The sequence below is a fragment of the Pseudomonas sp. Ost2 genome, assembly GCF_018326065.1.
Classification (GTDB): Bacteria; Pseudomonadota; Gammaproteobacteria; order Pseudomonadales; family Pseudomonadaceae; genus Aquipseudomonas; species Aquipseudomonas gingeri.
On sequence record NZ_AP021904.1, the window covers coordinates 6,821,969 to 6,878,922 of the forward strand.

Consider the following 56,954-nt stretch of genomic DNA (forward strand, 5'->3'; position numbering starts at 1 on the left):
GACGATGCGATCCGCTTCGGCGCCGGCCTGCGCTGGTCGTTCATGGGCACCTTCCTGACCTACACCCTGGCCGGTGGCGATGCTGGCATGCGCCACTTCATGGCGCAGTTCGGCCCGGCGCTGCAACTGCCGTGGACCTACCTGCCGGCGCCGGAGCTGACCGACAAACTGATCGACGACGTGGTCGACGGCACCAGCGACCAGTTGGGCAAGCACAGCATTTCGGCCCTGGAACGCTATCGCGACGACTGCCTGCTGGCGGTGCTGGAAGCGGTGAAGACCACCAAGGCCAAGCATGGCATGAGTTTCAGCGAGTAAAGGGGCGGCCCTTTCAAGGGCAAGCCATGTCCATCAATCCGGCCTGAAGTACAAACCTTGTAGGAGCCGGCTTGCTGGCGATGGGGCCGGCGAGCCTTGCATCGCCAGATCGGCCGCTATCGCCAGCAAGCCGGCTCCTGCAGGAAACGCCCCATTGCCACTGGAACACCGCCATGCCCACCCTCACCACCTACACCACCGAAGTCATCCCCGACTGGGTCGACTACAACGGCCACCTGCGCGACGCCTTCTATCTGCTGATCTTCAGCTATGCCACCGACGCCCTGATGGAGCGCCTGGGCATGGACAGCAACAATCGCGAAGCCACCGGCAGCTCGCTGTTCACCCTCGAACTGCACCTCAACTACCTGCACGAAGTGAAGCTCGGCGCCCAGGTCGAAGTACACACCCGGATCATCGGCTACGACGCCAAGCGCCTGCACCTCTACCACAGCCTGCACCTGGTGGGCGGTGACAAGGAACTGGCCGGCAACGAACAGATGCTGCTGCACGTCGACCTCGCCGGCCCGCGTTCGGCCCCATTCAGCGCAGCCGTGCTGGAAAAGCTGCAAGCCATTGCCGAGGATCAGGCCGACCTGCCGGCCCCCGAGTACATCGGCCGCGTGATTGGACTGCCCGCGAAAAAATAACAATCCCTCGAAAAGGAGCTCACCGTGAACACCGCCGCCGCGTTTGCCGATTTCCGCAGTTATCCGCTGATCAGTGCCCTGACCGCCGTGCATCCGCTGGCGGATCGCCTCGAGGTGTATTGGGCGGACGGGCGCATCAGTCCGTACCACCACGTGTGGCTGCGGGACAACTGTCCGTGCCCGCAGTGCGTGTACACGGTGACCCGTGAACAGGTCCTGGAAATCGTCGATGTGCCCGAGGACCTGGCACCCGCCGCCATCCGCATCGACGACAGCGGCTGCCTGTGCATCGACTGGCAGGACGGCCACGCCAGCCGCTTCGACCCGGGCTGGCTGCGGGCCCATGCCTATGACGATGAGTCGCGCATCGAGCGCCAGGCCGGCAAACCGAAAAGCCGGCTGTGGGACAGCAGCCTGGCGTTGCCGGTGTTCGAGTTCGCCGCGCTGAAGGAAGATCCGCAGATTCTGCTGCAATGGCTGGTGGCATTGCGCGACACCGGCCTGACCCAGGTGCGTGGCGTGCCCACCGAGCCCGGCTCGTTGTCCGAGGTGGCGAAGCTGATCGCGTTTATCCGCCAGACCAACTTCGGCGTGCTGTTCAACGTGCAATCCAAGGCCGACGCCGACAGCAATGCCTACACCGCCTTCAACCTGCCGCTGCACAGCGACCTGCCGACCCGCGAGCTGCAACCGGGCCTGCAATTCCTGCATTGCCTGGTGAACGATGCCGAGGGCGGCGAGAGTATTTTCGTCGACGGATTTGCCATTGCCGACGCGTTGCGCCGGGAGGAGCCGGCGGCGTTTCGCGCGCTCTGCGAGATTCCCGTGGAGTTCCGCAACAAGGACCGTCACAGCGACTACCGCTGCCTGGCACCGATCATTGCCCTGGACAGTCTCGGCCAGGTCAGCGAGATCCGCATGGCCAACTTCCTGCGCGGGCCGTTCGATGCCTCCAAGCAACAGATGCCGGTGTTGTACGGTGCCTACCGGCGCTTTATCGCCATGACCCGCGAAGCACGCTTCCGCATCATGCAGCGACTCAACCCGGGCGAACTCTGGTGCTTCGACAACCGCCGCACCCTGCACGCGCGCAACGCCTTCGACCCGGCCACCGGCGCGCGACATTTCCAGGGCTGCTATATCGACCGGGATGAATTGCTGTCGCGGATCCTGGTGTTGCAGCGTTGAGTCCGCGATAGTCCGACACGGGGCCCATCTCGAGTTGGACTATTTTGTGGGGCGCAGGGTGTCAGTTACCCCGCGTTATCGTTAACGGCCATCGCGAGCAAGCTTGCTCCTACAGTTTCGCGGCGTGCGCGGTATTGGCCAACGACCGATATCCTGTAGGAGCAAGCTTGCTCGCGATGAACGATAACGCGGTCCGCCTATTGAACCCGATCCAGCTGTTTCATCACCCGCTGCTCCACCACTTCCAGTACCTCGCAACCATCATCCAGCAACGCGTACACCACCTCCAGCACATGCCGGAAATCCTGCTCATCCAGATTGTTGATCGTGGCACAGGCCAGGGTTTGCGAAAGATCGCGCAACACAACCATAGCCCAAGCCACCTCGTGGCAGTTGCAGCGTCATGAGAGTATCGACCGCCCACTCCTGGCGTACCTGCTTCAGGTCAATGGCACGCTCGGCAACGTCATATCCAGTTCCTCTGAGCGATACCTATTGCCTCAACAGCAAACATGACCCATACAAACACCCCGTCCGGAGACATCGCCCTGGCCGCGGCCTTTCAGCAACTGATGCAAGTAGTGCTGAACATCCGGGGGACGGGTGTCTCGCTCAAGCAGGTTCAGCATGCACCTGTCTTCAGCTATCTGATGACGCCAAAACAATTCGACAGGATCAGAAAGATCTGCAGGCAACAAGGCTGGCCTGTACCGAATCGACGTGGGATCCTGATCGATCTGTTCGCCATCGCCCACCCCTTGGAATCACGGGAAACCAAGGACCACTGCAGCCCCGAACAGGCGTTGGAGATTTTGACGAACGCCTACTCTCCCTACAGCCAGATCGGGCTCAACAAGCCCAAAAGCGCGCAGGGGATTATCTTCAATACGGGTCGGAAGGTAAGGGTAGGCACCGCGAGCTACTATGCCCTGGCGGTCGTGAAGGTCTGTCAGGAAGGCACCGAAAAATACTTGGCCCCGGTCACCGCTTATCATGCGACCGAGGCCAAGATTCGAAACATCAGTTGACTACGAGGAAGGACGGCCTTTCAGACAAGTCTCCCGCACTTAAGCAGAACAACCCAAACGCCTGCAATTTCCCTTCATGTGACCCTGGTTCATCTGGGCCTTCGCAGCTCCGCCGACAAATTTTCTGCTGTCTGCGTAGTCATGATCAATGCTAAGCAACTACCGCTCGAATCGCAACCACCTTCGGCTGAGCGGGTGCCCCCCTGTTCCCCAGGCAAAAAAAACCCCGATCAAGCCGTGACAGGATCGAGGTGAGAGAGTGTCTTCAGCAGTTGACTGTCGAGAGGGTGACCAAACCATCGACGAAGCCTGCTGGGATCCAGTGTGCCCACTCCCCCCGCCTGCGAGTTAGTCGAAAACGACCTGTTCATAGGTATGCGAGCCACTGCGACAATCTGCCCTTGCCGACACTCCCGGTGCCTACCAGAATCGAGACACGATCACGCCCTGAATAGGACAAGCGCCATGATGTACGCGGATTTGATTGACCAGGAAGACCTGCTGGGCCAACTGAAGTCCCTCGGCCTGCAAGTGCCCAACGGTGCCTCTGCCGAGCAGGCCTGCGAATGTGCGGTACGCGGCCTGGATGACGCGCGAGCCTATGAGCTGCGCAAGATGGTCAAGGAGATGTACACCAGCAGCGCGACGATCCTGCCGGCGGTGCGCCAGGCCATCGACAAGCAACTGCTGCCGGCGCTGGCGGAATATCAGCAGAGCCGACCGACCTGATTCAGGAGCGGCGGCTGGGCAATTGAAAACACAACGAAACCTGCAGGAGCCGAATTGCTGGCGATAGCGGTGGTGAATGTCACATCGCAATCCCCCGCAAGCCGGCTCCCACAGGTACGGTGTCTAAGCGCAAGATAGCGTCAAGCCCAGGCCCCTGCGAGGCTCAGCTTCCAGGCGAGTCGGTCAGAGCCTCACACTGGCAAACGTCGACTCGTTGCGCGCCTGGCTCAAGGCCGACATCGGCCCGGACAACGGTGCCAGGACCAGCGCCTGCGGAATCGGCATCATCGCCACCTGCTGGGTGGTGTTGGAGCCGACGCGCTCGTCACGCGGCGGAATACCGAAGTACTCGCGGTAGCACTTGGAGAAGTGCGGCGTGGAGACGAAGCCGCAGACCGACGCCACTTCGATGATCGACATCGGCGTCTGCTTGAGCAACTGCCGCGCCCGGATCAGTCGCAGCTTGAGGTAGTAGCGCGACGGAGAGCAGTGCAGGTACTTCTGGAACAGCCGCTCCAGCTGCCGACGGGACACGGCGACATACACCGCCAGTTCGTCGAGATCGATCGGCTCTTCCAGGTTGGCTTCCATCAGCGCGACGATTTCCTGCAGCTTCGGCTGGTTGGTGCCGAGCATGTGCTTGAGCGGCACGCGCTGGTGATCCTGTTCGTTGCGGATACGTTCGTAGACGAACATCTCGGAGATCGCCGCCGACAGTTCACGGCCGTGATCGCGGCTGATCAGGTGCAGCATCATGTCCAGCGGCGCGGTGCCGCCGGAGCTGGTGAAACGGTTGCGGTCGAGGGTGAACAGGCGGGTGCTCATGGCAACGCGCGGGAAAGCTTCCTGCATCGACGCCAGGCATTCCCAGTGCACGCTGCAATCGAAACCGTCGAGCAGGCCGGCACAGGCCAACGCCCAGCTGCCGGTGCACACCGCGCCAAGGCGGCGCGACTGGCGGGCCTGGCTCTGCAACCAGGACACGTGTTCACGGGTCACGGTGCGCTGGATACCGATGCCGCCGCAGACAATCACGGTGTCCATCGCCGGCGCTTTGTGCATGGAGGCATCGGGTGTGATCTGCAAGCCGTCGCTGGCCCAGACCTGTCCGCCGTCAACACTCAGGGTTGTCCAGCGATACAGCTCGCGACCGGACAGTTGGTTGGCCATGCGCAGCGGTTCGACCGCGGAAGCCAGGGAAATGAGCGTGAAATTGTCCAACAGCAGGAAGCCGATGGATTGAGGCGCACGGTTCTGGGGCTGGGCCCCGGACTGGAACGACGTCATCGCGATATCTCCTCACACAAAGCGGGTGATGGCCTCAGGCGGAGGCTCTTGTTATTGCCCTAGTCCCTATAGGAAAAGGTGCTTTGTAATGACAGAGCAATTGCCATGCCTAAAGTTGAATGCGTATTCAATAACTCCTGAAAACGACATGCCGGCGTGTCTATATAGCCCCTGCCAGGAGTGCGGGTTATAAGCGTGGGAAAGTTCTGTAAGCGCCCTGCTTCGGCGGTTTGAGCAAATCGGTAGCACTTGTGTTTCGGGCACGGGAAAGCGCCGGGCGGGAGTGTCACCGCAAGCACGGTCGACCGGCGGTAACGGGGCACGATCCTGGTTGTGCCCGCGGTGTTTCAGTTATCTGTTTGCGACGCGCCAAAAGGTGGCGCAGCGCTGTGTCGATGGGCAATTAGTGCCCATGCAGGCCATGTCCCGCCCGACGCCTTCGGGGGCAAGCCCCCTCCCACAATGTGCCCGGGGTAAAGCCCCGATCCCGGGTAAGACGCATAACCTGTGGGAGCCGACATGCCAGCACCCTCGGCTGCATGCGGTCCACTGTGGGAGCTGGCTTGCCAGCGAAAGCGCCAGAACAACCACTACATCGTCCGGATCAACACTCCACCGCGCTGACCGCCAACCCACCCCGTGAAGTCTCTTTGTATTTGTCGTGCATGTCGGCCCCGGTATCGCGCATGGTGCGGATCACCCGGTCCAGGGAAATGAAGTGCTGGCCGTCGCCGCGCAAGGCCATCTGGGCGGCATTGATCGCCTTCACCGCGGCAATCGCGTTGCGCTCGATGCACGGCACCTGCACCAGCCCGCCGACCGGGTCGCAGGTCAGGCCGAGGTTGTGTTCCAGGCCGATTTCCGCGGCGTTGCAGAGTTGCTCCGGCGTCGCCCCGAGAATCTCGGCCAGCCCCGCCGCGGCCATGGCGCAGGCCGAGCCGACTTCACCCTGGCAGCCCACTTCGGCCCCGGAGATGGACGCATTCTTCTTGCACAGGATCCCGACCGCCGCCGCTCCCAGGAAGTAGTCGACGACATTGGCGTCGGTCACCGCTTCGCTGAACTTCATGAAGTAGTGCAACACCGCCGGAATAATCCCCGCCGCCCCGTTGGTCGGTGCCGTCACCATGCGCCCGCCGGCGGCATTCTCTTCGTTGACGGCGAGGGCGAACAGGTTGACCCACTCCATCGCGCTGAGGGTCGAGCCGATCACGTTCGGCTTGTTCAGCTCCTGCAGGCTGCGGTGCAACTTGGCCGCGCGCCGACGCACATTCAAACCACCGGGCAGGATGCCCTCGTGCCTGAGGCCCTGTTCGACACAATCCTGCATGGCGCGCCAGAGCTTCATCAGGCCGCTGCGGATCTCGTCCTCCGAACGCCAGACCCGCTCGTTGGCCATCATCAGTTCCGCCACCCGCAGGTTGTGCTTCTGGCACAACTCGAGCAGCTCGACCGCACTGGAGAAGTCATACGGCAGCACGGTCTGGTCCATATCCGCGACACCGCTGGCCGCTTGCGCCGCATCGACGACAAAACCGCCGCCGACCGAATAGTAGGTGTCGCGATGCAGCTCGCCGGCAGCATCAAAAGCGACCAGGGTCATGGCGTTGGGATGGAACGGCAGGTTCTCGTCGATCAACTGCATGTCGCGCGCCCAGACAAAGGGAATCGGCAGGCGATTGTCGAGCAGCAGCGTGTCGGTTTCGCGCAGGGTGGCGATGCGCAGGCCGATCTGCGACGGGTCGATGGCGTCCGGCCACTCGCCCATCAGGCCCATGATCACCGCGTTGTCGCTGCCGTGGCCGATGCCGGTGGCCGACAGCGAGCCATAGAGCTGCACCTCGACCCGCCGGACCTGCTCCAGGGCGCCGCGCTCACGCAGTCCCTGAACGAACAGCGCCGCCGCCCGCATGGGCCCCACGGTATGGGAGCTGGACGGGCCGATGCCGATCTTGAACAGGTCGAATACGCTGATTGCCATGACTGTGACGCCCTCTGGATGCAGGTTCCAGGCGTTGAAACGCCTGGTGGCGGAGCTGCTACGCTGTAGGCGCGATCCGCCGGGATGAAGGCATCATCAGCCTTTTGAATCGGGGTTCGACGTCTGGCACCGACGCACTCATGTCCATCTACGCCAGGCGCCGCCGACAGGCTTTTTTCGGCGTTCTTTTGCGGCTCAGGGAGGGAAAAAGCACCGAAAAAATCTGTAAACGACCTCACCGACACTGGATGCGACCCTCCCTGTACTGGATACGACGCACCCTGTAGGCGACATATTCAGGCTGGTACATGATCAGTCTCGACTCGATTGCAAGGCACCGGGGTAGAGCTGTCCTCGAAGCCTCCAACCGCAACAGAACAATTAAGCGCGATCGTCCAGTCGGACACTGCCAAGAAAAAACACATAGGAGTCTACCCCCATGAAAGGTTCCCCCTCGTTGTTGTTGGCCGCCATGCTGAGTCTCCCGCTGCTGGCCCAGGCCGCAGAACCGGCGCAGTGCAGTACCGTGAACTTCTCCGATGTCGGCTGGACGGACATTACCGCCACCACCGCCACCACCAGCGTCGTGCTCGACGCTCTCGGCTACAAGACCAAGACCACGATGATTTCCGTGCCGGTGACCTACAAGTCCCTGGCCGACGGCAAGAACATGGACGTGTTCCTCGGCAACTGGATGCCGACCATGGAGAACGACATCAAGGCCTACCGCGACGCCGGCACCGTCGACGTCGTGCGCACCAACCTCAAGGGCGCCAAGTACACCCTGGCCGTGCCCCAGGCGCTGTATGACAAGGGCCTGCATGACTTCGCCGATATCGCCAAGTTCAAGAAGGAACTGGACGGCAAGATCTACGGCATCGAGCCGGGCAACGACGGCAACCGCCTGATCCAGACCATGATCGACAAGAATGCCTTCGGCCTGAAGGACGCCGGCTTCAAGGTCGTCGAATCCAGCGAAGCGGGCATGCTGTCCCAGGTCGACCGCGCGCAGAAACGCGACACCGCGGTGGTCTTCCTCGGCTGGGCGCCACACCCGATGAACAAGCGCTTCAAGATCCAGTACCTGACCGGCGGCGACGACTTCTTCGGTCCCGACTTCGGTGCGGCCACCGTGGCGACCAACACCCGCAAGGGCTACGTGCAGGAATGCAGCAACGTCGGCCAGTTGCTGAAGAACCTCGAATTCACCGTCGACATGGAAAGCTCGCTGATGGGCAACATCCTCGACGACAAGATGAAACCTGAAGCCGCGGCCAAGGCCTGGTTGAAGAAGAACCCACAGGTACTCGATACCTGGCTGGCTGGCGTGACCACCATTGACGGTAAACCTGGCCTGGACGCCGTGAAAGCCAAGCTCGCGCAATAACCGCCGACGCCGGGCGGGTCCGCCCGCCCGGGTCTGCATTTATTCCCCCGCATGTGGACGTTCAATACCATGCTGACTGAACATAAAATCCCTCTAGGCCAGTACATCGCCGCCTTCGTCGAATGGTTGACCAAACACGGTGCCAACTATTTCGATGCGATCGCTTCGACACTGGAAACGATGATCCACGGCGTGACGTTTGCGCTGGCCTGGTTCAATCCGCTGGCATTGATCGCGCTGATTGCCGTGATCGCCCACCTCATCCAGCGCAAATGGGGCCTGACAGCCTTCGTGGTCGCGTCCTTCCTGCTGATCCTCAACCTGGGATACTGGCAGGAAACCATGGAAACCCTCGCCCAGGTGATGTTCGCCACCCTGGTCTGCGTGGTCATCGGCGTGCCGCTGGGCATCGTCGCCGCACACAAGCCGATGTTCTACACCCTGATGCGTCCGGTCCTCGACCTGATGCAGACCGTACCGACTTTCGTGTACCTCATTCCGACCCTGACCCTCTTCGGTCTCGGTGTTGTACCCGGCCTGATTTCCACGGTGGTGTTCGCGATTGCCGCGCCCATCCGTCTGACGTATCTGGGCATCCAGGATGTACCGCAGGAATTGATGGACGCCGGCAAGGCCTTTGGCTGCTCGCGCCGTCAGTTGCTCGCACGAATCGAACTGCCCCACGCCATGCCGAGCATCGCTGCCGGTATCACCCAGTGCATCATGCTGTCGCTGTCGATGGTGGTGATCGCCGCACTCGTGGGTGCCGATGGCTTGGGCAAACCCGTGGTCAACGCACTGAACACCGCTGATATCGCCTTGGGCTTCGAAGCCGGCCTGGCGATCGTATTGCTGGCAATCATGCTCGACCGTATCTGCAAACAACCCGACGCACAGGTAAGGGGTGACGCATGAGCATCATTCGCTTCGACAAGGTAGACGTTATCTTCTCCAAGAACCCGCGTGAGGCCCTCGCGCTGCTGGACAAAGGCCTCAAGCGGGAAGAAATCCTCAAGAAGACCGGACAGATCGTCGGCGTCGAGAATGCCAGCCTGGAAATCGAGAAAGGCGAGATCTGCGTGCTGATGGGCCTCTCCGGTTCCGGCAAGTCCAGCCTGCTGCGTTGCATCAACGGCCTGAACACCGTCAGCCGTGGTCACTTGTTCGTCGAGCATGAAGGCCGACAGATCGATATCGCCAACTGCACCGACGCCGAACTGAAGATGATGCGCACCAAGCGCATCGCCATGGTGTTCCAGAAGTTTGCCCTGATGCCCTGGCTGACGGTGCGCGAGAACATCAGCTTCGGCCTGGAGATGCAGGGTCGTCCGGAGAAGGAACGACGCAAGCTGGTGGACGAGAAGCTGCAACTGGTCGGCCTCGAGCAATGGCGCAACAAAAAGCCCGACGAGCTGTCCGGCGGCATGCAGCAACGGGTCGGACTGGCCCGCGCCCTGGCGATGGACGCCGATATCCTGCTGATGGACGAACCGTTCTCGGCCCTCGACCCGCTGATCCGCCAGGGCCTGCAGGACGAGTTGCTGACCCTGCAGAGCAAGCTGGCGAAAACCATCGTGTTCGTCAGCCACGATCTCGACGAGGCGCTGAAACTGGGCAGCCGCATCGCGATCATGAAGGACGGCCGGATCATCCAGTACAGCAAGCCTGAAGAAATCGTGCTCAATCCGGCGGACGAGTACGTGCGTACCTTCGTCGCCCACACCAATCCGCTGAACGTGCTCTGCGGACGCAGCCTGATGCGCACCCTGGACAACTGCAAGCGCGTCAACGGCTCGGTCTGCATCGATCCGGGCGGCGACTCGTGGATCGACCTGGCGGAAGGCAACACCATCAAGGGCGCCCGCCAGAACGGTGCCAGCCTGAACCTGCAAAGCTGGGTACAAGGCCAGTCGGTGGAGGCCCTGGGCCGCACCCCGACCCTGGTGGATTCGAATATCGGCATGCGCGACGCGCTACAGATCCGCTACCAGACCGGCAACAAGCTGGTACTGCACGACAACAACAAGGTGGTCGGGATCCTCGGCGACAGCGAGTTGTATCACGCGTTGCTGGGCAAGAACCTGGGTTGAGACAGATGCAAGAACGCCGCGAATGGATCGCGGCGTTCTTGTTTTCGGGGGCTAGCACTGAACCGGTAGGAGTCGGGCTTGCCCGCGATGAGGTCATGGAGCCTTGCACGGCCCTCAGGGTCGCCATCGCCGGCAAGCCGGCTCCCACAAGGGACCGGGCTTGCCCGCGATGAGGCCATCGAGTCTTGCACGGCCCTCAGGGTCGCCATCGCCGGCAAGCCGGCTCCCACAAGGGACCGGGCAAGACGAAGGTTCGTGGCGCGCAACCGATCTGTGGGAGCCGGGCTTGCCAGCGATGAGGCCATCGAGTCTTGCACGGCCCTCAGAGTCGCCATCGCCGGCAAGCCGGCTCCCACAAGGGACCGGGCAAGACGAAGGTTCGTGGTGCGCAACCGACCTGTGGGAGCCGGCTTGCTGGCGATGAAAACAACGCGGTGCAACGGATGCACCGCGTGCCTTCAACCTCAGCTGTAAACCCGGCCAAGGAGCTGCCGATGGCTTTCGAACTGATCGAGCACATCACGGGTGATCTGCTCTTGAGTGAACCCCATCAGGTCGTACTCCTGGCTGCCATTGTGCAGGTAGACTTCGGCACGGTAGTAACGGGCCCGCACTTCGGATTCCGCACCTTCGACCTGGGCCGACTCACTCGGCGCCGCCAGGTAGCCGTCCAGGCTCACTTCGTAGACGAAGGGATTGCCTTCCTCCATCTCCACCCGCAGACCGATCAGGCTCTTGGCCTTGCCCAGTTGCGTCTGCACCGTCAGGCCCAGGTTGCGCAGCTGTGCGGCCGCCTCGACCAGCGCCGGGCTGACCTGCTTGTCCATGTAGCGCTGAACGATCGCCTGGGTCGGTTGCAGGTCCAGCGCGCTCAACCGCTCGCTGAAGCCGCGACGACCACGGGCCGCCAGTTCGGCCTGTTCGTTTTCGATCTGCACATCCTGGCGCATGGCCTTGTGCAGGCCGAACATGAAGAAGACCAGCACCACGGAGAACGGCAGCCCGGCCAGCACCACCATGGTCTGCATGGCTTCGAAGTTACCGGCGAACAACAGGCCGATGGTCACCAGGGTGATCACGGCCGACCAGAAGATCCGCAGCCAGTGCGGGGCATCCTCGTCGACCTGGCCGCCTTTGCACGACAGGTTGGCCATCATCACCGCGCCGGAGTCCGCCGGGGTCAGGAACAGCACGAAGCCGACAAAGATCGACACGCCAATGACGACTTTCGACGCCGGGTAGTGTTCCAGCAACTGGTAGATCGCCATGGACGGCTGTTCCAGCGCCGTCTTGCCCAGCGCCACGGCGTCATGGTTCATCACCAGGTCCAGGGCCGAGTTGCCGAAGATCGACAGCCACGCCAGGGTGAAACCCAACGGGATCAGCAGGACGCCGGCCACCAGTTCACGCACCGTGCGACCACGGGAAATACGCGCGATGAACATGCCCACGAATGGCGCCCAGGAAATCCACCAGGCCCAGTAGAACAGGGTCCACAGGCCCAGCCAGCGGTCGGACTTCTCGGCGTCGTTCTCGTACACGTAGAGGTCGAAGGTCTTCAGCACCACGCCGTTGAGGTAGTCGCCGATGTTCTGCACGAAGCCGTTGAGCAGGTGCAGGGTCGGGCCGAACAGCAGCACGAAGATCAGCAGGCCGCTGAACAGCACGATGTTCAGGTTGGACAGGCGGCGGATGCCGTTTTCCACACCGGACACGGCGGCAATGGTCGCCACGGTGCTCATGACGATGATCACGATCAGCAGGTTGGTGTTGCTGTGGGCCATGCCGAACAGGCTTTCCAGCCCAGAGGACACCTGCATCGAGCCAATGCCCAGGTTGGTCACCAGGCCCAGCAGGGTGACGAACATGCCGAAGCCGTCCACCGCGTGCCCGGCCGCGCCCTTGACCCAGCGCTCGCCCACCAGCGGGTACAGCGCCGAGCGCAACGCCAGCGGCTGGTTGTGCCGATAGGCGAAGTACGCCACGGCCAAGCCCACCAGCGCATAGATCGCCCAGCCGTGCAGGCCCCAGTGCAGGAAGGTCAGTTGCAGCGCCTGACGTGCGGCCGCATGGCTGCCGGCCGCGCCTTCCGGCGGATTGAAATAGTGGTCCAGCGGCTCGGAAGCACCGAAGTACAGCAGCGAGATACCGATCCCCGAGGAAAACAGCATACCGGCCCAGGCGCCGTAGCTGAAGTCCGGGGTGTCCTGCTTGCTTCCCAGCTTCAACTTGCCGTAGGACGAGAACGCCAGCCCGACGACAAACACCAGGTAGGCGGCGATCACCACCATGTAGTACCAGCCGAAGCTGCGCGAGAGCCAGGCCTGGGCCACGCCGAGCAGTTTGCCAGCCTCTTGCGGGGCGATGATCAGGATGGCGGTGAGCAACAGAATCAACGCGGTCGAGGTGTAGAACACCCAACCGTTGACCCGCACCTTTTCGGCAGGGGTCTTTATAAGAGAGGCAGAACTCATTGCACAGATGCTCCAGGCAGTGCGGGAGAAAGACACAAGGCAACACGGCACCCGGCCAATCGGTTAGTTGGCAGCCGACCAGCGGGTGATATAAAGACACCCCGAAAAAACCCCGGCCCCGCGGGGATTGCGCCTGAACCGGCGCGCCAGGACCCTGTGCGAAAAATGATCGCGCTGCCGGGTGCCTTTCGTGCCTGCTCGCAACGTCCGTCTTCGCCTGCGCAGAGTGTCTGCCCCGCGGGTCCGGTGTTTTTTCGGAGGTCGTTTTTCCGTCAGCTACATGTAGGAAAAACCTGTAGGCAGCGACGATTTGTCGCAGATCTTATTCTTTGTTGATTGAACGTTCAATCAAAACAAAATAGACTGGCCCACGAGCCGGTAGCCGTTCTACGTCTGCCGGCGGGCCTAAGGAGAGGTGCACGATGCCCAAGGTCGGTATGCAACCCATACGCCGCCAGCAATTGATCGAAGCCACCTTGACGGCGGTCGATCAGGTCGGGATGGGGGACGCCAGCATTGCGCTGATCGCCCGTTTGGCCGGTGTCTCGAATGGCATCATCAGTCACTATTTTCAGGACAAGAATGGCCTGATCGCCGCCACGATGCGGTATCTGATGAACGCCCTGACCGAGAACGTCGCCGCGCGCCGCCAGGCGCTGACAGATGACAGCCCGCGGGCCCATCTGCAGGTGATTATCGAAGGCAACTTCGACGCCAGCCAGGTCAATGGCCCGGCAATGAAAACCTGGTTGGCCTTCTGGGCCACCAGCATGCACCACCCGTCTTTGCACAGGTTGCAGCGGATCAACGATCACCGTCTGTATTCCAACCTGTGTTGCCAGTTCCGCCGCGTCCTGCCGCTGCCCGCAGCCCGCAGCGCGGCACGGGGACTGGCAGCGTTGATCGACGGTTTGTGGTTGCGCGGCGCGTTGTCGGGAGACGCTTTCGACACCGCGCAGGCGCAACGGATCGCTTACGAATACATGGATTTCCAACTGGCTAAGCAGGAGCGCTAGAGCACCGAGAAACGCTCGGCACCTGAACGACTGCCGCACGGTGTTGCCAGACCCATATGGCGCACCCGGCGGTTAACGCCAACCACTGATGCACTTGCGAGGACACTATGGCCCGTTTCGAACTGCAAAAACTCTACATCGACGGCGGTTACACCGACGCCGGCGGCGATGCCACTTTCGATGCCATCAACCCGGCTAACGGTGAAGTTCTCGCCAAAGTGCAACGCGCGACGAAAGAAGACGTCGAACGTGCCGTGGTCAGTGCCGAGAAGGGCCAGAAAGTCTGGGCGGCGATGACCGCCATGGAACGTTCGCGCATCCTGCGTCGCGCCGTGGATATCCTGCGCGAGCGCAACGACGAGCTGGCCGCCCTGGAAACCCTGGACACCGGCAAGGCCTACTCCGAGACCCGCTATGTCGACATCGTCACCGGTGCCGACGTGCTGGAATACTACGCCGGCCTGGTACCCGCCATCGAGGGCGAGCAGATCCCGCTGCGTACCACTTCGTTCGTCTACACCCGTCGCGAGCCGCTGGGCGTGGTTGCCGGTATCGGCGCCTGGAACTACCCGATCCAGATCGCCCTGTGGAAATCCGCGCCAGCCCTGGCGGCCGGCAACGCGATGATCTTCAAGCCAAGCGAAGTCACCTCGCTGACCACCCTGAAACTGGCCGAGATCTATACCGAAGCCGGCGTTCCGGATGGTGTGTTCAACGTCCTCACCGGCAGCGGCCGTGAAGTCGGCACCTGGCTGACCGAGCACCCGCGCATCGAAAAAGTTTCCTTCACCGGCGGCACCGACACCGGCAAGAAGGTCATGGCCAGCGCTTCCAGCTCGTCGCTCAAAGACGTGACCATGGAACTGGGCGGCAAGTCGCCGCTGATCATTTTCGACGACGCCGACCTTGATCGCGCCGCCGACACCGCGATGATGGCCAACTTCTACAGCTCCGGCCAGGTCTGCACCAACGGCACCCGCGTGTTCGTGCCGAGCCACCTGAAAGCCGCGTTCGAAGCCAAGATCGCCGAGCGTGTCGCGCGTATCCGCGTCGGCAACCCGGAAGACGAGAACACCAACTTCGGTCCGCTGGTCAGCTTCGCCCACATGGAAAGCGTGCTGGGCTACATCGCCAAGGGCAAGGAAGAAGGCGCCCGCCTGCTGTGCGGTGGCGAACGCCTGACCGCCGGCGAGTTCGCCAAGGGTGCCTACGTGGCTCCGACCGTGTTCACCGACTGCACCGACGAGATGACCATCGTGCGCGAAGAAATCTTCGGCCCGGTGATGAGCATCCTCAGCTACGAGACCGAGGAAGAAGTGATCCGCCGCGCCAACGACACCGACTTCGGCCTGGCCGCCGGTGTGGTGACCCGGGACCTGAACCGCGCCCACCGCGTGATTCATCAACTGGAAGCCGGGATCTGCTGGATCAATGCCTGGGGCGAGTCCGACGCGAAGATGCCGGTCGGCGGCTACAAGCAATCGGGTGTCGGCCGTGAAAACGGTATCAGCTCGCTGAACAACTTCACCCGGATCAAATCGGTACAGGTCGAGCTGGGCGATTACGCCTCGGTGTTCTAAGACCCGAGTCTTGTATTGCCCGCGCGGCCGTCTTCGCGGGCAAGCCCGCTCCTACAGGCTTGGTGTCGTTCGCCAAGCCGGCGGTTACCCCGCCCTTGCAGGAGCCGGCTTGCAGGCGATCGAGTGCGAAACACTCGTCAGGCCCGACCTGACCACATCTGAAGAGGGTGCATTCAATGTCCCAAGAATACGATTACATCATCATCGGCGCCGGCTCGGCCGGTAACACCCTGGCCACCCGCCTGACCGAAGACGAAGGCGTCACCGTCCTGCTGCTGGAAGCCGGCGGCCCCGACTACCGTTTCGACTTCCGTACCCAGATGCCCGCCGCCCTGGCGTTCCCGCTGCAGGGCCGCCGCTACAACTGGGCCTACGAGACCGATCCGGAGCCGCATATGGACGGCCGACGCATGGAGTGCGGTCGCGGCAAGGGCCTCGGCGGTTCCTCGCTGATCAACGGCATGTGCTACATCCGCGGCAACGCCATGGACTACGACGGCTGGGCCAAGCTGCCAGGCCTGGAAGACTGGAGCTACCTGGACTGCCTGCCGTATTTCCGCAAGGCGGAAACCCGTGACATCGGCCCCAACGACTACCACGGCGGCGAAGGTCCGGTCAGCGTGACCACGCCCAAGGCCGGCAACAACCCGCTGTTCCACGCCATGGTCGAGGCCGGCGTGCAGGCCGGTTACCCGCGCACCGAAGACCTGAACGGCTACCAGCAGGAAGGTTTCGGCCCGATGGACCGTACCGTGACGCCCAACGGCCGTCGCTCCAGCACCGCCCGCGGTTACCTGGACACCGCCAAGAAGCGCTCGACCCTGACCATCGTCACCCACGCCCTGACCGACAGGATCCTCTTCGAGGGCAAACGCGCGGTGGGCGTGCAGTATCTGCTGGGCAGCGCCGAAGAGCGCGTCGAAGCCCGTGCGCGCAAGGAAGTCATCGTCAGCAGCGGCGCGATCGCCTCGCCACAGTTGCTGCAACGCTCCGGCGTCGGCCCGCGCCAGTTGCTGGAAAGCCTGGATATCCCGGTGGTCCACGACCTGCCGGGCGTCGGTGAGAACCTCCAGGACCACCTGGAGCTGTACCTGCAGTACGCCTGCACCCAGCCGGTCTCGCTGTACCCCTCGCTGCTGTGGTGGAACCAGCCGGCCATCGGTGCCGAGTGGCTGTTCAACGGCACCGGTATCGGCGCCAGCAACCAGTTCGAGGCCGGTGGTTTCATCCGCACCCGTCCGGAATTCGAATGGCCGAACATCCAGTATCACTTCCTGCCGGTGGCGATCAATTACAACGGCAGCAACGGCGTCAAGGAACACGGCTTCCAGGCCCACATGGGCTCCATGCGTTCGCCGAGCCGCGGTCGTGTGCAGGCCAAGTCCAGGGACCCGCGCCAGCACCCGAGCATCCTGTTCAACTACATGGCGACCGAACAGGACTGGCAGGAATTCCGCGACGGCATCCGCCTGACCCGGGAAATCATGCAGCAGCCGGCCCTGGACGCTTACCGTGGCCGCGAAATCAGCCCGGGCATCGAGGTGCAGACCGACGAGCAACTGGACAAGTTTGTCCGTGAGCACGCCGAGACCGCGTTCCACCCGTCCTGCTCGTGCAAGATGGGCACCGACGAGATGGCCGTGGTCGACAGCCAGGGTCGCGTGCATGGCATGCAGGGCCTGCGGGTGGTCGACGCGTCGATCATGCCGATCATCACCACCGGCAACCTGAACGCACCGACGATCATGATCGCCGAGAAAATCGCCGACAAGATCCGTGGCCGCCAGCCGCTGCCGCGCAGCAAGGCCGACTACTACGTGGCCGGTGACACGCCTGTGCGTGGCAAGCCGGTGCGCGAAGTGAGCCGTACCGCGCAGTAACTGCTGACACAGTCCCTTGTGGAAGCCGGCTTGCCGGCGATGAGGCCAGCCAGTCTTGCATCGACTGGCCGGCCGCCATCGCCAGCAAGCCGGCTGCCACGCTGCCAACCCCGGCAACACAAATCTCCCACCACACAACGTAAACAGTCCCTACACCGCCCCACCCTTGCTCCTCCCCCCCGCGCAGGCCTAATCTATTGGCGCGCAAACGTTTCACCCCGCCCCAATCGACACGCCGCCACATTGCTGGCCACGAGGCTTTCCCATGTTTGATGTCGTCTCTTCGAGCAAATGGCCTACCGGCTACCTGATCAATCCGAATCCTGAACCGCTCGATCCAAAATGGCTGAAGGAATTCAGCAAGATCCCCGCCGCCGCCGTGAGCGACTGCCTGGGACGCAACGTCGGTGGCCTGGGCCTCAAGCCATTCCATGGCAACGCCCCGATGCTGGGCAACGCCTTGACCGTGCGCGTGCGCCCGGGTGACAACCTGATGATCCTCAAGGCCATGCAGATGGCCCGTCCGGGCGATGTGCTGGTGATCGACGGCAGCGCCGACCTGACCCGCGCCGTGTTCGGCGGCATCATGCGCGCCATGGCCCTCAAGGCCGGGATCGTCGGCGTGGTGATCAACGGCGCCCTGCGCGACCTCGACGAGTGGCAGACCGGCGAGCTGCCGGCCTATGCCATCGGCGGCGTGCACCGTGGTCCGAGCACCGACGGTGGCGGCGAAATCAACGTGCCGATCTCCTGCGCGGGCATGCTGGTGACCCCGGGCGACCTGATGATCGGCGACGGTGACGGCGTGGTCGCCGCGGCCCGCAGCGAATTGCCGGAACTGCTGATCCGCTGCCATGACCTGCTGGCGCGGGAAAAGGCCACCCTGGCGGCTATCGAAGCCGGCACCCTGGACCCGGACCGTTTCGACGCGATCCTGCGCGCCAAGGGTTGCCCGCTGTAAGCCCTTTCGCCGGTACGCCGCTGCCTGCTGTCTGCGGGAGCCGGCTTGCTGGCGATGGCGATGCCAACCGCGCCCACAGGATAGGGGCTCACCACGGAACATCGCCAGCCCCGGACCTTGTGGGAGCTGGCTTGCCGGCGATAGACGACAACGCGGAATCGCTGAAACACCGCGTCACTCGAATCGCCGGCAAGCCGGCTCCCACAACCGGCAAAATCGCCTTATCCTGACAGACTGGCATCGGGGCCTTTCCTGAAATGCCCCTCGCGGCCACCGCCATCTCCAGGGAGGTTCCCCAATGTTCGACTTCCACCCCCGCCTCAAGCAGCACTTCGCTGCCTTGCGTACGGGCGCTGAATTCTTTTCGCTGCGCTATGTTCGCGAATCCGGCCAGTACCTGTCGGTGCGCAAGAACGTCCCGGAGCCCCCCAGCCTGAGCCGTGACGAAGGCGCAATGCTGACCGTGCGGGTCAACGGTGTCGAAGCCTACGCCTCCACCAACGACCTCTCGCGGCAAGGCCTGCAGGCCGCCCTGCACAGGGCCGAGGAACAGGCCCGGCTGATTGCCGGCCATGCCCTGCTCGACCTGCGCCAGCAAGCCGTCTCCAGCGAACGCGGCGACTACTGCTCGCCACAACTGGAGCAACCCTTTGCCTCGCTGAGCGACTGCTACGCCCTGCTCGCCGCCGAGTCCGCGGCCGTGCCCAGGGACGAGCGCCTGGTGAACTGGGAAGTCAGCCTCGGCGTGACCCATGTCGAGCAGATCTACCTCAACAGCGTCGGGGCCGAGCTGCGCCAGGCGCAACGCTTCGTCTTCCCGGGCCTGAGCGTGACCGCCTTCGACGGCATGGACAGCCAGACCCGTACCCTCGGCCGCGAGAATTTCGGCCAGCAAGGCAGCACCGAAGTGCTCGGCCGCTCCGGGCTGATCGGTGCCGGTGCGCGGATCGCCGACCAGGCCCTGCAACTGCTGCTGGCGCCCAACACCCCGTCGGGCCCGCGCGACCTGCTGCTGACGCCGGACCAGATGATCCTGCAGATCCACGAATCCATCGGCCACCCGCTGGAACTGGACCGGATCCTCGGCGACGAACGCAATTACGCCGGCACCAGCTTCGTCAAGGCCAGTGACTTCGGCCACCTGCAATACGGCTCGCCGCTGCTCAACGTGACCTTCGACCCGGAGATCCCCGAACAGTTGGCCAGCTACGGCCATGACGACGACGGCAGCGCCGCCCACAAGCAGTTCCTGATCCGCGAAGGCCTGTTGCTGCGACCGCTGGGCGGGGCGCTGTCGCAATTCCGCGCCGGTCTCGAAGGTGTCGCCAACAGCCGTGCCTGCAGCTGGAACCGGCCGCCGATCGATCGCATGGCCAACCTGAACATCGAACCGGGCGACCAGTCCTTCGAGCAGTTGGTCGGCGGTATCGAGCGGGGCATCCTGATGTCGACCAACCGTTCCTGGTCCATCGACGATGCCCGCAACAAGTTCCAGTTCGGCTGCGAATGGGGCCAGTTGATCGAGGACGGCGAGCTCAAGGGCGTGGTCAAGAACCCCAACTACCGGGCGATTTCCGCGCAGTTCTGGCGCAACCTCAGTGCGGTCGGCGATGCCAGTACCTTCAAGGTCCTGGGTACGCCGAACTGCGGCAAGGGCGAGCCCAACCAGGTGATTCGCGTCGGGCACGCTTCGCCCGCCTGCGTGTTCAGCCATGTCGACGTATTTGGAGGAGATGCCTGATGGATCAATCACTGAGTCAGGCCGGGCACTTCCAGGCGCTGGTGGATTGGCTGCGCGAGCACCTGCAGGCCACGGAGAAATTCACCCTGGGCTACGCTGCCGAATCTTCGCAGTTCATCCGCTTCAACCACGGCCGTGTACGCCAGGCCGGCCAGGTGCAGCAGGCCAGCCTGAGCTTCAAGCTGATCGATGCGGGACGGCATGCCGACCTGCAGATCACTCTCTCCGGCGAGCTGGAGCTGGATCGCCAGCGCCTGGCCGACGGCCTGCAAAAGCTGCGCGAGACCTTGCCGCTGTTGCCCGCCGATCCGTACCTGCTGCTCAATCACACGGCCTGGCAGAGCCGCAATGTGCAGGACCTGCCGCTGCCGGACACTGCCCGGGTCCTCGAAGAGATCAGCCGCGCCGCGACCGGCCTGGACCTGGTCGGTTTCTATGCCGCCGGGCCCATCAGCCGCGGCTTTGCCAACGCGGACGGGGCATTCGGCTGGCACCAGGCCAATAGCTTCAACTTCGACTGGAGCCTGTTCCACGAAAACGGCCAGGCGGTGAAGGCCAGCTATGCCGGCCATGAATGGGACAGCGACAGCTTCGCCCGGCGCTTCCAGCAAGCCCGCGAACAGCTCGAGTTTCTTGGGCGGCCGTTGCGCACCCTGGCTCCCGGCGAGTACCGCGCCTACCTGGCGCCGGCGGCGCTGGAAGAAATCATGGGCATGCTCTGCTGGGGCGGTTTCTCGGCCCAGGCCATCGCCAGCAAACACAGCCCGCTGCAGAAGCTGTATGCCAGCGAAGCCTCGTTCCACCCGATCGTCTGGTTGAACGAGCAGGTCAGCGGCTCCTTGAGCCCGGCGTTTTCCAACGAAGGTTATCCGCGCAGCGACCTGTCGCTGGTCGCCAAGGGCTCGGCCAACGGCCGCATGATCAATTCTCGCAGTGCCGCCGAATACGGCCTGACCGCCAACGGCGCGGGCGGCGGCGAATACCCCAGTGCCCTGGAGATGAAGGCCGGACGCCTGGCGCAGAAGCAGGTCCTCGAAGAACTCGGCACCGGCCTCTACATCAGCAACCTGTGGTACCTGAACTACTCGGACCAGTCGGCCGGCCGCATGACCGGCATGACCCGCTTCGCCACCTTCTGGGTGGAGAACGGCGAGATCCAGACACCGGTCAGCACCATGCGTTTCGACGACAGCGTCTACAGCCTGCTGGGCACCCAGCTGGAAGCCCTGACCCAGGAGCGTGAGCTGCTGCTGTCGGCCAGCACCTACGATCAGCGGCAGACGGCATCGAGCCTGCTGCCGGGCGCGCTGATCCGCAAGCTGACGCTGACCCTGTAGACGCGAAAAGATCCTTGTGGGAGCCGGCTTGCCGCCGATGAGGCCCTTGGGCCTTGCATCGCCTGGTCAGCCGGCTTCCGCAGGACTGCGGCATCGCCCTGACCTGAAGATCCTCACGCCTATCCGCTCCGACGGTTGCCCCGCCAGACCCGTCGCGTTATACATAGCCCATCGTTCGGCGCAGCATTAAAACGCCAGCACCTCGTTCGAGCCCGGCACCAGAGCCCCAGGCTTCACCCGCGATTTCGTTACTCAATGCCGCGCCTCTTTCAGTCGCCGAAAGTGTTTTGCTGGAGTTTGATATGAATCATGGAAGCTTCGTCATCAATAATCTGTTCAGGCATTTCAACGTCCATGTCCAGCGCATCGGCGAGGATCCGCGCCGCAACACCGTGCTGCTGGTCAACGGCGCCCTGTCCACCACGTCGTCGTTCACCCGCACCAGCAAATGCCTGGCCGAGCATTTCAACGTGCTGCTGTTCGACCTGCCCTTCGCCGGCCGCTCCCAGGCCTACAATCCCGATCCGGGGCTGGTGACCAAGGACGACGAGGTGGAAATGCTCCTGGCGCTGGTGGAGCGCTTCGAGGTCAACCACCTGGTGTCGGCGTCCTGGGGCGGTATCTCCAGCCTGCTGACCCTCGCGCGGAACCCGCCCAGCATCCAGAGCTCGGTGATCATGGCCCTGGCCCCCGACCTCAACCCGCCGATGCTGGCGTACGTCCAGCGGGTACACGAACTGATCCAGGTCGACGACAAGTCCGCCATCGGCCACCTGCTCAACGACACGGTCGGTCATTTCCTCCCGCCCCGCCTGAAGAGCACCAACCACCAGCACCTCAGCACCATGGCCAGCACCGAATACCGCCAGGCACGCTTCCATATCGACCAGGTGCTGCAACTGGGCGACGGCAACTACCTGCGACAGCTGTCCGCGATCCGCACCCCGGTGCACTTCATCAATGGCGCCAAGGATATCTACACCCCCGCCGAAGGTGCCCGACAGTTCCAGCAGCACATCCCCCGGTGCAGTTTTTCGGTGGCCGAGGACACCGGGCACCTGCTCGACCTGGAGTCGCGGGTGGCAGCCGACAATGTTCATCGAGCCCTGCTCGGTTTTCTGCTGTCGAAGGAGCAAATAGAGCGTAGCCGGAGCGCTCAAGCCCAGACCGATCAGGCATAATCGGATCCATAGCCTGCTAACAAAGAGCTGCCCATGCCCAACCGCGCCCCTCTTGATGCAACGACCGCTCGCTGGCTGCCCTGGGTGGTGGCCATCGCCTTCTTCATGCAATCCCTCGACGGGACCATCCTCAACACCGCCCTGCCGTCCATGGCCCTCGACCTGGCGGAAAACCCGCTGCGCATGCAGGGCGTGGTGATTGCCTACATGCTCACCGTGGCATTGCTGATCCCGGCCTCGGGGTGGATTTCCGACCGGTTCGGCACCAAGCGGGTGTTCTTCTGCGCGATCCTGCTGTTCAGCATCGGCTCGCTGCTGTGCGCCCTGTCGAGTTCGCTGAACATGCTGGTGGGTGCGCGGGTGATCCAGGGCCTCGGCGGCTCGCTGATGCTGCCGGTCGGCAGGCTGGTGGTGCTGCGTGCCTATCCGCGCTCGGAACTGGTGCGGATCATGGGTTTCATCACTATCCCCGGCCTGCTCGGGCCGCTGATCGGCCCGACCATGGGCGGCTGGATGGTGCAGTTTCTGACCTGGCACTGGATCTTCCTGATCAACCTGCCGGTGGGCCTGGTCGGTTGTTATGCCGTGTGGAAATTCATCCCCGACCTGCGCGGCAGCGAGCGTACGCGCTTCGACGGCATCGGCTTCCTGCTGTTCGGCGCGGCGATGCTGCTGATCACCATCGCCATGGAGGGCCTGGGCGAGCTGCAACTGCCGCACCTGCGGGTGATGTTGCTGCTGTTTGCCGGACTCGCCTGCCTGGCCGCCTACTGGCTGCGCGCCGGGCATATCGACAATCCGTTGTTCGCACCCTCGCTGTTCAAGACCCGGACGTTCGCCGTGGGCATCCTCGGCAATCTATTCGCGCGCCTGGGCAGCGGCGCCCTGCCGTTCCTGGTGCCGTTGCTGCTGCAGGTGGCCCTGGGTTACTCGCCGTCCCAGGCCGGGATGAGCATGCTGCCCCTGGCGGCGGCGGCGATGTTCGCCAAGTCGATTGCCCGGCCGCTGATCGAGCGCCTGGGCTACCGCATCGTGCTGACCGGCAACACCCTGGCGCTGGGCATCATGCTCGCGGCCATGGGCCTGGTCACCGAACACACGCCGTATCCGTTGCTGCTGGGCATGCTGGCGATTGCCGGGGCGATCAACTCGCTGCAATTCACCGCGATGAACACCGTGACCCTGATCGACCTCGACGACAAGGCCGCCAGCAGCGGCAACAGCCTGCTGTCGGTGGTCGCGCAATTGTCCCTGAGCCTCGGCGTCGCCTGTGCCGGCGCCCTGCTCGGCGGCTTTACCGCGGCCATCGGCAACGACGGCGTGGACACGGTGCTCGGTGCCTTCCAGCTGACCTTCCTGACCGTGGGCATCATGGCGATGCTGGCGGCGGCGATCTTCCTGCAACTGTCGCCCCAGGACGGGCGGCGGACCCGGGAAGTCCAGGAACAGCATATCGAGCACTAAGTGCTCCCCCTGTGGGAGCCGGCTTGCTGGCGATGAACGCTGACGCGGTGTGTCTGATAGACCGCGTCGCCTGAATCGCCAGCAAGCCAGCTCCTACAGTTCAAGGCTCGCGCCTGAAAAGACAGCACTGCCAGTATTTGGCTACTTTTCGTCCAGAATTTGCAGCGTCGCCAGCCGGGGCTGATACACTGCGCGACATTTTGTTTTGCAGGCCAGTCCCGTGACCACCATCGCCACCGCTTTTAACTCCTTGCCCCTGTCCGCCGCCATGCTGGCTAACCTCGACTCCCTCGGTTATGCCCAGATGACGCCGATCCAGGCGCAGAGCTTGCCGGTGATTCTCAAGGGCATGGACCTGATCGCCCAGGCCAAGACCGGCAGCGGCAAGACCGCCGCCTTCGGCATCGGCCTGCTGAACCCGATCAACCCGCGCTTCTACGGTTGCCAGGCGCTGGTGATCTGTCCGACCCGCGAGCTCGCCGACCAGGTTGCCAAGGAAATCCGCCGCCTGGCCCGCGCCGAAGACAATATCAAGGTGCTGACCCTCTGCGGCGGCGTGGCCCTGGGCCCGCAGATCGCCTCCCTGGAACACGGCACGCACATCATCGTCGGCACTCCGGGGCGCATCCAGCAACACCTGCGCAAGGGTTCGCTGGTCCTGCACGGCCTCAACACCCTGGTGCTCGACGAAGCCGACCGCATGCTCGACATGGGTTTCTACGACGCCATCGAGGAAATCATCGCCCAGCTCCCCGAGCGCCGACAGACCCTGCTGTTTTCCGCCACCTACCCGGTGAGCATCAAGCAACTGGCGTCCAAGTTCATGCGCAACCCACAGCAGGTCAAGGCCGAGGCGATGCACGCCGACAGCCAGATCGAGCAGCGCTTCTACGAGATTTCCCCGGAAGAGCGCATGGAGGCGGTGGTCAAGGTACTCAACCATTTCCGTCCGACGTCCTGCGTCGCGTTCTGCTTCACCAAGCAGCAGGTCCAGGAAACCGTCGACGCCCTGGCCGCCAAGGGCATGTCCGCCGTCGCCCTGCACGGCGACCTGGAACAGCGCGACCGTGACCAGGTCCTGGCGATGTTCGCCAACCGCAGCATCTCGGTGCTGGTGGCGACCGATGTCGCGGCGCGCGGCCTGGATATCGATGCCCTGGACATGGTGATCAACGTCGAGCTGGCGCGCGACTCGGAAATGCATATCCACCGCGTCGGCCGCACCGGCCGGGCTGGCGAGACCGGCCTGGCCATCAGCCTGGTAGCGCCTTCCGAGAGCCTGCGCGCGCGGGCCATCGAAGAAGTGCAGAAGTCGCCGTTGAACTGGGACCAGCTCGACAACCTCAAATCCCAGGGCGGCGGTCCGCTGCTGCCGGCCATGAGCACCCTGTGCATTGCCGCCGGCCGCAAGGACAAGGTCCGTCCGGGGGATATCCTCGGCGCCCTGACCGGCGACGCCGGGATTCCTGGCGCCCAGGTCGGCAAGATCGCGATTTTCGACTTCCAGGCCTATGTGGCGGTGGAACGCGGTGTCGCCAAGCAGGCGCTGCAGCGTCTGAACGACGGCAAGATCAAGGGCCGCTCGCTGCGCGTGCGGATTCTCTGATTTCCCATGCTGGATGTGACGCAGAGCGTCACGGGATACATTCCCACGCAGAGCGTGGGAACGATCGTAATATCAAGGGCCAGCTCGGTCCCCACAATGGTCGCGCAAACGCCAGAGTCCTGTAGGAGCCGGCTTGCTGGCGATGAACGATAACGCGGTGTACCTGCAACACCGCGTCGCCGGAATCGCCAGCAAGCCGGCTCCTACAAAAAACCGCGCCCGGCTGAAAAACAAATGAGGACATCGTTGTGCCCGCTACTGAAGTTGTGATCATCGGCGCCGGTGCCGCCGGCCTGATGTGCGCCTTTACCGCCGCCGCCCGCGGACGCCAGGTGATGCTGATCGACCATGCCAACAAGGCCGGGAAGAAAATCCTGATGTCCGGTGGCGGTCGCTGCAACTTCACCAACATGTACAGCGAACCCGGCAATTTCCTCTCGCAGAACCCGCACTTCTGCAAGTCGGCCCTGGCCCGCTACACCCAGTGGGATTTCATCGCGATGGTGGCCAGGCACGGCGTGCCCTATCACGAGAAAAAACTCGGCCAGCTGTTCTGCGACAACAAGTCCAGCGACATCCTCGGCATGCTCCTGGACGAATGCGACCAGGCCGGCGTCAGCCTGCACCTGGACACCGCAATCCAGCACATCGAGAAACTCGAAAGCGGCTACCTGCTGCAAACCACCCTCGGCCAGGTCACCTGCCAGTCCCTGGTGATCGCCACCGGCGGCCTGTCGATCCCGACCCTCGGCGCCACCGGGTTCGGCTACCAGGTGGCCAGGCAGTTCGGCCACCAGGTGTTACCGACCCGCGCCGGCCTGGTACCGTTCACCATTACCGATCAACTCAAGGAATTGTGCGGCGAGTTGTCCGGGACCTCGGTGGATTGCCTGGTGAGCTGCAACGACCAGGGCTTCCGGGAAAATATCCTGTTCACCCACCGCGGCCTCAGTGGTCCGGCGATCCTGCAGATTTCCTCGTTCTGGCAATCCGGCGACACCGTGCACATCAACCTGCTGCCCGATCACGACGCGCTGGACTGGCTGCAACAGCAGCAGGCCGAACGGCCCAACAGCGAGCTGAAAACCCTGCTCGGCGAACTGTTCACCAAGAAGATGGCCAACCTGCTGGCCGAGCACTGGTTCGTCTCCAAGCCCATGAAACAGTACACCCCGGCGGAACTGGCCGAGGTCGCGGGCAAGCTCGGCGACTGGCAGGTGGTCCCCGCCGGCACCGAAGGCTATCGCACCGCCGAAGTCACCCTCGGTGGCGTCGATACCCGCGAAGTCTCGTCGAAGACCATGGAGTCGCTGAAAAGCCCCGGCCTGTACTTTATCGGCGAAGTGCTGGACGTCAGCGGCCATCTCGGCGGCTTCAACTTCCAGTGGGCCTGGGCTTCAGGGTACGCGGCGGCGCAATTCGCCTGACCTTTGCGCGCGTTTCGGATACACCGCGTTATCGTTCATCGCCAGCAAGCCGGCTCCCACAGGTTCGGTGTCGATTGCAGGCTGTGTGCACAGCGCGGACTATTGTGGGGGCTGGCAAGTCGGCTCCCACAGATTCTGTGCCGATTGCAGGTTGTGTACACAGCGCGGACTATTGTGGGGGCTAGCAAGCCGGCTCCCACAGGTTCGGCGTCGATTGCAGGCTGTGTGCACAACACGGACATTGTGGGGGCTGGCAAGCCGGCTCCCACAGGTTCAGTGTCGATTGCAGGTTGTGTGCACAACACGGACTATTGTGGGAGCCGGCTTGCTGGCGATGACGTCCGCACAGGCGAACACAAGGCACAATGGACTTCCGCAACATTGATTGCGGGCGCATCAACGATCACGGAACAAATTTTGCTGTAGACCGATGTGGCGTCATCACAATGCCGTCCGTCTACCCATCATTCAGATCAACCGCTGGCAGGCTCTCTCACCTTCATGGCATCGACCTCGTTCAACCAGTCCCTGCGCCGTCTCTGGGCGCTGGACAAATTCAGCTATAGCGTTCGGGTGTTCATCGCCCTGACCGGCATCATGACCCTGTGCTGGTTCCAGAACGAAATGAAGTTGCTGATCCCGCTGTTCCTCGGGGTCATCGCCAGCGCCCTGGCCGAGACCGACGACAGTTGGCAGGGCCGTCTCAATGCGCTGGCAGTGACGCTGGTGTGTTTCAGCGTCGCGGCCTTCTCGGTCGAACTGCTGTTCCCCTACCCGGTGGTGTTCGTCGTCGCCATGGCCCTGGCGGCCTTCGGCTTGACCATGCTCGGAGCCCTGGGCGAACGCTACGGGGCGATTGCCTCGGCAACCCTGATTCTTTCGGTCTACACCATGATCGGCGTGGACCAGCGCGGCGGCGAAGTCAGCGATCTCTGGCACGAGCCCCTGCTGCTGGTGGCCGGGGCCGGCTGGTACGGCGTGCTCTCGGTGCTGTGGCAAGCGCTGTTTTCCAACCAGCCGGTGCAGCAGAGCCTGGCGAAGCTGTTCCGTGAGCTGGGCCTCTACCTCAAGCTCAAGTCGTCGCTGTTCGAACCGATCCGGCAGATGGACGTCGAGGCCCGGCGCCTGGAACTGGCCCGGCAGAACGGCAAGGTGGTCGCGGCGCTGAACACCGCCAAGGAAATCATCCTGCACCGGGTCGGCAACGGTCGACCGGGGTCGAAGGTCAGCCGCTACCTGAAGCTGTATTTCCTCGCCCAGGATATCCACGAACGCGCCAGTTCTTCGCACTATCCATACAACGCCCTGGCCGAGGCCTTTTTCCACAGCGATGTGCTGTTCCGCTGCCAGCGCCTGTTGCGCCAGCAGGGCAAGGCCTGCCGGGCACTCGCGGAGTCGATCCAGCTGCGCCAGCCGTTCGTCTATGACGCCAGCTTCGCCGAGGCCCTGGGCGACCTGCACGCCTCGATGGAACACCTGCGCATCCAGAGCAATCCGGCCTGGCGCGGCCTGTTGCGTTCGCTGCGGGCCCTGGCCGCCAACCTCAGCACCCTGGACCGTCTGCTCAGCGACGCCAGCAACCCCGACAGCCTGGCCGACGCCACCGACAGCAGCCTGCTGGACCGCTCGCCGCGCAACTTCAAGGATGTGCTGACACGCCTGCGTACCCAGCTGACCCCGACCTCGCTGCTGTTCCGCCACGCCCTGCGCCTGCCGCTGGCCTTGAGCGTCGGCTATGGCATGGTGCACCTGGTGCATCCGTCCCAGGGCTACTGGATCATCCTCACCACGCTGTTCGTCTGCCAGCCGAACTACGGCGCCACACGGCGCAAGCTGGGCCAGCGGATCATCGGCACGGCCATCGGCCTGACCGCCGCCTGGGCGCTGTTCGACCTGTTCCCGAGCCCGTTGATCCAGGCCATGTTCACCATCGTCGCGGGGGTGACCTTCTTTATCAACCGCACCACCCGCTACACCCTGGCGACCGCCGCCATGACCCTGACGGTGCTGTTCTGCTTCAACCAGGTGGGTGACGGCTACGGCCTGTTCCTGCCACGCCTGATGGATACCCTGCTCGGCGCCCTGATCGCCGGCCTGGCGGTCTTCCTGTTCCTGCCGGACTGGCAGGGGCGGCGCCTGAACAAGGTGCTGGCCAACACCCTGAGCTGCAACAGCCTGTACCTGCGCCAGATCATGCAGCAGTACGCCCACGGCAAGAGCGACGACCTGGCCTACCGCCTGGCCCGGCGCAACGCACACAACGCCGACGCAGCGCTGTCGACCACCCTGGCGAACATGTTGATGGAGCCGGGGCATTTCCGTAAGGAAGCCGACGTGGGTTTCCGTTTCCTGGTGCTCTCGCACACCTTGCTCAGCTACCTCTCGGGGCTGGGGGCGCATCGGGAAAACCAGCTGCCGACTGAAGTCCGCGAGCATCTGATCAACGGTGCCGGGGCGACCCTCGCCGCCAGCATCGAGCAGATTGCCATCGGGCTGGCGAACAAGACGCCCATCGAGATCCAGAGCGATACCGAGGAAGCCCTGGCGAACGAACTGGAGCAGATGCCGGACGAGACCGACGAGATACAGCGCCTGGTGCAGACGCAACTGGCATTGATCTGTCGCCAGTTGGGGCCGTTGCGCACGCTGGCGGCGCACCTGATCAAGGGCCCGGAAGAAAACACCGAATCTTGAAAACGCCCCGCTCCCCTGCAGGAGCTGGCTTGTCGGGACGCCGCATCGCAGCGATGAGGCCCTCAAGACCGCCAAAAGCTTCGCTGGCAAGCCGGCTCCTGCAAGGTTTCGCGAAGGTGGTTACATCCCATGCAGCTTGAGCAGGCGCTCGTAACTGCCGTCCGCCTTCATCGCGGCGATCTCGCGGTCGAAACCGGCGACGATCCGTTCATGCTCCGGGTTCTTCAGGCTGACCAGGATATGCAGGCTGTTCTCGCTCAACGGCTTGGGCAGGAACTCCACCGCATTGCGCACCCGCGGCGTTTCGCTTTTCAGGTAGTAACGCGCCACATACTCGTCTTCCAGGGTCAGCTTCACCCGGTCCGCCGCCAGCATGCGCACGGCCATGGCGAAGTTGTGCACCGGGACCTTCTGCAACTGGGCGTCCGCCTCGAAGTCGGCGGAATAGGCGTAGTCGCGCACCACGGCAATCGGAAAGTCATGCAGCTGCGGCAAGGTGTCGTAGGTGATCGGTGAATCCTTGCGCTTGAGAAAACGCACGCGGTTGAGCAGGTACTCGTCGGAGAACTGCCCCAGCAAGGTCCTGTCCTTGGTGTACCAGGCATTGATCAGCACGTCATAGCGCCCTTCGCCGACCCCTTTCAGGGCGCGCGCCCAGGGCACCTGCTCGAAGTCGCTGGCATAACCGGCACGGGCCAGGGCCGTGCTGACGATATCGGTCGCCAGGCCGCCATTGACCAGGGTCGCATCGGTGAACGGCGGCCAGGCGTCGGCTACCAAGCGCAATTTTTCTGCGGTAGCGCTCTGTGCCAGCAGCAGCAATCCAAGCAAAGCAAAAGCTCGATGCAATCGCGACATGCCAAAGATCCTTAGCGGGCGGGTCTGCCCTGCAGAGTGAACCGAAGCCCAGGGGCCGGGCGAAAGCAAGTGGCCATCTCCCAGCTCCTAACATTAGCTCATTGGCGCCGTGGCAAACGCCCTGCAAAGCAGATTACACAAAGATGACGAGGCCGAGCAAAATGAATGATGGCAACTAGCCTTCGTTCACAAAAAATTACCCGACTGGCGATCCACGCAAAGCCGGGAGTCGCGGTTGGCTCGGCGAGGCAACCCGCTTAGTATCGGTAGCGGATATCTGAATCAGGATGAGGCACATGACAATCGACTGGATCTGCAAACATCACAGCGACCTGGGCAAGGAGCAGCTCTACACCATCCTGCAACTGCGTACCGAGGTCTTCGTGGTCGAGCAGAAATGCCCCTACCAGGAAGTCGACGGCCGCGACCTGGAAGGCGACACCTGTCATCTGATGGGTTGGCGCGACGACCGGCTGGCCGCCTACCTGCGCCTGCTCGACCCGGTATCGCAGGGCGGTGACGTGGTGATCGGGCGGGTAGTGATTGCACCGGAGGCGCGCGGCCTCGGGCTGGGCCACGAGTTGATGGCGCAGGCACTCAGGCACGCCGAAAAGCTGTGGCCGGAACAGCCGATCTACCTCTCGGCCCAGGCGCATCTGCAGGGCTACTACGGACGCTACGGCTTCGAGGCCGTGGGCGAGGCGTATCTGGAGGATGACATCCCGCACATCGGCATGCGCAAGGCCTGAAACCGATCAGGGATAGCCCAGCACCTGCCTGATCGATGCCAGGTTGCGCTCGATCCAGGTCTTGTCGATCGCCCCCCAGCCATGGATCCGGTAGTGCCCGGCATGGTTGCGGGCGCCTTCCTCCTGCTCGAACTCGCAGAGGATATCCAGGTCGGCCAGGGCCACGATGGTGTCCTGGGCGGTGCGTCGCGGCATGCCGGTCGCCTCGGTCAGCGCCGGGACGCTGCTGGCCACCCCGCTGTCGATCAGCCAGGCCACATACAGGCGGCGATAGAAACTGCTCTTGGTCTTGCTGACGTCCATCCGAAATTCCTTGTCGCTCGCTTAATCGGCCACGGCGGCCTTGCCCTGCATGTCCCGCCAGGTCAGATAGACCCGCAGGTCGAATTCCAACTGGTGATACCCCGGCTGCATGTATTCGCACAGCTGGTAGAACGCCTTGTTGTGATCGCTTTCCTTGAGGTGTGCCAGTTCGTGCACCACGATCATCCGGAGAAACTCCGGTGCCGCCTCCTTGAACAGCGAGGCGATGCGAATCTCCTTCTTGGCCTTGAGCTTGCCGCCCTGCACCCGCGAGATCGCGGTATGCAGGCCAAGGGCGCGATGGGTCAGGTCCAGGCGATTATCGAACAGTACCTTGTCGATGGCCGGGGCATTGCGCAGGTGCTCCTGCTTCAGGGCCAGGGCATAGCCGTACAGCGCCTTGTCGCTCTGCACGCCATGTCGCCCGGGATAGCGCTGGTTCAGGTAGGTGCCCAGCTGGTCCCCGGCAATCATCTGGCGCACCTGGTCCTGCAAGGACGTGGGATAGGCCTGAAGGTATTTCAGCGCAGTCATGGAAGGCCGTTACGTACATCGAAGAAGGTCACCAGTGTAGCGAATTCAACCCGTCAGTGCGCTCCAGTCGAATGTCGGGCCGAAGCCGGTGGCATCCCTGGCGGTCAGCGGACGGGCCACCAGGAAGCCCTGGATAAAGGGACAGCCATTGGCCTTGAGCCACTGCGACTGCTCCAGGGTCTCCACCCCTTCGGCGATCACCAGCAGGCCGAACTGCTGGCAGAGCTCGATCACGCTGCGCGCCAGCGCCGCGTCCCGCGGCGAATCGAGAATCTTGGCGATCAGGTGACGGTCGAGCTTGAGGGTGTCCAACTCAAGGTCGCGCAGGTGGTTCAGCGAACAATGACCGGAGCCGAAGTCATCCAGGGCGACCCGCATGCCCAGTGCGCGAACGCGCCGCAGCTGTTTGCACGAGGCCTCGAAATCGTGCATCAGCGCCGCCTCGGTGACCTCGACCTCCAACTGGCTGGGGCGCAGGTCGTGACGTTCGATCACCTCCTGCAACTCGTCGACCAGGTTCGGCATGCAGAACTGGGTGGAACTCAGGCTGACACTGAGCACCAGTTCATCGGCGAACACACCATTCCAGGCATGGCGCTGGGTCGCCGCCTGGCGATAGATCCAGCTGCCCAGGCGGCTGATCAGGCGGACTTCTTCCAGCAGCGGCAGGAACAGCCCCGGCGGCACGTCACCGACACTGGGATGGTGCCAGCGCAACAAGGCCTCGAAGCCGCGCAGACGACCGTCCGCGAGGGACACCTGGGGCTGATAGACCATCTTGAATTCCTTGCTCTCGATGGCCGAACGGACGCTTTCCTCGAGCATCAGCCGCGAGCGGGCCCGCCCGTTCATTTCATGGTCGTAGTAGCGATATTGCTGGCGCCCGGCGCGCTTGGCCTCGTACATCGCAATGTCCGCGGCCCGCAACAGGCCATCGAGGTTGGCACCGCAATCGGGGTAGGTGGCGATTCCGATGCTGACCCCCAGGGTCATGTCCAGGCCATCGATCTGCTGGCGGATCGACACCCGCTCGATCAGTCTTTCCGCGAGTTTCGCCGCCTGCTCCGGGCGCTCCAGATCGAGCAAGGTGGTGAATTCGTCGCCGCCCATGCGCGCCAGGATATCGAAGGGCTTGAGACAGGCCTTCAACTGCTCCGAGACCCAGCGCAGCACCCGGTCGCCGGCCTCGTGCCCAAGGGAGTCGTTGACCCGCTTGAAGCCGTCGAGGTCGAGATACATCAACACCAGCGACTTGTGGCTGTGATCGCTGCGCAACAGGGTGTTTTCCGCGGTCTGGTAAAAGCCCCGGCGGTTGAGCAGGCCGGTCAGCGGGTCGGTCACCGCCTGGAACTCCAGTTGCTGATGCAGATGGTGCACCACCGACATGTCGAGCACGGTGACCACCATCGCCCGCTGGTCAGACGGCAAAGGCGCGCAGGACATGGCCACCGGCAATGATTCGCCGGCAGTGGTGCGCAGTTGGGCGTCATGCAGGCGATAGATCTCCCCCTTGCGATAACCCTCGTGCAACGGGCAGCCCGGCCAATCGGGAAAGTGTGGGTACTGCAGGAAGTTCAGGAAAGGCATGCCGATCAACAGTTCCAGCGGAGCGTTGAGCAGACGGGAAATCGCCGGGTTGGCAAAACGGATGCTGCCATCGTCATTGACCACCAGAATGCCTTCCGCGGCATTCTCCAGCACCGAGGCATTGAAGGCCCGGGCCGCTTCCAGGTCGCGGGTCAGTTGCTGCAGGGACCGGCGGTTGCGCTGTTGCTCCAGCAACGCCTGGACCTTGGGCTTGAGGATATCCGGGTTGAAGGGCTTGAACAGATAATCCACCGCGCCGCTGGCATAACCCTTGATGACGGCATCCTGGGACTGCTCGTTGGCGGTGAGGAAAATGATCGGGGTCAGGCGCGTACGCTGGCTACCACGCATCAGACGGGCGACTTCGAAGCCGTCCATGCCAGGCATCTGCACATCCAGCAATACCAGGTCGATCTCGTGTTCCAGCAGCAGCGTCAGCGCTTCGATACCGGACGCCGCAGTAACCACCTGCCAGTCCTGCCGTTCCAGTAATGCTCGCATGCTGATCAGGTTTTCAGGATAGTCATCGACCACCAAAAGGACAGAACTGCTTTCACCAGCCTTAAGTTGCGCGCAATCCATGCTGCTTCTCTATGTTCGGGGAACTCCACCGGTGGTCATACGGAAAACCGGACTATGGACAAGGACAACTCTAGTCCGGGTTTGCGCAAAGAGTAGTGACCATTACGCCATCATCCTTGGCGAGCGCCGATATCCCGACTAACGGTCGATGAAACTGATCGCGGCATTCAGCCGGCCGACAGTTGCCCGGCGTCGCCGAGGCTTATAACAGAGGCTCTCAAACCAAACGAGCCAAGACCGTGAGCATGATCGACCTGTCGACCTGGGAACTGACCATCCCCGAGGGCACGCCCGCCACCCGTATCGGTACCCAGGCCCTGGCCCGGGGCTTCAGCGATGAGTATTTCCACGCCGACAGCGGCAGCCTGTTTTTCTGGGCCCCGGTCACCGGTACATTGACGCCCAACACCCACTACCCGCGCACCGAACTCCGCGAGACCAGCGCCGACGGACGACTGCGCAACTGGGCCTATCGCGACGCCGACAACAGCCTGCACGCCAACCTGGCGGTGAACCAGGTGCCTTCCAGCGGCAGTATCGTGATCGGCCAGATCCACGTCGACCACGACAGCAAACCGCTGCTCAAGCTCGAATACCGCTACAAGGCCGCCAGCCATACCGGTTCGATCGTCGCCCAGGTCCGCGCCGACGATCCGCAGGCGAAGAACGGAGCCCTGGTGGTCATCGCCCGCAATGTCCAACTCGACCAGCACTTTTCCTACAACATCCATCTCACGCCCAACGGCACGCTGAGCCTCAGCGCCGCCGACGGACACTGGGAAACCCCTCTCAATCCGGCCTGGGCCAACAAGCAGCTGTACTTCAAGGCCGGGGTTTATGTGCAGGACAACCATGGCGGCGCCAATGAAGGCGGTCGTGCGACCTTCTACGAGCTGGCGATCAAGCACACACCGGCCTGATTCCCCTCGCCCAGCGGTAATAGCACCTTGCCAACCCGACCAACGGCTATCGGCGCAAGCCGAAGCCTGGCGGGGCCTTGTGCATTTCGTCGGCACTTTGACGTCAACCGTTCGCCGGTTTGACGTTAACAAACTATCGTTCAACCCGTATAAAGAGCGCCCAAAGCCCCAGGCTAAAGCAGTTTGTCTGATTTTTACCAGACGACATGCCTATGCCCGTGCGTCGTACGTTTTACACGGGAGACTCCCCCATGATCGACCTGACGACCTGGAACCTCAGCGTGCCTGTCGGCACCCCTCCGGCGACCATCGACACCCCCAAACTGGTAGAGGGTTTCAAGGACCAGTACTTTCATTCAGACACCGGCACCTTATTCTTCTGGTCGCCCGTGACCGGCTCCAAGACCGAGAATGCCATCTACCCCCGCAGCGAGCTGCGCGAGACCTACCCCGACGGACGCCTGCGCAACTGGCTCTACAGTGAAGCCAACAATTACCTGCGCGCGACCCTGGCGGTGAACCAGGTACCGTCGTCGGGCAAGATCGTCATCGGCCAGATCCACGCGTACAACAGCACCCAACCCATGCTCAAGGTCGAATACCAGTACAAGGACTGGCGCAAGACCGGAATCATCGTGGTGAAGATCCGCAACCATCCGGACGACGAAGAGAGCCGGGTCATCCAGATTGCCGACGACGTCCCGCTGGACAAGAGCTTCACCTACGTGATCCACCTGAGCCGCGGCGGCTACCTGAGCGTGCGCGCCGCCGACGCCGCCTGGAACACCCAGATCAGCACCACCTGGCGCGACAAGCCGCTGTATTTCAAGGCCGGGGTCTATGTGCAGGACAACACCGGGTACACCAGTGAAGGCGGGATGGTGACGTTCTACAAGCTGGATATCGATCACGAGAAAGGTTGAGGGCCTGTTCTCCGGCCCCGCCGCCAACGGCCCCGAACTTCAAATCGGGGCGGGAAACGGCAAAGTGCCGGGATAAACGCCCACTGACTACTATCAGAAATGACCGTCCATTAGTCTTTATCAAACTATCGGAGAATTTTGAAATAACCGTTATCCGTTCATGGATAGAACAACGAGGATTTTCGGTATTTTGCAATAGGGTCGATCTGCTCGATCTCATCAAACTTCAACGTTCGGTACAACCCGCTTTCGGCGCAGTAGACAAGCATCCGTGTGCTCCAATCGATACTGCACAGCTCGCCTCGTTCACAAGCGGGCTGATCGCCGGCGACACGCCTTGTCACGTTGATCTTCTGGCGAAACTTGAAGTATCTCAAATAATTCGGATCGCTTTCGTCCTCTTCGCTCATGGCACAGGGCTCCACTATGAATGAGGCTTCATCGTGGAACATTTCGCCATCGTTATACCACTGTCATAATTGACAGTTCTTTATATTATTTATCACTACCTGCCAGCTTACATAATTCTACAGATTCATAAAAAATTATTTTATGCATTAAAGCTCTATTCCCTATTATAAAACGATCTACAAACCTGTCATTTCTGACAGTAGACCGACTTGCGCAATCTGACCAACATCCTCGATAGCGGACCATGAGAGGATTTTTCCTGAAGTTCGGGCCTGCACGGTGCCCTTCGGAACACGTTCCATTCAGTGGGTATCACATGCCCATTGAAACGTTCAAGGAAATAATCATGAAAGAGAAATCCACAGCTCAGCAGGGCGAACCCTCTAAACAAAACGCCCAAAGCGCCCCAGGCCCGGCGCGAAGAATCGAACCTGGCGTCTATAAAATCTATACAGCTCTGCTTTCATTGCCTCAGAAACTGGTTTCCGTCTCTCCAATCGAAAACAGTGACCGATCTCACAACGTATATTTATTTCATGACACTTACGAAGGCGATTCAAAGTGGGAAATTTTTTCAACCCAGCACCACGAGCGGGAATACCATATATCTAACCAGGGCATCCACGCAATACTGCGAGCCCACGACGGCAATGTCCTCACTGTCCCGCGGCCAGACATCGATGGAAAATCAAGCATAGCCTGGTATTTCAGGGACGCTGGCAAAGAAACCGGCATTGATCTTTTCTACCTGGAAAACAAACTCACCAGGAATTTTGCAACCGTGAAAGATCACAGCACGGAAGACAGAACCAATATTATTGAAAGTCCTTATTTCGGAGCGACAAGCCAAAAATTCATACTGGTCAAATTATGAAAAATCCAAAGTTTTCATAAACACGGAAAATTTTACCATCTATCTTCAACCTATATACAAAGACAATTACACCACTACAACCAATTCACTCTACGAGCCAATTAAAACAGAACCATAAAAGACCACCTGCAAACCTGCAATTTGTAACAAAAGGCCGGCCTGCATAACCTGAGCAATATATTCGATAGCGAACCATGAGATAAATTATTTTCTGGAGTTCAGGCCTGCAAGCTACCTTATGGGAAAGCCTCTTTACCCAGCAGGCATCCTAACTCCACTGCGCAACGGCCAAGGACAATACTCATGAAAGATAAATCGACGCCTCATCAGAGCGATTCCTCTGAAAAAAAACCCCGGAGCACCCCAGGTCCGGTGGTAAGAATCGAACCAGGCATCTATAAAATCTACACGGCTCTGCCTTCATCATCCCCGAAATTATTTCAAGTCTCTTCAGTCGAAGACAACGAGGGATCGCAAAACGTCCATCTATCTCGAGACCAGGATTACCCCGAATCGAAGTGGAAAGTCTCTAATACATCAGAAGAACTTTCGTACGTGCTTTTAAACCAAGGATACTTCCGGGCACTCGAGGCCAAAAACGGTGAAATCTTTGCTTCAACGATTCCAGCCAGCAGCTCAAGACCAGGCCACTTATGGCGTTTCAAATACGCAGGCAATGAAGGTGGAATTGATCTTTTTTACCTGGAAAATAAGTACACTAGAAATCTAGCATGCGTGCAAGATCACAGCACTGAGGATAATACCAATATTATCGAATGTTCTTATTCCGGAAGGATGAATCAAAAATTCATATTGGTAAAGTTATAAAACTTCAAAGTTACCGTAGACTGCATGGGCGGTGTGATGAGCCAGGACAACCGCAACCCGCACAGGATCGGCAACACCTGTACATAAATATTGCTTACCAGGCGCATAAAACCCTCCATTAGACTACCGGCCCCTGCTAATGGAGCCATGGATGACAAGCACCCGCCACGCATTGCTCGCAGCCACCCTGGGACTGTCGCTCTCGGGTTGCGGAACGATCAATACCGTCTTTCGCGGTGATGATGTCACCCGCCGCAATCTCAAGGAATGGAACACCCATTGTGCTGCCGTTCCCCGTGTTTACAGCGGAGTGTTTTACAACCTGTGCGTGCTGCATGGTCCATCCCAGGTGGTGGAGCAGGCTCCCGACGCACCGGCCCTTACGCCGTTCCAGTTCGTGGACCTCATACCTTCCGGCATTCTGGATACCCTGGCGCTGCCCTATACCCTTTACCGACAGAGCAGGGATGGCAGTATCGATCTCCCCTGAGAAGCGGTTGAACGCCCATGAAAAAACCGCCTTTCGGCGGTTTTTTTTCAACACGGACGGTCTCAGTTGACCTTGGCGTTCAACTCACCTTTCAGGTAACGCTGGAACATCGCTTCCAGGGAGATCGGCTTGATCTTCGAAGCGTTGCCGGCGGTGCCGAAAGCCTCGTAACGGGCGATGCACACGTCACGCATGGCGGTCACGGTGGCACCGAAGAACTTGCGCGGGTCGAACTCGCTCGGGTTGGTGGCCATCAGGCGACGCATGGCACCGGTGGACGCCAGGCGCAGGTCGGTGTCGATGTTGACCTTGCGCACGCCGTGCTTGATGCCCTCGACGATTTCCTCGACCGGCACGCCATAGGTTTCCTTGATGTCGCCGCCGTACTGGTTGATGATCGCCAGCCACTCCTGCGGCACCGAAGACGAACCGTGCATCACCAGGTGGGTGTTGGGGATGCGCTTGTGGATTTCCTTGACACGGTCGATCGCCAGCACGTCACCGGTAGGCGGCTTGGTGAACTTGTAGGCGCCGTGGCTGGTGCCGATGGCGATGGCCAGGGCGTCGACCTGGGTCTTCTTGACGAAGTCCGCGGCCTCTTCAGGATCGGTCAGCATCTGGCTGTGGTCGAGCACGCCTTCGGCGCCGATGCCGTCTTCTTCACCGGCCATGCCGGTTTCCAGCGACCCCAGGCAACCCAGCTCGCCTTCAACCGAAACGCCACAGGCGTGGGCCATGGCCACGGTCTGTTGGGTAACGCGGACGTTGTACTCGTAGTCGGTCGGGGTCTTGCCGTCTTCGCCGAGGGAGCCGTCCATCATCACCGAGCTGAAACCCAGCTGGATGGAGCGCTGGCAGACGTCCGGGCTGGTGCCGTGGTCCTGGTGCATGCACACCGGGATATGCGGAAACTCTTCGATCGCGGCCAGGATCAGGTGCCGCAGGAACGGTGCGCCAGCGTATTTGCGGGCACCGGCCGAAGCCTGGACGATCACCGGGGAGTCAGTCTTGTCAGCGGCTTCCATGATGGCGCGCATCTGCTCAAGGTTGTTGACGTTGAAAGCTGGAACGCCGTAGCCGTATTCGGCTGCGTGGTCCAGCATCTGGCGCATGCTGATAAGTGCCATTGTGTGTGTCTCTCCCGGACGAGGGTCGTTAATCGTGCAAGCCTGCCGGAGCGGCGGCTGCTATTCAAGTTATTACCGATCAGGGCGCCTTGCAGGCCCGACCGATCAAATCGTTGGTGGCGACCCAGTAAACCAGGCCTTCATCACCTTTTTTGTGAAACGCCAACATGTTGTCGCTATACAGCACGCCGCTGTCGACGGCGCCGACTTCGGGTTTCAGGCGATACACCTGGTCCGCGCCGCCAAGGCGCACGTCGACCGACTGCTGCGCGCTGTCGGCATAACGCCAGAGCACCTCGGCCTGGCTGTCACAGACCCAACGGGTCCAGTTGTCCGCCGACGACGTCGACGAGGACAGGTTGAAGCCGGCGCAACCGCCGAGCAGAGCCAGTGAAGCAAGGGCGATAAAGCCTTTCATGCCGGTTCCTCGACTGACGGCCCTGGCCGCCAGTACTGCCTGTAGTGAATCTGACCCGTCAAGGACAACCCTGTTCCCGGGTCCCGGACGATGTGTCGTATTTTTCCAGTCCGTCCGGCCCCAGGCGCTTGTTCAGCACCGGTGCGGTTTCCGCCTGCCAGTCGGCCTGATCGCAACCCTTGCCGGCCGCCGGAGCGGCCTCGCTCGTCGCCCCGGCCCCGGGCTTGCCGGCACAACCGCCCAGCACGCCCGCCAGGATCAGCAACATCAATGGCCTGACCATATGAAAACTCCCTTTCAAAGGCCAATGCCACCTCAGGCCTTGGCGCGGGTTTCCAGCACTTCCACGGCAGGCAGGACCTTGCCCTCGACGAATTCGAGGAACGCACCGCCACCGGTAGAAATGTAGGAGATATCCGAAGCAACACCATATTTGTCGATGGCCGCCAGGGTGTCGCCACCACCGGCAATGGAGAATGCCGCGCTTTCGGCAATGGCCTGGGCCAGCACCTTGGTGCCGTTGCCGAACTGATCGAATTCGAAAACGCCCACCGGACCGTTCCACAGGATGGTCTGGGACGACTTCAGCAGTTCGGCGAAATTCGCCGCGGTCTGCGGACCGATATCCAGGATCATGTCGTCGGCCGCCACATCGGCGATCAGCTTGACGGTGGCGGCTGCGCTTTCGGCGAATTCCTTGGCAACGACCACGTCGACCGGCAGCGGCACGTTGACCTTAGCGGCGATGGCGCGGGCAGTATCCAGCAGGTCAGGCTCGTAGAGCGACTTGCCCACCGGATGACCGGCAGCGGCCAGGAAGGTGTTGGCGATGCCGCCGCCCACGATCAGCAGGTCGCAGATCTGGCTCAGGCTGTTCAGCACATCGAGTTTGGTCGAAACCTTGGAGCCGGCGACGATGGCGGCCATCGGCTTGGCCGGCGCGCCCAGGGCCTTGCCCAGCGCATCAAGTTCGGCGGCCAGCAGCGGGCCGGCCGCGGCGACCTTGGCAAACCGGGCCACGCCGTGGGTCGAACCCTCGGCACGGTGCGCGGTACCGAAGGCGTCCATCACGAACACGTCGCAGAGCGCCGCATATTTCTGCGCCAGCTCGTCGGCGTTCTTTTTCTCGCCCTTGTTGAAGCGCACGTTCTCGAACAGCACGATGTCGCCGGCCTTGACCTCGACACCGTCCAGGTAATCGGCCACCAGCGGCACGTCACGGCCCAGGGCCTTGCTCAGGTAGTCGGCGACCGGCTTGAGGCTGTTCTCGGCCGAGAACTCGCCTTCGGTCGGACGGCCCAGGTGCGAGCAGATCATGACTGCCGCGCCTTTTTCCAGGGCCAGCTTGATGGTCGGCAGCGAGGCCAGGATACGCGCATCGCTGGTGACAACACCGTCCTTGACGGGGACGTTGAGGTCTTCGCGGATCAGTACGCGCTTACCTTGCAGATCGAGGTCGGTCATCTTCAACACGGTCATGGGTCGCAATCTCTGGTTTACGGTTTTTGGTGAACCACGTTCAGGTAATGCCCTGCAACGTCGATCATTCGGTTGGCAAAGCCCCATTCGTTGTCGAACCAGGCCAGCACGTTCACCAGCCTCGGGCCGGAAACGCGGGTCTGACTCGCATCGACAATCGCCGAATGGGGGTCATGGTTGAAATCACAGCTGGCGTGGGGCAACTCGGTGTAGGCCAGCAGGCCCTTGAGCGGACCGCTGGTGGCAGCCTCGCGCAGGATCCGGTTGACCTCAGTCGCATCGGTGTCGCTGACAGTCTGCAGGGTGATATCCAGGCAAGACACGTTCACCGTCGGCACCCGTACCGCTTTGGCCTGGATTCGTCCGGCAAGTTCCGGCAGCAGGCGTTCGATACCCCGCGCGAGACCGGTGGACACCGGGATCACCGACTGGAACGCCGAGCGCGTGCGGCGCAGGTCTTCGGCGTGGTAGGCATCGATCACCGGCTGGTCGTTCATCGCCGAATGAATGGTGGTGATGGACACGTACTCCAGGCCGATGGCCTGGTCCAGCAGGCGCAGCAGCGGTACACCGCAGTTGGTGGTGCAGGAGGCGTTGGACACCAGCAACTCGTCGCCGGTCAGGCAATCCTGGTTGACACCATAGACGATGGTGGCGTCGACATCGGTCTCGCTGGCCATCGGCTGGGAAAACAGCACCCGAGGCGCGCCGGCGGCGAGGAAGCGCTCGCCATCCTCGCGGGTGTGGTAGGCGCCGGAACACTCCAGCACCAGGTCGACGTCCAGCGCGGCCCAGTCGATCTCTTCGGGAGTGGCACTGCGCAGGACTTTCACGCAATGGCCATTGATATGCAGACAATCGTCCTCGACCCGCACTTCGCCGGGGAACCGGCCGTGGGTGGAGTCGAAACGTGTCAGGTACTCGAGGCTGGCCAGGTCGGCCAGGTCGTTCAATGCAACGATCTCAAATCCGGCCTGCGCGCCCCGCTCGAACAATGCACGCAGGACACAACGACCGATCCGGCCGTAGCCGTTGAGTGCAACTCTGTAGGGACGCGGTTGGGGCATGGGGATCTCGCCGAAGCTTGGGTATCAGGCAACCCTGCCGAGGCATGGGTTTTGTGGAAACGGGCTCGCGGGTAAAGCTGAAATGACTGTGCCGCCCGACCGGACGCCTTCGCGGGCAAGCCCGCTCCCACAGTATCCGTGCCTGGCCAGGAATCCGTGGCACGACACCGAACCCGTGGGAGCGGGCTTGCCCCCTCCTACAATATCCGTGTCCGACCAGGAATCCGTGGCACGACTCGAACCCGTGGGAGCAGGCTTGCTCACTCCTACAATATCCGTGTCCGACCAGGAATCCATGGCACGACATCAGAACCGTGGGAGCGGGCTTGCCCGCGAAGAGGCCGGAGCAAGCGCAGTCACTCTCGAACTCAGTCTTCCAGCAGTTCCTCAGCCTGACCCAGGATGTTCTCCAGGGTGAAGCCGAACTCTTCGAACAGCGCGGACGCAGGCGCCGACTCACCGTAGGTGGTCATGCCGATCACGCGGCCTTCCAGGCCCACGTACTTGTACCAGTAGTCCGCATGCGCGGCCTCGATGGCGATACGCGCGCCCACCTGCAGCGGCAACACCGCCTGCTTGTAGCTCGCGTCCTGGGCATCAAAGAGGCTGGTGCAAGGCATCGACACCACGCGAACCTGGCGCCCCTGCTCGCTCAGCTTGTCGTACGCCTGCACCGCCAGGCCGACTTCCGAGCCGGTGGCGATCAGGATCAGTTCCGGCTCGCCCGCGCAATCCTTCAGCACGTAACCGCCACGGCTGATGTTGTCGATCTGCGCCGCATCACGTGCTTGGTGCTGCAGGTTCTGCCGCGAGAAGATCAGCGCCGAAGGACCGTCCTTGCGCTCGATTGCGTGCTTCCAGGCCACGGCGGATTCCACCGCGTCGGCCGGACGCCAGGTGTCGAGGTTCGGCGTGCAACGCAGGCTCGCCAGTTGCTCGATCGGCTGGTGGGTCGGACCGTCTTCGCCCAGGCCGATGGAGTCGTGGGTGTAGACATGGATCACCCGCTTCTTCATCAGCGCCGACATGCGTACCGCGTTGCGGGCGTATTCCATGAACATCAGGAAGGTCGCGCCGTAAGGCAGCAGGCCACCGTGCAGGGTGACGCCGTTCATGATCGCGGTCATGCCGAATTCACGCACGCCGTAGTACATGTAGTTGCCGCTGGCATCTTCGGCGCTGACGCCCTTGCAACCTTTCCACAGGGTCAGGTTGGAACCGGCCAGGTCGGCCGAACCGCCGAGGAACTCCGGCAGCAGTGGGCCGAAGGCATTCAGGGTGTTCTGGCTGGCCTTGCGGCTGGCGATGGTTTCGCCCTTGGCCGCGACTTCGGCGATGTAGGCCGAGGCTTTTTCCGAGAAGTCGGCCGGCAGCTCGCCGCTCAGGCGACGCACCAGCTCGTTGGCTTCGCTCGGGAAGGCCGCGGAGTAGGCCGCGAAACGCTGGTCCCACTCGGCTTCGACCGCGCGGCCGGCTTCCCGGGCATCCCACTCGGCATAGATGTCGGCGGGGATTTCGAACGGGCCGTGGTTCCACTTCAGCGCCGCGCGGGTCAGGGCGATCTCCGCGTCACCCAGCGGGGCGCCGTGGCAGTCTTCCTTGCCTTGCTTGTTCGGCGAGCCGAAGCCGATGGTGGTCTTGCAGCAGATCAGGGTCGGCTGCTCGCTCTTGCGCGCCGTCTCGATGGCGGTCTTGATCTCTTCCGGATCGTGACCGTCGACGTTGCGGATCACCTGCCAGTTGTAGGACTCGAAACGCTTCGGCGTATCGTCGGTGAACCAGCCTTCGACTTCGCCGTCGATGGAGATGCCGTTGTCATCGTAGAAGGCGATCAGCTTGCCCAGGCCCAGGGTGCCGGCCAGGGAGGCGACTTCATGGGAAATGCCTTCCATCATGCAGCCATCACCGAGGAACACGTAGGTGTGGTGGTCGACGATGTTGTGGCCGGGACGGTTGAACTGCGCGCCCAGCACCTTTTCCGCCAACGCGAAGCCAACGGCGTTGGCCAGGCCCTGGCCGAGCGGACCGGTGGTGGTTTCCACGCCCGGGGTGTAGCCGTATTCCGGGTGGCCCGGAGTGCGGCTGTGCAGCTGGCGGAAGTTCTTCAGGTCGTCGATGGACAGGTCGTAGCCGGTCAGGTGCAGCAACGAGTAGATCAGCATCGAGCCATGGCCGTTGGACAGGACGAAGCGGTCACGGTCGGCGAAGGACGGGTTGCTCGGGTTGTGCTTCAGATAATCGCGCCAAAGCACCTCGGCGATATCCGCCATGCCCATCGGGGCACCCGGATGGCCGCTGTTGGCTTTTTGCACGGCATCCATGCTGAGGGCACGAATGGCGTTGGCACGCTCACGACGGCTGGGCATCGCTGATCTCCTGGAGGATGTTCAATTGAAAGTAAATAAAACGAAACGGAAAAAAGGCGAGCATTTTCCCTCAGGCACCGCCAGGGGGCAATGACAGATAGTCGCTCGACCACGTTTTTCCTGCCGATAGTTGCGCATTGCACGGGTGAAACCTTTCCGCGCTTCGTCTGTAGAGACAAAGGCGCACGGGAAAGTGCCATTTATCGTGCAATATCAAAACTTTTTGATATTGATCTTGCGAGGCGCCGCGACCGTCATCTAGACTGCTGGCCTTATGAATCTACGTGCACCTGCCCTGCGTCCTGATGATTGCGACGAACTGTCCGCCCTGTGCAAGGCCGGCGGCGACCCGTTGCGTCTCAATGTATTGCGGGCCCTGGCCAATGATTCGTTCGGGGTGCTGGAGCTGGCGCAGATCTTCGCCATCGGCCAGTCCGGCATGAGCCATCACCTGAAGGTGCTGGCCCAGGCCGACCTGGTGGCCACCCGTCGTGAAGGCAACGCGATTTTCTACCGTCGCGCCCTGCCCCACACCGAATTGCCCGGCGGCAAGCTGCATGCCGCCCTGCTCGATGAAGTCGACAGCCTTGAGCTGCCGGCCGACGTGCAAGCGCGCATCGCCCTGGTACACGGCCAACGCGCGGCCGCCAGCCAGGACTTCTTCTCGCGGGTCGCGGAAAAGTTTCGGGCCCAGCAGGATCTGATCGCCGGCTTGCCGCAGTACCGCGAAAGCATCCTGGCGCTGCTCGACAAGCTCGGCTTCGGCCCCGAAGCCACGGCGCTGGAAGTCGGCCCCGGCGACGGTGGCTTCCTGCCAGACCTGGCGCGGCGCTTCCAGCGGGTCACGGCACTGGACAACAGCCCGGCGATGCTCGAGCTGGCGCGCCAGCTGTGCGAACGCGAATCACTGGCTAATGTCAGCCTGCAGCTGGCCGATGCATTGCTGGACGACAGTATCCAGGCCGACTGCGTGGTCCTGAACATGGTCCTGCACCATTTCGCCGCGCCGGCCGAGGCCCTCAAGCAGATGGCCGCCCTGCTGCGACCGGGCGGCAGTCTGCTGGTAACAGAGTTGTGCAGCCACAACCAGAGTTGGGCCAGGGAGGCCTGCGGTGATCTTTGGTTGGGGTTCGAACAGGAAGATCTGGCCCGTTGGGCCACTGCTGCGGGGCTCATGCCCGGGGACAGCCTCTATGTAGGCTTACGTAATGGTTTCCAGATCCAGGTTCGCCACTTTCAGCGACCGGCTGGTGCCACTCAACATCGGTAAACTCAGGAAAACCATCGATATGAGCGAATATTCCGTTTTCACCTCCGAGTCCGTGTCTGAAGGGCATCCGGACAAAATCGCCGACCAGATCTCCGACGCGGTGCTGGACGCCATCATCGCCGAAGACAAGTTCGCCCGCGTCGCGTGCGAAACCCTGGTGAAAACCGGTGTTGCCATCATCGCTGGCGAAGTGACCACTTCGGCCTGGGTCGACCTCGAAGACATCGTGCGTAACGTGATCCTCGACATCGGCTACAACAGCTCCGACGTCGGTTTCGACGGCGCCACCTGCGGTGTGATGAATATCATCGGCAAGCAGTCCGTGGACATCGCCCAGGGCGTTGACCGCAGCAAGCCGGAAGACCAGGGCGCCGGTGACCAGGGCCTGATGTTCGGCTACGCCAGCAACGAAACCGCGGAACTGATGCCTGCTCCGATCGCGTTCTCGCACCAACTGGTGCAGCGCCAGGCCGAAGCCCGCAAATCCGGCGTGTTGCCGTGGCTGCGTCCGGACGCCAAGTCGCAAGTGACCTGCCGTTACGAAGGCGGCAAGGTGGTTGGTGTCGACGCTATCGTCCTGTCGACCCAGCACAACCCTGACGTCTCCTACAGCGATCTGCGCGAAGGCGTGATGGAGCTGATCGTCAAGCACGTCATCCCGGCCGAACTGCTGACCAAGGACACCCAGTTCCATATCAACCCAACCGGCAACTTCATCATCGGTGGCCCGGTGGGCGACTGCGGCCTGACCGGTCGCAAGATCATCGTCGACAGCTACGGCGGCATGGCCCGTCACGGCGGCGGCGCGTTCTCCGGCAAGGACCCATCGAAAGTCGACCGTTCCGCGGCCTACGCCGGTCGCTACGTGGCCAAGAACATCGTTGCCGCCGGCCTCGCCGACCGCTGCGAAATCCAGGTCTCCTACGCCATCGGCGTCGCGCAACCGACCTCGATTTCGTTGAACACCTTCGGCACCGGCAAGATCAGCGATGACAAGATCATCAAGCTGGTCCGCGAGATCTTCGACCTGCGCCCATACGCCATCACCACCATGCTCGACCTGCTGCACCCGATGTACCAGGAAACCGCGGCCTACGGCCACTTCGGTCGTACCCCGCAGCAGAAGACCGTCGGCAACGACACCTTCACCACCTTCACCTGGGAAAAGACCGATCGTGTAGAGGCTCTGCGAGCTGCTGCCGGCCTGTAATGTCGCCTGCGTCACAAAAGCCCTCCCTGGTCCGCCAGGGAGGGCTTTTTCATGGGTGCAAAATCTTGCACGAGCCGATCATGTTTCCTAATATTTCGCGTTCTCGGACCTTTTCCCCTACTTGGATATTGCGCGACGCCTGTTCGAGAGCCCCTTGGCCGTCGGCAATCGAACATTGAGGTTTGCCATGCGTACTTCCGTCTTCGCGCCCGCCGCGATTCTGCTGGGTCTGTTCACTCTTCCCGTACAAGCCGCCGACCTGAGTGCGCTTGGCGACCTGGCATCGCAACTGACCGGCGGCGCGACAACGCCCGCAGCGGGCACCACCGCCAACTCCGGCGGCTGCACCAAACAGATCCAGGACCTGCAGACACAGATCAACACCGCCAAGGCCAAGGGCGACAGCCTCAAGGCCAGCGGCCTGCAACTGGCGATGGACCATGCTTCCAAGAGCTGCACGCAGCTCAATGGCCAGGTAGCCGCGGCGCCGCAGCCGGTCGCACAGACCCCGACAGCGGCCCAGGACCCCAAGGCCCAGGCGGTTGATGCCGGCATCAAGGCGCTCGGCGGCCTGTTCAAGTAAGGCGACACACGCGGTAAAAAAGCCTCGCCTGCGGCGGGGCTTTTTTATGCCCGGACTGATCTAGGCTGTGTTTTTAAGTCGAGCAAGGATGCTCCGGCATGCGTGTCTTCACTGGTTGGGCAGTTCTTGTCTGGTGTTTCAACGCCTATGCCGGCCAATGCCCGGATTGGCCGGCGGAACGCGCCCGACGCGAGGCCGACGCCCTGCAACAGCAACTGGCGCGCTGGGACGAGCTCTACCATCGCCAGGGCATTTCGCCAGTGGCCGACGAACTCTACGATCAATCCCGCCAGACCCTGGCCCAGTGGCGCCGATGTTTCGCCCTGCCACCCGGGCAGGCGGACAACCCGTTGCTCAAGGCCCGCGGAACCGTTGCCCACCCGACGGCCCATACCGGACTGGACAAGCTGCCGGACGACCAGGCGGTACGGGAGTGGATGCAGGGCCGCCAGGACCTGTGGATTCAGCCCAAGGTCGACGGCGTGGCCGTGACCCTGGTTTATCGACAAGGCCGGCTGCACCAGGCCATCAGCCGTGGCGATGGACTCAAGGGCCAGGACTGGACCGACAGTGCCCGCAGGATCGCCGCCATCCCGGCGCAACTGCCACAGCCCCTGGACCTGGTGCTGCAGGGCGAACTGTATTGGCGCCTGGTCAACCATGTACAAGCCGAAAACGGCAGCCTGAATGCCCGCGGCAAGGTCGCGGGACTGATGGCACGACACCAGTTGAGCGCCGATGAAGCGGAAGGTATCGGCCTGTTTGTCTGGGACTGGCCCGACGGACCGTCCACCCAGCTCGAACGCCTGCGCGGCCTGAGCGCCCTCGGCTTCACCGACAGCGAAACCTACAGCCGACCGATCAGCCACTTTGCCCAGGCCCGGGACTGGCGCGAGTACTGGTTTCGCCAGCCGCTGCCCTTTGCCAGCGATGGCGTGGTGCTGCGCCAGAGCCAGCGACCCGACGCGCGACGCTGGCAAGCCCGGCCGCCCCATTGGAGCGTCGCCTGGAAATACCCGCATGCCCGGGCATTGGCCCATGTGCGCAAGGTCAGTTTCAAGGTCGGCCGCACCGGACGGATCACGCCGATGCTCGATCTGATCCCTGTGCGGCTGGATGATCGACAGATCAGGCGGATCAGCGTCGGCTCCCTGCAACGTTGGCAGGCACTGGATATCCGTCCCGGCGACCAGGTGACCATCAGCCTGGCGGGCCTGACCATCCCGCGCCTGGAAGGCGTGGCCTGGCGCAGCATCGAGCGAGAGCCGCTGGACGTCCCCGACCCGGATGCTTTCCATGCCGCGAGCTGCTGGCAAAACAGCCCGGGCTGCGAAAGCCAGTTCCTCGCTCGCCTGATCTGGCTGAGTGGCAAGCAGGGCCTGGCGCTGCCGCACCTGGGGCGCGGCACCTGGGAGACGCTGATTCACGCAGGTCGTTTGCAGTCCCTGCTCGATTGGCTGACCCTCGATGCCCGCGAGCTTGCTAACATTGCAGGCTTCGGTCCGAGCCGCAGCCGACAATGGCTCGACAGTGTCCAGGTGGCTCGGCAACGCCCCTTCGAACGCTGGCTCAAGGCGCTGGGGCTGCCGGCGACCGCCGGCGTCAGGTTGACCGGCCCCTGGCAGGTCCTGGCCAGTCGAACCGCCGAGGACTGGCAGGCGCAACCGGGAATCGGGCCCGGGCGGGCCGCGCAACTGAGCGCTTTCTTCCGCGACCCGCAGGTGATGGCCCTGGCTGAATCATTAAGTACCGCCGGGGTCGATGGATTTTGAGGACATAATTGCCGGCTAATCCGGGCCTGTCATAAAGGCGGATTGGCTTTATTTATTCATAGTGTGTTTTTTCAGTCTTTTTTCTACACGGAGCTTTTCATGAAATTTCTCTCACCGCTGGCTCTTTTCACCCTGTGCAGCGTCATGGCCGCCCCGCTCCTGGCCGCCGAAGAACAACCCGAGCTGACCGGCTGCGCCGCCAAGCGCCAGGCCATCGGCAGCCAGCTGGAAATCGCCAGGGCCCAGGGCAACAGCGACCAGCAGGCCGGCCTGGAAAAAGCCCTGGCCGAAGTAACCACCCATTGCACCGACGCCTCGCTGAAAAAGGAGCGGGAAAACAAGGTCCTCGACGCCCGCCACGAAGTCAGCCGTCGCCAGGCCGACCTCGACAAGGCAATGAAAAAGGGCGATCCGGACAAGATCAACAAACGCAAGGACAAGCTGGCCGAGTCCCGCAAGGAACTGCAGGACGCGCTGGATGAGCTGGACAAGTGATTCGCGACCGGACTTTGCGGCCAGCGGCGCCCGTTACCGATCAGTGATCGCGAAACTCTTTATGACAGGCATCACAGGCGTCTTCGACTTTCTCCACTGCCGGCCTGAGGATGCTCGCCTGGTAGGGCTGGACCCGGCTGGCGATCACCAGTTGGCCGGTAGCCCCTTCCAGCGAGCGCGCCAGCTCCTGGAAACGCGCCTGCTTCTGCCAGACATCGGCCTTGGCACTGGTATGCTCCGATTCCTTGACCTGCGGGAAATGCTGCCACGGCTCATGGGACAACCCGTCAAGTTTGCTCGCCCCCTCGGCAAACTTCGGACCGTCGAAGGGGATGCGCCCACGCAGCATGCCACCCAGGTCCTCACTGGTCTTGAGCATCTGCTTGAAAATGGCCTTGCGCTGACCCAGGGGCGAATTCGGGTCAATGCCGCCACAGGCACCGAGGGCCAGGCAGGCCAGCAATACAACGGAAAGTCTTTTAAGAGTCATGATGGCTTCAGGTCACGGGAGACGGCGGCCAGTATCCTCGCCTCGACATCAAAGACCAATAGGCCCAAGGGCCAATACCCTTACTATTTGAATGGACTACCTGAACAGAGACTGAACGGGTAGTGACTCAAGGAATACGCTTGTTGATGAACACCACTTTCAAACGCCTGGGCTGGAGCATGCTCGCCCTGGCCCTGCTCGCCGGCTGCAATGGCAAGGACCACCAACCACCTGCACCGGCGGTGACCACCTATGTCAAGGCGGACTGGAAGGCCTTGCCGGATGTTTCCGATGCCGACCTGCAGGCCGGTTTTGCCTCCTGGCGCAGTGCCTGTACCCGGCTGAAGAACGATGCCAACTGGGCGGCGACCTGCTCCACTGCCGCCAATGTCGCGAATACACCCGCCGCCATTCGCACTTTCCTCCAGCAGAACCTCGAGGTCTACGGGCTACGCTCCGCCGAAAACAGTGCCGACGGGCTGATCACCGGCTACTACGAACCGGTCTATCCCGGCAGCCTGACCCGCACCGCCAAGGCCACGGTGCCGGTCTACGGCGTGCCCGACGACCTGATCATCGTCCAACTGGAAAGCCTCTACCCCGAGCTCAAGGGCAAGCGCCTGCGCGGACGCCTGGAAGGCCGGGTGATCAAGCCCTATGACGATGCCGCGCTGATCGCCACCCAGGGCGTCAAGGCTCCGGTGCTGGCCTGGCTGACCGACCCGATGGACCTGCAGTTCCTGCAGATCCAGGGTTCCGGTCGCATCCGCCTGGATGATGGCCGGCAGTTGCGCATCGGTTACGCGGACCAGAACGGCTACCCCTATCGCGCCATCGGCCGCTGGCTGGTGGAACAGGGTGAGTTGAAGAAGGAAGACGTCACCATGGGCAGCATCAGCGCCTGGGCCAAGGCCCATCCGACGCGTATCCCGCAGCTGCTGGGCAGCAATCCGAGCTATGTGTTCTTTGCCCGCAACCCGGACAGCAACGAGGGTCCGCGCGGTTCGCTGAACGTGCCGCTGACCGCCGGCTACAGCGTGGCGGTGGACCGCAAGGTGATTCCGCTGGGTAGCCTGCTGTGGCTGTCGACCACCCGGCCGGATGGCAGCGCCCTGGTCCGTCCGGTGGCCGCCCAGGACACCGGCGGAGCCATTGCCGGCGAAGTACGCGCCGACCTGTTCTGGGGCACCGGCGATGCCGCCGGGCAGTTGGCCGGGGACATGAAGCAGAAGGGCAATATCTGGATGTTGTGGCCGAAAGGCATGGCCTTGCCCAAGACAGCCGATATCGGGAGCTGATGGCTCTGGTGCCTGAACTGGCGCCTTCGCCAGCAAGCCGGCTCCTACAGTACAGCGTCGAGCATGGATTTTGTGCACGACACAAACCTGTGCAGGAGCCGGCTTGCCCGCGATAACGATCGAACAGGCGCCCCATGACCTGAAGGCCGCGCCTCTCAGATCGAGACGAAGAAGAAACTCGCAATCAGTGCCATCCCGACAAACCACACCAGCGAGCGCAAGGCAGCCCAGTCCGCCAGGTAGCAGATGATGTACAGCAGGCGACTGGTGATGAACAGCACCGCCAGCACATTGATCGTCACCAGCGAGGCATTGCCGGCGATATGCGCAATGATCACCGCCGCCGCGAAGGCCGGGGTCACTTCGAAACTGTTCAATTGCGCCGCATGCGCCCGCCTGGCAAAACCTTCGAGGGTTTCCAGGAAGGCCCGCGGATCATGGTTCTGCCGGGGGCCGAACTTGCCGCCGCTGAACTTGGCGATGCCGGTGCACAGGTACGGCAGGAAAATCGCGATCAATACACACCAGAACGCTGGAGTCATAACACAGTCCCTTCTTATTGGATTTTCATGATGAGCATGCCGGCCAGCACCAGCCCGCAGGCCAGGAGCCGGGGCCGGCCGAACGGTTCCTTCAGGTAGCGCATGCCGAACAGCACCACCAGGATCACGCTGATTTCGCGCAACGCCGCCGCCTCGGCAATCGAGCCCAACTGCATCGCCCACAACACTAGCGCATAACTGAACAACACACAGAACCCGACGCCCAGGCCCAGTCGCCATTGCTCGCGCCAGAACCGGGCAAAGGCGGCACGACGGCGGGTCAGCGCCACCAGCGGGTAAGGCCAGGCACTGAGCAGGCTCATCCACACCAGGTAGTCCAGCGGGTGCGGCCAGCGCCGCAGTGCCTGACCATCGACAAAGGTATAGCCACCGATGCACAGGCCGATCAGCAACACCACCGGCAACATCGACCAGGGCAGGCGATCCCCGCCACCGCCCTGCCAGAGCAGGCAGAGCATGCCGCAGGGAATCAGCAGGATGCCGAGGATCTGCTGCGTGGTCAGGGACTCGCCGGCAAACACCAGGGTCAAACCGAGGACCACCAGGGGCGACAGCCCGCGCATCAGCGGATAGACCAGACCCAGGTCACCGACCCGATACGCCTGGATCAGCAGGTAGCGATAAAGCAGTTCGAACAGGGCCGAGGCAATGATCCAGGGCCAGATCCCGGCCGGCGGCAGCGTGACGAACCCCAGCATCAGCAGGACGAACAGCAACGCCACGCTGTCCATGCAGGCCACCACCAGCAGGCGTTCGCCGCTGAACTTGATCAGCGTGTTCCATGCCGCATGCAGGACTGCCGCGACCAGCACCAGAGCCGTCGCCAGCACGGCACACTCCTTGTTCGAATGAAGAGAATTGATTCGTCATATTTCAACAGCTGTTTATACTAAAGCCACCACGCCGCACTCAATGCGCAAAAACCCATTCCAATAACTATTCGCTTCTGCCCGATCGGTCACGGCCCGGACAGTCGTGTGCGCACGCCCGAACCCACTGCCCGAGATCAAAGCGCATGCCACTTGCCTTGCTTGCCCTCGCCGTCGCCGCTTTCGGCATCGGCACCACCGAGTTCGTCATCATGGGCCTGCTGCCCGATGTCGCCCGCGACCTCGCCGTCAGCATTCCCCACGCCGGCCTGCTGATCACCGGCTATGCCCTGGGCGTGGTTTTCGGTGCACCGATCCTGGCCATCGGCACCGCCAACATGCCCCGCAAGGCCACGTTGCTGGGCATGACGATGATGTTCATCCTGGGCAACGTGCTCTGCGCACTGGCCCCGAACTACGCCACGCTGATGGCGGCACGGGTGGTCACGGCGTTGTGCCACGGGGCGTTCTTCGGCATCGGTTCGGTGGTGGCGGCCGGGCTGGTCGCCCCCAACAAGCGGGCCCAGGCGATTGCCATGATGTTCACCGGGCTGACATTGGCCAACGTCCTCGGCGTACCTCTGGGCACGGCCCTGGGACAGTACGCCGGCTGGCGCTCGACGTTCTGGGCGGTGTCGGTGATCGGGGTGATCGCGGCCATCGCCCAGTGGATCTGGCTGCCGAAACATATCGCCATGGACAAGGCCAACCTCGCCAGCGAATTCCGCGTGCTGGGCAAGGCCAACGTCTTGCTGGCGCTGGGCATGAGCGTGCTGGCCTCGACCAGCCTGTTCAGCGTCTTCACCTATATCGCGCCGATCCTGCAGGACGTCACCGGCGTCAGTCCCCACGGCGTGACGATCATGTTGCTGCTGTTCGGCGTCGGCCTGACCGCGGGTAGCATGCTCGGCGGGCGCCTGGCCGACAGCCGCCTGCTGCCTTCGCTGGTGGGCATGGCCCTGGCGGTGGTGCTGGTGCTCGCGGCATTCAGCCAGACCAGCCGCTCGCTGATTCCGGCGGCGATTACCCTGGTCCTGTGGGGGATCTTCGCCTTTGCCCTGTGCCCGATCCTGCAACTGCTGATCATCGACCAGGCCCACGAGGCACCGAACCTGGGCTCGACCCTCAACCAGAGCGCGTTCAACCTGGGCAACGCCAGCGGGGCGTGGATCGGCGGGCTGGTGGTCGGCAGCGGGATCGACCTGGCGGACCTGCCATGGACCGGGGCCTTGAGCGGTTGCGTCACCCTGCTGGCGGCGCTGCTGTTTATTTTCCTGCAGCGTCGCCGGATCCAGACGGTGGGCGTTTCCGGCTAGGAGCGGGCGCTGCCTGGCCCTTGGGCACGCCGCTCTCGCTGCGAATCTGCGCATGGCTGATCAAGGCGAAGATAAAGCTGCCGCCAATGATATTGCCGCCCAGCGTCGGGCCGGCGAAGTGCAGCCAGAATTCGCGCCAGGACAGCTCGCCGGCGAAGACCAGGTAGGACACCTCGGCCGAGCCGACGACGATATGGGTGAAATCCCCCAGCGCCATCAGGTAGGTGATCAGGATAATGATCCACATCTTGGCGCTCTCCATGGAGGGGATCATCCAGACCATGGTGGCGATCATCCAGCCGGAGACGATGCCCTTGGCGAACATCTGCGGCGGCTCGTTCTCCATCACCTTGCGACCGATCTCCAGGAAGGCCAGGTCGGTCTTGCTGTCGAAGATCGGCAGATGCAGCATCACATAGGCCACCAGGAGGGTGCCGCAGAGGTTGCCCAGCAACACCACGCCCCACAGCCGCAACAGCCGGCCGAAGTTGCCGAGGGTCGGCCGGCTCATCACCGGCAGCACGGCCGTCAGGGTGTTTTCGGTGAATAACTGCTGGCGGGCCAGGATGACCGCGAGAAACCCCGCGCAGTAGCCGAAGCTGGCGATCACCTTGAAGGCCTCGCCATCCGGCAGCCGGGAATTGAGCAATCCCATCGCCATCAGCGACAGGCCCATGGTCAGGCCGGCGGCCAGTGCCGACCACCAGAGCGCGGCGACACTGCGCTCCAGTTCCTGGTTGCCCTGGAGGCGGATGATCTCGTGCAACACGGCAGCCCGAGGCGGCTGGTTGCGCGTGACATCCTGTTGTTCCGCCGGGGACAGGTCCGGAGTCTTGCCGTCTTTTTGCGTGTCCATGAAGCTCCTGAACCCGAGGTGTGTGTCATTACGACACTGGGGGTTCAGGGCTGTTCAGTACGTCCGTCGATCAGTTCTCGTCGGCCCCGTCGTCCTTGAACTGGTCTTTCACGTACTTGATCTCGGTACGCCCGTGGGGAGCCGGCAGGCCGTCTTCACCCAGGTTGACGAAGACCATCTTCTCCACGGTGAGGATGCTTTTGCGGGTGATCTTGTTGCGCACTTCACAGGTCAGGGTGATGGAAGTGCGGCCGAATTCGGTCGCGGTGATCCCCAGCTCGATGATGTCGCCCTGGCGCGAGGCGCTGACGAAGTTGATCTCGGAGATGTACTTGGTCACCACGCGTTGGTTGCCCAGCTGGACGATGGCGTAGATCGCCGCTTCCTCGTCGATCCAGCGCAGCAGGCTGCCACCGAACAGGGTGCCGTTGGGGTTGAGGTCTTCGGGTTTGACCCACTTGCGCGTATGGAAATTCATGCGTTCTCCTGACCGTCTTGCCATTGATGCCACCTATCATGGCAGACCACAGGGTCAAGCTCTATGAGCGTCGGGCTATGGTCGCCATGAGCAATCTTCATCGAACCGACAGAAACCCTTGGGAAGTCGGTCCCGGCCCGCTATAATCACCGCCGTTTCAAACGGTCATCTTCTCTTGATACCGTTTTCCCGCCACCTGTCCGAGGGGCGCTGCAGCAG

52 protein-coding genes and 1 riboswitch (2 of these 53 running past the window's edge) are annotated in these 56,954 nt (G+C 62.4%); of the genes, 32 read left to right on the forward strand and 20 right to left on the reverse strand.

All coding sequences use genetic code 11. The features are described from left to right. The 3 genes from KI243_RS30285 to KI243_RS30295 form a co-directional block, all read left to right on the forward strand. A protein-coding gene (locus KI243_RS30285) for an L-carnitine dehydrogenase (protein WP_121135222.1) crosses the window boundary here: on the forward strand, nt 1-318 show its 3' end. 648 nt of this gene lie to the left of the window's left edge; only the last 318 of its 966 coding nucleotides appear in the window; its start codon lies off the left edge, out of view; its stop codon occupies nt 316-318. 173 nt (nt 319-491) lie between these two features. Continuing rightward, nucleotides 492-968 (forward strand): thioesterase family protein, encoded by a 477-nt coding sequence (locus KI243_RS30290; protein ID WP_017128339.1) that lies wholly within the window; start codon nt 492-494, stop codon nt 966-968. A 24-nt stretch (nt 969-992) separates the two neighbouring features. Further along, nucleotides 993-2,156 carry a gamma-butyrobetaine dioxygenase gene (locus KI243_RS30295; protein ID WP_017128338.1) on the forward strand — a complete coding sequence of 388 codons (1,164 nt, stop codon included), beginning with the start codon at nt 993-995 and terminating at the stop codon, nt 2,154-2,156. A gap of 197 nt (nt 2,157-2,353) precedes the next feature. Here the strand turns inward: KI243_RS30295 and KI243_RS30300 are convergent, their stop codons facing one another. Continuing rightward, complete coding sequence (locus KI243_RS30300; protein ID WP_017128337.1) at nt 2,354-2,527, reverse strand: hypothetical protein; 174 nt, start codon at nt 2,525-2,527, stop codon at nt 2,354-2,356. A gap of 141 nt (nt 2,528-2,668) precedes the next feature. On the opposite strand from KI243_RS30300, the gene KI243_RS30305 reads away from it, so the two are divergent. Further along, nucleotides 2,669-3,184, forward strand: a complete 516-nt coding sequence (locus KI243_RS30305; RefSeq protein ID WP_017128336.1) for a hypothetical protein — start codon at nt 2,669-2,671, stop codon at nt 3,182-3,184. A gap of 465 nt (nt 3,185-3,649) precedes the next feature. Continuing rightward, complete coding sequence (locus tag KI243_RS30310) at nt 3,650-3,913, forward strand: hypothetical protein (RefSeq protein ID WP_017128335.1); 264 nt, start codon at nt 3,650-3,652, stop codon at nt 3,911-3,913. 183 nt (nt 3,914-4,096) lie between these two features. On the opposite strand, the gene KI243_RS30315 is transcribed toward KI243_RS30310, so the two are convergent. Further along, entirely contained in the window at nt 4,097-5,200 is a 1,104-nt protein-coding gene (locus KI243_RS30315) for a GlxA family transcriptional regulator (RefSeq protein ID WP_017128334.1), read from the reverse strand. A 604-nt stretch (nt 5,201-5,804) separates the two neighbouring features. Beyond that, nucleotides 5,805-7,181 carry an L-serine ammonia-lyase gene (locus KI243_RS30320; protein ID WP_103032705.1) on the reverse strand — a complete coding sequence of 459 codons (1,377 nt, stop codon included), beginning with the start codon at nt 7,179-7,181 and terminating at the stop codon, nt 5,805-5,807. Between the two features lie 439 nt (nt 7,182-7,620). Between KI243_RS30320 and KI243_RS30325 the strand changes: the two genes are divergently transcribed. The 3 genes from KI243_RS30325 to choV all read left to right on the forward strand — a co-directional run bounded on the left by KI243_RS30325 (nt 7,621) and on the right by choV (nt 10,658). Beyond that, a complete protein-coding gene (locus tag KI243_RS30325) occupies nt 7,621-8,568 on the forward strand; it encodes a choline ABC transporter substrate-binding protein (RefSeq protein ID WP_017128333.1) in 948 nt (315 codons plus the stop codon). A gap of 69 nt (nt 8,569-8,637) precedes the next feature. Continuing rightward, nucleotides 8,638-9,483, forward strand: coding sequence for a choline ABC transporter permease subunit (gene choW, locus KI243_RS30330; protein WP_017128332.1), 846 nt, complete (start codon nt 8,638-8,640; stop codon nt 9,481-9,483). Continuing rightward, on the forward strand, nt 9,480-10,658 hold the full coding sequence (gene choV, locus KI243_RS30335; RefSeq protein WP_017128331.1) for a choline ABC transporter ATP-binding protein: 1,179 nt from the start codon (nt 9,480-9,482) through the stop codon (nt 10,656-10,658). The genes choW and choV overlap by 4 nt, the downstream gene beginning before the upstream one ends. A gap of 464 nt (nt 10,659-11,122) precedes the next feature. Here choV and KI243_RS30340 read toward each other — a convergent pair whose 3' ends face one another. Beyond that, nucleotides 11,123-13,075 carry a BCCT family transporter gene (locus KI243_RS30340; RefSeq protein WP_244861921.1) on the reverse strand — a complete coding sequence of 651 codons (1,953 nt, stop codon included), beginning with the start codon at nt 13,073-13,075 and terminating at the stop codon, nt 11,123-11,125. A gap of 479 nt (nt 13,076-13,554) precedes the next feature. On the opposite strand from KI243_RS30340, the gene betI reads away from it, so the two are divergent. The 11 genes from betI (at nt 13,555) to yccS (ending at nt 30,019) form a co-directional block, all read left to right on the forward strand. Beyond that, on the forward strand, nt 13,555-14,148 hold the full coding sequence (betI, locus tag KI243_RS30345) for a transcriptional regulator BetI (protein ID WP_017128329.1): 594 nt from the start codon (nt 13,555-13,557) through the stop codon (nt 14,146-14,148). Nucleotides 14,149-14,255: 107 nt separating this feature from the next. Next, on the forward strand, nt 14,256-15,728 hold the full coding sequence (gene betB, locus KI243_RS30350; RefSeq protein WP_017128328.1) for a betaine-aldehyde dehydrogenase: 1,473 nt from the start codon (nt 14,256-14,258) through the stop codon (nt 15,726-15,728). Nucleotides 15,729-15,904: 176 nt separating this feature from the next. After that, nucleotides 15,905-17,608: a choline dehydrogenase gene (gene betA, locus KI243_RS30355; RefSeq protein ID WP_017128327.1), complete on the forward strand. Its 1,704-nt coding sequence runs from the start codon at nt 15,905-15,907 to the stop codon at nt 17,606-17,608. 265 nt (nt 17,609-17,873) lie between these two features. Next, nucleotides 17,874-18,569, forward strand: a complete 696-nt coding sequence (locus KI243_RS30360; RefSeq protein WP_017128326.1) for an RraA family protein — start codon at nt 17,874-17,876, stop codon at nt 18,567-18,569. Between the two features lie 298 nt (nt 18,570-18,867). Continuing rightward, nucleotides 18,868-20,310, forward strand: coding sequence for a TldD/PmbA family protein (locus tag KI243_RS30365; protein WP_017128325.1), 1,443 nt, complete (start codon nt 18,868-18,870; stop codon nt 20,308-20,310). Beyond that, complete coding sequence (locus KI243_RS30370; RefSeq protein WP_212810229.1) at nt 20,310-21,647, forward strand: TldD/PmbA family protein; 1,338 nt, start codon at nt 20,310-20,312, stop codon at nt 21,645-21,647. The genes KI243_RS30365 and KI243_RS30370 overlap by 1 nt, the downstream gene beginning before the upstream one ends. Nucleotides 21,648-21,949: 302 nt before the next feature. Further along, the gene (locus KI243_RS30375) at nt 21,950-22,828 is read left to right on the forward strand and encodes an alpha/beta hydrolase (RefSeq protein ID WP_017128323.1); all 879 of its coding nucleotides are present in this window, start codon (nt 21,950-21,952) and stop codon (nt 22,826-22,828) included. 33 nt (nt 22,829-22,861) lie between these two features. Next, a complete protein-coding gene (mdtD, locus tag KI243_RS30380; RefSeq protein WP_017128322.1) occupies nt 22,862-24,292 on the forward strand; it encodes a multidrug transporter subunit MdtD in 1,431 nt (476 codons plus the stop codon). A gap of 268 nt (nt 24,293-24,560) precedes the next feature. Beyond that, on the forward strand, nt 24,561-25,898 hold the full coding sequence (dbpA, locus tag KI243_RS30385) for an ATP-dependent RNA helicase DbpA (protein ID WP_244861922.1): 1,338 nt from the start codon (nt 24,561-24,563) through the stop codon (nt 25,896-25,898). 248 nt (nt 25,899-26,146) lie between these two features. Continuing rightward, nucleotides 26,147-27,325: an NAD(P)/FAD-dependent oxidoreductase gene (locus KI243_RS30390; RefSeq protein WP_042936364.1), complete on the forward strand. Its 1,179-nt coding sequence runs from the start codon at nt 26,147-26,149 to the stop codon at nt 27,323-27,325. Between the two features lie 501 nt (nt 27,326-27,826). Then, the gene (yccS, locus tag KI243_RS30395; protein WP_017128320.1) at nt 27,827-30,019 is read left to right on the forward strand and encodes a YccS family putative transporter; all 2,193 of its coding nucleotides are present in this window, start codon (nt 27,827-27,829) and stop codon (nt 30,017-30,019) included. A 120-nt stretch (nt 30,020-30,139) separates the two neighbouring features. Here the strand turns inward: yccS and KI243_RS30400 are convergent, their stop codons facing one another. Beyond that, complete coding sequence (locus tag KI243_RS30400) at nt 30,140-30,877, reverse strand: transporter substrate-binding domain-containing protein (RefSeq protein WP_177084756.1); 738 nt, start codon at nt 30,875-30,877, stop codon at nt 30,140-30,142. Between the two features lie 296 nt (nt 30,878-31,173). Between KI243_RS30400 and KI243_RS30405 the strand changes: the two genes are divergently transcribed. Further along, nucleotides 31,174-31,626 (forward strand): GNAT family N-acetyltransferase, encoded by a 453-nt coding sequence (locus tag KI243_RS30405; protein WP_177107828.1) that lies wholly within the window; start codon nt 31,174-31,176, stop codon nt 31,624-31,626. A 6-nt stretch (nt 31,627-31,632) separates the two neighbouring features. Here KI243_RS30405 and KI243_RS30410 read toward each other — a convergent pair whose 3' ends face one another. The 3 genes from KI243_RS30410 to KI243_RS30420 are packed head-to-tail and all read right to left on the reverse strand — an operon-like array spanning nt 31,633 to nt 34,632. After that, on the reverse strand, nt 31,633-31,929 hold the full coding sequence (locus KI243_RS30410; protein ID WP_017128317.1) for a winged helix-turn-helix domain-containing protein: 297 nt from the start codon (nt 31,927-31,929) through the stop codon (nt 31,633-31,635). Between the two features lie 21 nt (nt 31,930-31,950). Next, nucleotides 31,951-32,463, reverse strand: a complete 513-nt coding sequence (locus tag KI243_RS30415) for a M48 family metallopeptidase (protein WP_017128316.1) — start codon at nt 32,461-32,463, stop codon at nt 31,951-31,953. Nucleotides 32,464-32,508: 45 nt separating this feature from the next. Further along, complete coding sequence (locus KI243_RS30420) at nt 32,509-34,632, reverse strand: EAL domain-containing protein (RefSeq protein WP_212810230.1); 2,124 nt, start codon at nt 34,630-34,632, stop codon at nt 32,509-32,511. Nucleotides 34,633-34,877: 245 nt separating this feature from the next. On the opposite strand from KI243_RS30420, the gene KI243_RS30425 reads away from it, so the two are divergent. Both KI243_RS30425 and KI243_RS30430 read left to right on the forward strand, forming a co-directional pair. Then, nucleotides 34,878-35,552 (forward strand): polysaccharide lyase family 7 protein, encoded by a 675-nt coding sequence (locus KI243_RS30425; RefSeq protein ID WP_017128314.1) that lies wholly within the window; start codon nt 34,878-34,880, stop codon nt 35,550-35,552. Nucleotides 35,553-35,803: 251 nt separating this feature from the next. Beyond that, a complete protein-coding gene (locus KI243_RS30430) occupies nt 35,804-36,475 on the forward strand; it encodes a polysaccharide lyase family 7 protein (protein WP_017128313.1) in 672 nt (223 codons plus the stop codon). Nucleotides 36,476-36,633: 158 nt separating this feature from the next. Here the strand turns inward: KI243_RS30430 and KI243_RS30435 are convergent, their stop codons facing one another. Beyond that, entirely contained in the window at nt 36,634-36,885 is a 252-nt protein-coding gene (locus KI243_RS30435; RefSeq protein ID WP_042936382.1) for a hypothetical protein, read from the reverse strand. A gap of 347 nt (nt 36,886-37,232) precedes the next feature. On the opposite strand from KI243_RS30435, the gene KI243_RS30440 reads away from it, so the two are divergent. The 3 genes from KI243_RS30440 (at nt 37,233) to KI243_RS30450 (ending at nt 39,078) form a co-directional block, all read left to right on the forward strand. Continuing rightward, a complete protein-coding gene (locus tag KI243_RS30440) occupies nt 37,233-37,760 on the forward strand; it encodes an RICIN domain-containing protein (protein WP_017128311.1) in 528 nt (175 codons plus the stop codon). 303 nt (nt 37,761-38,063) lie between these two features. After that, a complete protein-coding gene (locus KI243_RS30445) occupies nt 38,064-38,588 on the forward strand; it encodes an RICIN domain-containing protein (RefSeq protein WP_146049157.1) in 525 nt (174 codons plus the stop codon). 151 nt (nt 38,589-38,739) lie between these two features. Then, the gene (locus KI243_RS30450) at nt 38,740-39,078 is read left to right on the forward strand and encodes a YceK/YidQ family lipoprotein (protein ID WP_017128309.1); all 339 of its coding nucleotides are present in this window, start codon (nt 38,740-38,742) and stop codon (nt 39,076-39,078) included. Nucleotides 39,079-39,140: 62 nt separating this feature from the next. Here the strand turns inward: KI243_RS30450 and fba are convergent, their stop codons facing one another. The 6 genes from fba to tkt form a co-directional block, all read right to left on the reverse strand. Then, nucleotides 39,141-40,205 (reverse strand): class II fructose-bisphosphate aldolase, encoded by a 1,065-nt coding sequence (gene fba / locus KI243_RS30455; protein ID WP_212810231.1) that lies wholly within the window; start codon nt 40,203-40,205, stop codon nt 39,141-39,143. Between the two features lie 79 nt (nt 40,206-40,284). Next, nucleotides 40,285-40,623, reverse strand: coding sequence for an MliC family protein (locus tag KI243_RS30460; RefSeq protein ID WP_177084766.1), 339 nt, complete (start codon nt 40,621-40,623; stop codon nt 40,285-40,287). Nucleotides 40,624-40,681: 58 nt separating this feature from the next. Further along, the gene (locus tag KI243_RS30465) at nt 40,682-40,906 is read right to left on the reverse strand and encodes a hypothetical protein (RefSeq protein WP_103032708.1); all 225 of its coding nucleotides are present in this window, start codon (nt 40,904-40,906) and stop codon (nt 40,682-40,684) included. 32 nt (nt 40,907-40,938) lie between these two features. Beyond that, entirely contained in the window at nt 40,939-42,102 is a 1,164-nt protein-coding gene (locus KI243_RS30470) for a phosphoglycerate kinase (RefSeq protein ID WP_017128306.1), read from the reverse strand. Between the two features lie 17 nt (nt 42,103-42,119). After that, nucleotides 42,120-43,169 carry an erythrose-4-phosphate dehydrogenase gene (gene epd, locus KI243_RS30475; protein ID WP_042936359.1) on the reverse strand — a complete coding sequence of 350 codons (1,050 nt, stop codon included), beginning with the start codon at nt 43,167-43,169 and terminating at the stop codon, nt 42,120-42,122. Nucleotides 43,170-43,537: 368 nt separating this feature from the next. Beyond that, complete coding sequence (tkt, locus tag KI243_RS30480) at nt 43,538-45,535, reverse strand: transketolase (protein WP_212810232.1); 1,998 nt, start codon at nt 45,533-45,535, stop codon at nt 43,538-43,540. 274 nt (nt 45,536-45,809) lie between these two features. On the opposite strand from tkt, the gene KI243_RS30485 reads away from it, so the two are divergent. The 5 genes from KI243_RS30485 to KI243_RS30505 all read left to right on the forward strand — a co-directional run bounded on the left by KI243_RS30485 (nt 45,810) and on the right by KI243_RS30505 (nt 50,865). Next, nucleotides 45,810-46,805 (forward strand): metalloregulator ArsR/SmtB family transcription factor, encoded by a 996-nt coding sequence (locus KI243_RS30485; RefSeq protein WP_177056070.1) that lies wholly within the window; start codon nt 45,810-45,812, stop codon nt 46,803-46,805. Between the two features lie 19 nt (nt 46,806-46,824). Further along, a complete protein-coding gene (gene metK / locus KI243_RS30490; protein WP_017124802.1) occupies nt 46,825-48,015 on the forward strand; it encodes a methionine adenosyltransferase in 1,191 nt (396 codons plus the stop codon). Between the two features lie 187 nt (nt 48,016-48,202). Further along, on the forward strand, nt 48,203-48,598 hold the full coding sequence (locus KI243_RS30495; RefSeq protein WP_017124803.1) for a DUF1090 family protein: 396 nt from the start codon (nt 48,203-48,205) through the stop codon (nt 48,596-48,598). Between the two features lie 98 nt (nt 48,599-48,696). Continuing rightward, nucleotides 48,697-50,370 (forward strand): NAD-dependent DNA ligase LigB, encoded by a 1,674-nt coding sequence (gene ligB / locus KI243_RS30500; protein ID WP_212810233.1) that lies wholly within the window; start codon nt 48,697-48,699, stop codon nt 50,368-50,370. A gap of 99 nt (nt 50,371-50,469) precedes the next feature. Then, nucleotides 50,470-50,865 (forward strand): DUF1090 domain-containing protein, encoded by a 396-nt coding sequence (locus KI243_RS30505; RefSeq protein WP_017124805.1) that lies wholly within the window; start codon nt 50,470-50,472, stop codon nt 50,863-50,865. Between the two features lie 40 nt (nt 50,866-50,905). On the opposite strand, the gene KI243_RS30510 is transcribed toward KI243_RS30505, so the two are convergent. After that, nucleotides 50,906-51,355 carry a cytochrome c gene (locus KI243_RS30510; RefSeq protein WP_042934790.1) on the reverse strand — a complete coding sequence of 150 codons (450 nt, stop codon included), beginning with the start codon at nt 51,353-51,355 and terminating at the stop codon, nt 50,906-50,908. 146 nt (nt 51,356-51,501) lie between these two features. Between KI243_RS30510 and KI243_RS30515 the strand changes: the two genes are divergently transcribed. Further along, nucleotides 51,502-52,653, forward strand: a complete 1,152-nt coding sequence (locus KI243_RS30515) for a murein transglycosylase A (protein ID WP_212810234.1) — start codon at nt 51,502-51,504, stop codon at nt 52,651-52,653. A 155-nt stretch (nt 52,654-52,808) separates the two neighbouring features. On the opposite strand, the gene KI243_RS30520 is transcribed toward KI243_RS30515, so the two are convergent. Both KI243_RS30520 and KI243_RS30525 read right to left on the reverse strand, forming a co-directional pair. After that, on the reverse strand, nt 52,809-53,195 hold the full coding sequence (locus tag KI243_RS30520) for an MAPEG family protein (RefSeq protein WP_017124808.1): 387 nt from the start codon (nt 53,193-53,195) through the stop codon (nt 52,809-52,811). Between the two features lie 14 nt (nt 53,196-53,209). Then, nucleotides 53,210-54,046 (reverse strand): EamA family transporter, encoded by an 837-nt coding sequence (locus tag KI243_RS30525; protein ID WP_177087018.1) that lies wholly within the window; start codon nt 54,044-54,046, stop codon nt 53,210-53,212. Nucleotides 54,047-54,231: 185 nt separating this feature from the next. Between KI243_RS30525 and KI243_RS30530 the strand changes: the two genes are divergently transcribed. Next, the gene (locus KI243_RS30530) at nt 54,232-55,401 is read left to right on the forward strand and encodes an MFS transporter (RefSeq protein ID WP_212810235.1); all 1,170 of its coding nucleotides are present in this window, start codon (nt 54,232-54,234) and stop codon (nt 55,399-55,401) included. Here the strand turns inward: KI243_RS30530 and KI243_RS30535 are convergent. Both KI243_RS30535 and KI243_RS30540 read right to left on the reverse strand, forming a co-directional pair. Then, the gene (locus KI243_RS30535) at nt 55,352-56,257 is read right to left on the reverse strand and encodes a formate/nitrite transporter family protein (RefSeq protein ID WP_212810236.1); all 906 of its coding nucleotides are present in this window, start codon (nt 56,255-56,257) and stop codon (nt 55,352-55,354) included. The two genes, KI243_RS30530 and KI243_RS30535, sit on opposite strands and share 50 nt — an antisense overlap. A gap of 70 nt (nt 56,258-56,327) precedes the next feature. Beyond that, nucleotides 56,328-56,735: a hotdog domain-containing protein gene (locus KI243_RS30540; protein ID WP_017124812.1), complete on the reverse strand. Its 408-nt coding sequence runs from the start codon at nt 56,733-56,735 to the stop codon at nt 56,328-56,330. A 196-nt stretch (nt 56,736-56,931) separates the two neighbouring features. Then, nucleotides 56,932-56,954, forward strand: a riboswitch (S-adenosyl-L-homocysteine riboswitch) (it continues 84 nt past the right edge of the window).

What these genes read in the sequence shown, in the direction of transcription:
- mdtD (WP_017128322.1), top strand. Translation starts at nt 22,862, where the DNA reads ATGCCCAACCGCGCCCCTCTTGATGCAACGACCGCTCGCTGGCTGCCC.
- KI243_RS30505 (WP_017124805.1), top strand. Translation starts at nt 50,470, where the DNA reads ATGAAATTTCTCTCACCGCTGGCTCTTTTCACCCTGTGCAGCGTCATG.
- KI243_RS30425 (WP_017128314.1), top strand. Translation starts at nt 34,878, where the DNA reads ATGATCGACCTGTCGACCTGGGAACTGACCATCCCCGAGGGCACGCCC.
- choW (WP_017128332.1), top strand. Translation starts at nt 8,638, where the DNA reads ATGCTGACTGAACATAAAATCCCTCTAGGCCAGTACATCGCCGCCTTC.
- KI243_RS30420 (WP_212810230.1), bottom strand. Translation starts at nt 34,632, where the DNA reads ATGGATTGCGCGCAACTTAAGGCTGGTGAAAGCAGTTCTGTCCTTTTG.
- fba (WP_212810231.1), bottom strand. Translation starts at nt 40,205, where the DNA reads ATGGCACTTATCAGCATGCGCCAGATGCTGGACCACGCAGCCGAATAC.
- KI243_RS30300 (WP_017128337.1), bottom strand. Translation starts at nt 2,527, where the DNA reads ATGGTTGTGTTGCGCGATCTTTCGCAAACCCTGGCCTGTGCCACGATC.
- KI243_RS30315 (WP_017128334.1), bottom strand. Translation starts at nt 5,200, where the DNA reads ATGACGTCGTTCCAGTCCGGGGCCCAGCCCCAGAACCGTGCGCCTCAA.
- KI243_RS30400 (WP_177084756.1), bottom strand. Translation starts at nt 30,877, where the DNA reads ATGTCGCGATTGCATCGAGCTTTTGCTTTGCTTGGATTGCTGCTGCTG.
- KI243_RS30405 (WP_177107828.1), top strand. Translation starts at nt 31,174, where the DNA reads ATGACAATCGACTGGATCTGCAAACATCACAGCGACCTGGGCAAGGAG.
- KI243_RS30530 (WP_212810235.1), top strand. Translation starts at nt 54,232, where the DNA reads ATGCCACTTGCCTTGCTTGCCCTCGCCGTCGCCGCTTTCGGCATCGGC.
- KI243_RS30460 (WP_177084766.1), bottom strand. Translation starts at nt 40,623, where the DNA reads ATGAAAGGCTTTATCGCCCTTGCTTCACTGGCTCTGCTCGGCGGTTGC.
- KI243_RS30305 (WP_017128336.1), top strand. Translation starts at nt 2,669, where the DNA reads ATGACCCATACAAACACCCCGTCCGGAGACATCGCCCTGGCCGCGGCC.
- KI243_RS30470 (WP_017128306.1), bottom strand. Translation starts at nt 42,102, where the DNA reads ATGACCGTGTTGAAGATGACCGACCTCGATCTGCAAGGTAAGCGCGTA.
- KI243_RS30445 (WP_146049157.1), top strand. Translation starts at nt 38,064, where the DNA reads ATGAAAGATAAATCGACGCCTCATCAGAGCGATTCCTCTGAAAAAAAA.
- KI243_RS30430 (WP_017128313.1), top strand. Translation starts at nt 35,804, where the DNA reads ATGATCGACCTGACGACCTGGAACCTCAGCGTGCCTGTCGGCACCCCT.
- KI243_RS30535 (WP_212810236.1), bottom strand. Translation starts at nt 56,257, where the DNA reads ATGGACACGCAAAAAGACGGCAAGACTCCGGACCTGTCCCCGGCGGAA.
- KI243_RS30320 (WP_103032705.1), bottom strand. Translation starts at nt 7,181, where the DNA reads ATGGCAATCAGCGTATTCGACCTGTTCAAGATCGGCATCGGCCCGTCC.
- dbpA (WP_244861922.1), top strand. Translation starts at nt 24,561, where the DNA reads ATGCTGGCTAACCTCGACTCCCTCGGTTATGCCCAGATGACGCCGATC.
- epd (WP_042936359.1), bottom strand. Translation starts at nt 43,169, where the DNA reads ATGCCCCAACCGCGTCCCTACAGAGTTGCACTCAACGGCTACGGCCGG.
- KI243_RS30510 (WP_042934790.1), bottom strand. Translation starts at nt 51,355, where the DNA reads ATGACTCTTAAAAGACTTTCCGTTGTATTGCTGGCCTGCCTGGCCCTC.
- metK (WP_017124802.1), top strand. Translation starts at nt 46,825, where the DNA reads ATGAGCGAATATTCCGTTTTCACCTCCGAGTCCGTGTCTGAAGGGCAT.
- betI (WP_017128329.1), top strand. Translation starts at nt 13,555, where the DNA reads ATGCCCAAGGTCGGTATGCAACCCATACGCCGCCAGCAATTGATCGAA.
- KI243_RS30485 (WP_177056070.1), top strand. Translation starts at nt 45,810, where the DNA reads ATGAATCTACGTGCACCTGCCCTGCGTCCTGATGATTGCGACGAACTG.
- KI243_RS30325 (WP_017128333.1), top strand. Translation starts at nt 7,621, where the DNA reads ATGAAAGGTTCCCCCTCGTTGTTGTTGGCCGCCATGCTGAGTCTCCCG.
- KI243_RS30370 (WP_212810229.1), top strand. Translation starts at nt 20,310, where the DNA reads ATGGATCAATCACTGAGTCAGGCCGGGCACTTCCAGGCGCTGGTGGAT.
- KI243_RS30410 (WP_017128317.1), bottom strand. Translation starts at nt 31,929, where the DNA reads ATGGACGTCAGCAAGACCAAGAGCAGTTTCTATCGCCGCCTGTATGTG.
- betA (WP_017128327.1), top strand. Translation starts at nt 15,905, where the DNA reads ATGTCCCAAGAATACGATTACATCATCATCGGCGCCGGCTCGGCCGGT.
- ligB (WP_212810233.1), top strand. Translation starts at nt 48,697, where the DNA reads ATGCGTGTCTTCACTGGTTGGGCAGTTCTTGTCTGGTGTTTCAACGCC.
- tkt (WP_212810232.1), bottom strand. Translation starts at nt 45,535, where the DNA reads ATGCCCAGCCGTCGTGAGCGTGCCAACGCCATTCGTGCCCTCAGCATG.
- KI243_RS30365 (WP_017128325.1), top strand. Translation starts at nt 18,868, where the DNA reads ATGTTCGACTTCCACCCCCGCCTCAAGCAGCACTTCGCTGCCTTGCGT.
- betB (WP_017128328.1), top strand. Translation starts at nt 14,256, where the DNA reads ATGGCCCGTTTCGAACTGCAAAAACTCTACATCGACGGCGGTTACACC.
- KI243_RS30495 (WP_017124803.1), top strand. Translation starts at nt 48,203, where the DNA reads ATGCGTACTTCCGTCTTCGCGCCCGCCGCGATTCTGCTGGGTCTGTTC.
- KI243_RS30435 (WP_042936382.1), bottom strand. Translation starts at nt 36,885, where the DNA reads ATGAGCGAAGAGGACGAAAGCGATCCGAATTATTTGAGATACTTCAAG.
- KI243_RS30375 (WP_017128323.1), top strand. Translation starts at nt 21,950, where the DNA reads ATGAATCATGGAAGCTTCGTCATCAATAATCTGTTCAGGCATTTCAAC.
- KI243_RS30290 (WP_017128339.1), top strand. Translation starts at nt 492, where the DNA reads ATGCCCACCCTCACCACCTACACCACCGAAGTCATCCCCGACTGGGTC.
- KI243_RS30515 (WP_212810234.1), top strand. Translation starts at nt 51,502, where the DNA reads ATGAACACCACTTTCAAACGCCTGGGCTGGAGCATGCTCGCCCTGGCC.
- KI243_RS30540 (WP_017124812.1), bottom strand. Translation starts at nt 56,735, where the DNA reads ATGAATTTCCATACGCGCAAGTGGGTCAAACCCGAAGACCTCAACCCC.
- KI243_RS30450 (WP_017128309.1), top strand. Translation starts at nt 38,740, where the DNA reads ATGACAAGCACCCGCCACGCATTGCTCGCAGCCACCCTGGGACTGTCG.
- KI243_RS30520 (WP_017124808.1), bottom strand. Translation starts at nt 53,195, where the DNA reads ATGACTCCAGCGTTCTGGTGTGTATTGATCGCGATTTTCCTGCCGTAC.
- KI243_RS30465 (WP_103032708.1), bottom strand. Translation starts at nt 40,906, where the DNA reads ATGGTCAGGCCATTGATGTTGCTGATCCTGGCGGGCGTGCTGGGCGGT.
- KI243_RS30360 (WP_017128326.1), top strand. Translation starts at nt 17,874, where the DNA reads ATGTTTGATGTCGTCTCTTCGAGCAAATGGCCTACCGGCTACCTGATC.
- choV (WP_017128331.1), top strand. Translation starts at nt 9,480, where the DNA reads ATGAGCATCATTCGCTTCGACAAGGTAGACGTTATCTTCTCCAAGAAC.
- KI243_RS30310 (WP_017128335.1), top strand. Translation starts at nt 3,650, where the DNA reads ATGATGTACGCGGATTTGATTGACCAGGAAGACCTGCTGGGCCAACTG.
- KI243_RS30440 (WP_017128311.1), top strand. Translation starts at nt 37,233, where the DNA reads ATGAAAGAGAAATCCACAGCTCAGCAGGGCGAACCCTCTAAACAAAAC.
- yccS (WP_017128320.1), top strand. Translation starts at nt 27,827, where the DNA reads ATGGCATCGACCTCGTTCAACCAGTCCCTGCGCCGTCTCTGGGCGCTG.
- KI243_RS30415 (WP_017128316.1), bottom strand. Translation starts at nt 32,463, where the DNA reads ATGACTGCGCTGAAATACCTTCAGGCCTATCCCACGTCCTTGCAGGAC.